Annotated in this window: 52 protein-coding genes, 1 tRNA gene and 1 pseudogene (2 of these 54 cut by a window edge); 32 read left to right on the top strand and 22 right to left on the bottom strand. The window is 50.5% G+C overall.

Annotation, left to right across the window (positions count from 1 at the left end; genetic code table 11):
* From mglC to folE, 6 genes are all read right to left on the bottom strand, one after another.
* Nucleotides 1-592, bottom strand: partial view of a galactose/methyl galactoside ABC transporter permease MglC gene (gene mglC / locus FC814_RS05160; RefSeq protein ID WP_001275121.1) — the 5' portion only. The gene continues 419 nt to the left of window position 1, outside the view; only the first 592 of its 1,011 coding nucleotides appear in the window; it begins with the start codon at nt 590-592; the stop codon falls past the left edge of the window.
* Between the two features lie 15 nt (nt 593-607).
* A complete protein-coding gene (gene mglA / locus FC814_RS05155) occupies nt 608-2,128 on the bottom strand; it encodes a galactose/methyl galactoside ABC transporter ATP-binding protein MglA (protein ID WP_000255048.1) in 1,521 nt (506 codons plus the stop codon).
* 60 nt (nt 2,129-2,188) lie between these two features.
* Complete coding sequence (gene mglB, locus FC814_RS05150) at nt 2,189-3,187, bottom strand: galactose/glucose ABC transporter substrate-binding protein MglB (protein ID WP_001036964.1); 999 nt, start codon at nt 3,185-3,187, stop codon at nt 2,189-2,191.
* 279 nt (nt 3,188-3,466) lie between these two features.
* Nucleotides 3,467-4,507, bottom strand: coding sequence for an HTH-type transcriptional regulator GalS (gene galS, locus FC814_RS05145; RefSeq protein ID WP_000628680.1), 1,041 nt, complete (start codon nt 4,505-4,507; stop codon nt 3,467-3,469).
* Nucleotides 4,508-4,648: 141 nt separating this feature from the next.
* Complete coding sequence (yeiB, locus tag FC814_RS05140) at nt 4,649-5,806, bottom strand: DUF418 domain-containing protein YeiB (protein ID WP_137325604.1); 1,158 nt, start codon at nt 5,804-5,806, stop codon at nt 4,649-4,651.
* A gap of 16 nt (nt 5,807-5,822) precedes the next feature.
* A complete protein-coding gene (gene folE / locus FC814_RS05135; RefSeq protein ID WP_001139613.1) occupies nt 5,823-6,491 on the bottom strand; it encodes a GTP cyclohydrolase I FolE in 669 nt (222 codons plus the stop codon).
* A gap of 257 nt (nt 6,492-6,748) precedes the next feature.
* Here folE and yeiG point away from each other — a divergent pair, with 257 nt between their 5' ends.
* The gene (gene yeiG, locus FC814_RS05130; RefSeq protein WP_137325603.1) at nt 6,749-7,585 is read left to right on the top strand and encodes an S-formylglutathione hydrolase; all 837 of its coding nucleotides are present in this window, start codon (nt 6,749-6,751) and stop codon (nt 7,583-7,585) included.
* 31 nt (nt 7,586-7,616) lie between these two features.
* Here the strand turns inward: yeiG and cirA are convergent, their stop codons facing one another.
* The 3 genes from cirA to yieE form a co-directional block, all read right to left on the bottom strand.
* Nucleotides 7,617-9,608, bottom strand: coding sequence for a catecholate siderophore receptor CirA (cirA, locus tag FC814_RS05125; protein ID WP_000489214.1), 1,992 nt, complete (start codon nt 9,606-9,608; stop codon nt 7,617-7,619).
* Between the two features lie 292 nt (nt 9,609-9,900).
* Entirely contained in the window at nt 9,901-11,370 is a 1,470-nt protein-coding gene (gene lysP / locus FC814_RS05120; RefSeq protein WP_000253268.1) for a lysine-specific permease, read from the bottom strand.
* Between the two features lie 204 nt (nt 11,371-11,574).
* Nucleotides 11,575-12,456: a DNA-binding transcriptional regulator YeiE gene (yieE, locus tag FC814_RS05115; protein ID WP_000548303.1), complete on the bottom strand. Its 882-nt coding sequence runs from the start codon at nt 12,454-12,456 to the stop codon at nt 11,575-11,577.
* 98 nt (nt 12,457-12,554) lie between these two features.
* Between yieE and FC814_RS05110 the strand changes: the two genes are divergently transcribed.
* The 3 genes from FC814_RS05110 (at nt 12,555) to FC814_RS05100 (ending at nt 15,626) form a co-directional block, all read left to right on the top strand.
* Nucleotides 12,555-13,604 carry a YeiH family protein gene (locus FC814_RS05110; protein ID WP_032225697.1) on the top strand — a complete coding sequence of 350 codons (1,050 nt, stop codon included), beginning with the start codon at nt 12,555-12,557 and terminating at the stop codon, nt 13,602-13,604.
* 73 nt (nt 13,605-13,677) lie between these two features.
* A complete protein-coding gene (gene nfo / locus FC814_RS05105; RefSeq protein ID WP_000873880.1) occupies nt 13,678-14,535 on the top strand; it encodes a deoxyribonuclease IV in 858 nt (285 codons plus the stop codon).
* Between the two features lie 2 nt (nt 14,536-14,537).
* Nucleotides 14,538-15,626, top strand: a complete 1,089-nt coding sequence (locus tag FC814_RS05100) for a sugar kinase (RefSeq protein WP_001065007.1) — start codon at nt 14,538-14,540, stop codon at nt 15,624-15,626.
* A gap of 54 nt (nt 15,627-15,680) precedes the next feature.
* On the opposite strand, the gene rihB is transcribed toward FC814_RS05100, so the two are convergent.
* The gene (rihB, locus tag FC814_RS05095) at nt 15,681-16,622 is read right to left on the bottom strand and encodes a ribosylpyrimidine nucleosidase (protein ID WP_137325602.1); all 942 of its coding nucleotides are present in this window, start codon (nt 16,620-16,622) and stop codon (nt 15,681-15,683) included.
* 127 nt (nt 16,623-16,749) lie between these two features.
* Between rihB and FC814_RS05090 the strand changes: the two genes are divergently transcribed.
* Nucleotides 16,750-17,448, top strand: coding sequence for a transcriptional regulator YeiL (locus FC814_RS05090; protein WP_105280135.1), 699 nt, complete (start codon nt 16,750-16,752; stop codon nt 17,446-17,448).
* Nucleotides 17,449-17,518: 70 nt separating this feature from the next.
* Here the strand turns inward: FC814_RS05090 and FC814_RS05085 are convergent, their stop codons facing one another.
* The 6 genes from FC814_RS05085 to fruB form a co-directional block, all read right to left on the bottom strand.
* A complete protein-coding gene (locus tag FC814_RS05085) occupies nt 17,519-18,769 on the bottom strand; it encodes a NupC/NupG family nucleoside CNT transporter (protein WP_000353890.1) in 1,251 nt (416 codons plus the stop codon).
* Nucleotides 18,770-18,862: 93 nt separating this feature from the next.
* Complete coding sequence (psuG, locus tag FC814_RS05080) at nt 18,863-19,801, bottom strand: pseudouridine-5'-phosphate glycosidase (protein WP_137325601.1); 939 nt, start codon at nt 19,799-19,801, stop codon at nt 18,863-18,865.
* Nucleotides 19,789-20,730, bottom strand: a complete 942-nt coding sequence (locus FC814_RS05075) for a pseudouridine kinase (RefSeq protein ID WP_001207111.1) — start codon at nt 20,728-20,730, stop codon at nt 19,789-19,791. The genes psuG and FC814_RS05075 overlap by 13 nt, the downstream gene beginning before the upstream one ends.
* 424 nt (nt 20,731-21,154) lie before the next feature.
* Nucleotides 21,155-22,846 (bottom strand): PTS fructose transporter subunit IIBC, encoded by a 1,692-nt coding sequence (gene fruA, locus FC814_RS05070; RefSeq protein WP_137325600.1) that lies wholly within the window; start codon nt 22,844-22,846, stop codon nt 21,155-21,157.
* A 16-nt stretch (nt 22,847-22,862) separates the two neighbouring features.
* Nucleotides 22,863-23,801, bottom strand: coding sequence for a 1-phosphofructokinase (fruK, locus tag FC814_RS05065; protein ID WP_000091270.1), 939 nt, complete (start codon nt 23,799-23,801; stop codon nt 22,863-22,865).
* A complete protein-coding gene (gene fruB / locus FC814_RS05060; protein ID WP_137325599.1) occupies nt 23,801-24,931 on the bottom strand; it encodes a fused PTS fructose transporter subunit IIA/HPr protein in 1,131 nt (376 codons plus the stop codon). The genes fruK and fruB overlap by 1 nt, the downstream gene beginning before the upstream one ends.
* 367 nt (nt 24,932-25,298) lie before the next feature.
* Between fruB and setB the strand changes: the two genes are divergently transcribed.
* Nucleotides 25,299-26,480 (top strand): sugar efflux transporter SetB, encoded by a 1,182-nt coding sequence (gene setB / locus FC814_RS05055; protein ID WP_137325598.1) that lies wholly within the window; start codon nt 25,299-25,301, stop codon nt 26,478-26,480.
* Here setB and FC814_RS05050 read toward each other — a convergent pair.
* A complete protein-coding gene (locus FC814_RS05050) occupies nt 26,477-26,731 on the bottom strand; it encodes a YkgJ family cysteine cluster protein (RefSeq protein WP_024165195.1) in 255 nt (84 codons plus the stop codon). The two genes, setB and FC814_RS05050, sit on opposite strands and share 4 nt — an antisense overlap.
* A gap of 154 nt (nt 26,732-26,885) precedes the next feature.
* On the opposite strand from FC814_RS05050, the gene yeiP reads away from it, so the two are divergent.
* The 10 genes from yeiP (at nt 26,886) to yejF (ending at nt 39,324) form a co-directional block, all read left to right on the top strand.
* Nucleotides 26,886-27,458: an elongation factor P-like protein YeiP gene (yeiP, locus tag FC814_RS05045; protein WP_001136827.1), complete on the top strand. Its 573-nt coding sequence runs from the start codon at nt 26,886-26,888 to the stop codon at nt 27,456-27,458.
* 223 nt (nt 27,459-27,681) lie between these two features.
* Nucleotides 27,682-29,148: a mannitol dehydrogenase family protein gene (locus FC814_RS05040; RefSeq protein ID WP_137325597.1), complete on the top strand. Its 1,467-nt coding sequence runs from the start codon at nt 27,682-27,684 to the stop codon at nt 29,146-29,148.
* A gap of 117 nt (nt 29,149-29,265) precedes the next feature.
* The gene (gene yeiR / locus FC814_RS05035; protein ID WP_137325596.1) at nt 29,266-30,252 is read left to right on the top strand and encodes a zinc-binding GTPase YeiR; all 987 of its coding nucleotides are present in this window, start codon (nt 29,266-29,268) and stop codon (nt 30,250-30,252) included.
* Between the two features lie 38 nt (nt 30,253-30,290).
* Nucleotides 30,291-31,004, top strand: coding sequence for a Kdo(2)-lipid A phosphotransferase (gene lpxT / locus FC814_RS05030; protein WP_010347233.1), 714 nt, complete (start codon nt 30,291-30,293; stop codon nt 31,002-31,004).
* 411 nt (nt 31,005-31,415) lie between these two features.
* Nucleotides 31,416-31,982, top strand: a complete 567-nt coding sequence (gene mepS / locus FC814_RS05025) for a bifunctional murein DD-endopeptidase/murein LD-carboxypeptidase (RefSeq protein ID WP_024216343.1) — start codon at nt 31,416-31,418, stop codon at nt 31,980-31,982.
* 178 nt (nt 31,983-32,160) lie between these two features.
* A complete protein-coding gene (locus FC814_RS05020; protein WP_000470615.1) occupies nt 32,161-33,717 on the top strand; it encodes a cyclic di-GMP phosphodiesterase in 1,557 nt (518 codons plus the stop codon).
* An 81-nt stretch (nt 33,718-33,798) separates the two neighbouring features.
* Nucleotides 33,799-35,613: an extracellular solute-binding protein gene (locus FC814_RS05015; protein ID WP_085460947.1), complete on the top strand. Its 1,815-nt coding sequence runs from the start codon at nt 33,799-33,801 to the stop codon at nt 35,611-35,613.
* A complete protein-coding gene (locus FC814_RS05010) occupies nt 35,614-36,708 on the top strand; it encodes a microcin C ABC transporter permease YejB (RefSeq protein ID WP_000501604.1) in 1,095 nt (364 codons plus the stop codon). It abuts the gene before it with no gap.
* Nucleotides 36,708-37,733: an ABC transporter permease gene (locus FC814_RS05005; RefSeq protein WP_000088916.1), complete on the top strand. Its 1,026-nt coding sequence runs from the start codon at nt 36,708-36,710 to the stop codon at nt 37,731-37,733. Before FC814_RS05010 ends, FC814_RS05005 begins: the two co-directional genes overlap by 1 nt.
* A gap of 1 nt (nt 37,734) precedes the next feature.
* Complete coding sequence (gene yejF, locus FC814_RS05000; RefSeq protein ID WP_000194901.1) at nt 37,735-39,324, top strand: microcin C ABC transporter ATP-binding protein YejF; 1,590 nt, start codon at nt 37,735-37,737, stop codon at nt 39,322-39,324.
* Between the two features lie 3 nt (nt 39,325-39,327).
* Here yejF and FC814_RS04995 read toward each other — a convergent pair whose 3' ends face one another.
* The 3 genes from FC814_RS04995 to rsuA form a co-directional block, all read right to left on the bottom strand.
* Nucleotides 39,328-39,672: a YejG family protein gene (locus FC814_RS04995; protein WP_000202796.1), complete on the bottom strand. Its 345-nt coding sequence runs from the start codon at nt 39,670-39,672 to the stop codon at nt 39,328-39,330.
* Nucleotides 39,673-40,004: 332 nt separating this feature from the next.
* On the bottom strand, nt 40,005-41,195 hold the full coding sequence (gene bcr / locus FC814_RS04990; RefSeq protein ID WP_000213383.1) for a multidrug efflux MFS transporter Bcr: 1,191 nt from the start codon (nt 41,193-41,195) through the stop codon (nt 40,005-40,007).
* 27 nt (nt 41,196-41,222) lie between these two features.
* Nucleotides 41,223-41,918: a 16S rRNA pseudouridine(516) synthase RsuA gene (gene rsuA / locus FC814_RS04985; protein ID WP_137325595.1), complete on the bottom strand. Its 696-nt coding sequence runs from the start codon at nt 41,916-41,918 to the stop codon at nt 41,223-41,225.
* Nucleotides 41,919-42,067: 149 nt separating this feature from the next.
* Between rsuA and FC814_RS04980 the strand changes: the two genes are divergently transcribed.
* Nucleotides 42,068-43,828 (top strand): DEAD/DEAH box helicase, encoded by a 1,761-nt coding sequence (locus tag FC814_RS04980; RefSeq protein WP_137325594.1) that lies wholly within the window; start codon nt 42,068-42,070, stop codon nt 43,826-43,828.
* A gap of 124 nt (nt 43,829-43,952) precedes the next feature.
* Complete coding sequence (gene rplY / locus FC814_RS04975; RefSeq protein ID WP_000494185.1) at nt 43,953-44,237, top strand: 50S ribosomal protein L25; 285 nt, start codon at nt 43,953-43,955, stop codon at nt 44,235-44,237.
* A 163-nt stretch (nt 44,238-44,400) separates the two neighbouring features.
* Here rplY and yejK read toward each other — a convergent pair whose 3' ends face one another.
* Nucleotides 44,401-45,408 carry a nucleoid-associated protein YejK gene (gene yejK, locus FC814_RS04970; protein ID WP_000050780.1) on the bottom strand — a complete coding sequence of 336 codons (1,008 nt, stop codon included), beginning with the start codon at nt 45,406-45,408 and terminating at the stop codon, nt 44,401-44,403.
* A 181-nt stretch (nt 45,409-45,589) separates the two neighbouring features.
* On the opposite strand from yejK, the gene FC814_RS04965 reads away from it, so the two are divergent.
* The 14 genes and pseudogenes from FC814_RS04965 (at nt 45,590) to narP (ending at nt 56,938) form a co-directional block, all read left to right on the top strand.
* On the top strand, nt 45,590-45,817 hold the full coding sequence (locus FC814_RS04965; RefSeq protein ID WP_001135667.1) for a YejL family protein: 228 nt from the start codon (nt 45,590-45,592) through the stop codon (nt 45,815-45,817).
* Nucleotides 45,818-45,836: 19 nt separating this feature from the next.
* Complete coding sequence (gene yejM / locus FC814_RS04960; protein ID WP_137325593.1) at nt 45,837-47,597, top strand: LPS biosynthesis-modulating metalloenzyme YejM; 1,761 nt, start codon at nt 45,837-45,839, stop codon at nt 47,595-47,597.
* Nucleotides 47,598-47,671: 74 nt separating this feature from the next.
* Nucleotides 47,672-47,748: transfer RNA gene (locus FC814_RS04955), tRNA-Pro, on the top strand.
* Nucleotides 47,749-47,954: 206 nt separating this feature from the next.
* Complete coding sequence (locus FC814_RS04950; protein WP_047668740.1) at nt 47,955-49,199, top strand: integrase domain-containing protein; 1,245 nt, start codon at nt 47,955-47,957, stop codon at nt 49,197-49,199.
* A 259-nt stretch (nt 49,200-49,458) separates the two neighbouring features.
* On the top strand, nt 49,459-49,650 hold the full coding sequence (locus FC814_RS04945; protein ID WP_047668755.1) for an AlpA family transcriptional regulator: 192 nt from the start codon (nt 49,459-49,461) through the stop codon (nt 49,648-49,650).
* Nucleotides 49,651-49,876: 226 nt separating this feature from the next.
* A pseudogene (locus FC814_RS23440) lies at nt 49,877-50,260 on the top strand (hypothetical protein); the annotation flags it as partial.
* A 35-nt stretch (nt 50,261-50,295) separates the two neighbouring features.
* A complete protein-coding gene (locus tag FC814_RS22955; protein ID WP_004013533.1) occupies nt 50,296-50,484 on the top strand; it encodes a host cell division inhibitor Icd-like protein in 189 nt (62 codons plus the stop codon).
* On the top strand, nt 50,477-50,650 hold the full coding sequence (locus FC814_RS22815) for a hypothetical protein (RefSeq protein ID WP_165386424.1): 174 nt from the start codon (nt 50,477-50,479) through the stop codon (nt 50,648-50,650). Before FC814_RS22955 ends, FC814_RS22815 begins: the two co-directional genes overlap by 8 nt.
* Nucleotides 50,651-50,669: 19 nt before the next feature.
* A complete protein-coding gene (locus FC814_RS04935) occupies nt 50,670-50,957 on the top strand; it encodes a DUF4222 domain-containing protein (RefSeq protein ID WP_047668751.1) in 288 nt (95 codons plus the stop codon).
* Nucleotides 50,954-53,089 carry a DUF927 domain-containing protein gene (locus tag FC814_RS04930; RefSeq protein WP_137325592.1) on the top strand — a complete coding sequence of 712 codons (2,136 nt, stop codon included), beginning with the start codon at nt 50,954-50,956 and terminating at the stop codon, nt 53,087-53,089. The genes FC814_RS04935 and FC814_RS04930 overlap by 4 nt, the downstream gene beginning before the upstream one ends.
* 444 nt (nt 53,090-53,533) lie before the next feature.
* The gene (locus FC814_RS04920; RefSeq protein WP_085480083.1) at nt 53,534-53,959 is read left to right on the top strand and encodes a single-stranded DNA-binding protein; all 426 of its coding nucleotides are present in this window, start codon (nt 53,534-53,536) and stop codon (nt 53,957-53,959) included.
* Nucleotides 53,960-53,994: 35 nt separating this feature from the next.
* On the top strand, nt 53,995-54,531 hold the full coding sequence (locus FC814_RS04915) for a ProQ/FINO family protein (RefSeq protein WP_137325591.1): 537 nt from the start codon (nt 53,995-53,997) through the stop codon (nt 54,529-54,531).
* A 2-nt stretch (nt 54,532-54,533) separates the two neighbouring features.
* Entirely contained in the window at nt 54,534-54,812 is a 279-nt protein-coding gene (locus tag FC814_RS04910; protein ID WP_024169836.1) for a PerC family transcriptional regulator, read from the top strand.
* Between the two features lie 1,478 nt (nt 54,813-56,290).
* On the top strand, nt 56,291-56,938 hold the full coding sequence (narP, locus tag FC814_RS04905; RefSeq protein ID WP_010348111.1) for a nitrate/nitrite response regulator protein NarP: 648 nt from the start codon (nt 56,291-56,293) through the stop codon (nt 56,936-56,938).
* A gap of 213 nt (nt 56,939-57,151) precedes the next feature.
* Here narP and ccmH read toward each other — a convergent pair whose 3' ends face one another.
* Nucleotides 57,152-57,671 carry the 3' portion of a cytochrome c-type biogenesis thiol:disulfide oxidoreductase CcmH gene (gene ccmH, locus FC814_RS04900; RefSeq protein ID WP_137325590.1) on the bottom strand. 533 nt of this gene lie beyond the right edge of the window, so 520 of the gene's 1,053 nt are visible here — the last part of the coding sequence; its start codon lies off the right edge, out of view; its stop codon occupies nt 57,152-57,154.

Here is a 57,671-nt window from a genome sequence, read left to right as displayed (position 1 = left end):
AGACGAACGCCACCGCAATCAGCGCGTAGAAGGTGATATAAGAGAGCCGGAAACTCCCCAATGCAATAAAGCCCTGGGCAAAGGTGGAGAAACCGCTGTCAAAACCAGAAATTGGCGACGCACCCACAAAGTCATAATAGAGCGAGTTGATGCCGTAGACGATAATCATCGTGCCGAGCGTGGTAATGAACGGCGTTACGTTGAGATAAGCGATAATCAGGCCGTTGATTAAACCGATAACTGCGCCAATGGCACAGACAATCAGAATAACCAGTGCAATCGGCATCGTCGCCATTTCCGGGAACACTTTGTTGGCGTTTTCCATCGACTGCAATAACGTCGCGGCTACCACCGCTGCCAGCCCTACCTGGCGCCCGGCAGAAAGATCAGTCCCCTGAGTGACAATTAACCCTGCCACGCCGAGCGCGATAATAATACGTACCGATGACTGGGTGAGAATATTACTTAAGTTCAACAGACTTAAAAAAGTAGGATCCTGGAAAATTATAATCGCCAGCAAAACTAAAAGAACGACGTAAATACCGCCCTCTTTCAGGTAAGTAAGAAAACTTTTCTTATTTAACGCACTCATAGGAAGCCCCTAATCTTAAAGGTGCAAAGACGCAAGACGCAGAATTTCGTTTTGCGTTGTTGTTTTTGTATCGACAATTCCAGAAACGAGACCATTGCTCATCACCAGAATACGGTCTGTTATCCCTAACAACTCTGGCATTTCGGAGGAGATAATAATAATCCCCTTGCCTTTCTTCGCCAGTTCGGCAATTAACTGATAAATTTCAAACTTCGCCCCAACATCAATACCGCGCGTCGGTTCATCGAGCATTAATATTTCTGGTTGCGTTAGCAGCCAGCGACCAATGATCACCTTTTGCTGATTACCGCCGGAGAGTGAACCAATTTGCGTCCGATGCCCCGGCGTTTTTACCCGCATCGAATCAATCACCCACTGGGTATCGCTTTTCATCCGCGAGTTATCCAGTAAACCAACTTTATTTTTGTAGTTGCGAATATTGGAAATTAACGAGTTAAAACCAATATCCAGATAGGCATAAATTCCCGTCGAGCGGCGCTCTTCAGTGACCAGTGCAAATCCGTGGTTAATAGCTTCGTTGGCGTTATGGTTATTGATCTTTTTGCCATGCAGCGTAATGGTGCCAGCCGATTTCTCGCGAATACCAAATAACGTCTCAACAATATCAGTACGTTTCGCCCCCACCAGACCGGCAATACCGAGGATCTCCCCTTTGTGCAGATCAAACGAGACATCGCGGATGGAAGGCTGGCGCAGCGACGTCAGGTTACGCACTTCCAGAATCACTTCGCCTGGTGTGTTTTGTTTGTCCGGGAAACGCTGGTTAAGAGAACGCCCAACCATCATGGCGATGATCTTGTCCATCGTCAGCCCTGCCAGCGGTTCGGTGGCGATCCACTGACCGTCACGCAATACGGTGACTTCATCACATAACTGGAAAATTTCTTCCATTTTATGCGAGATATAAACAATACCGCAGCCGCGCTCTTTTAATTTACGAATAATAGTGAACAGATGATTGACCTCTTTTTCGGTTAACGAAGAAGTCGGTTCATCCATAATCACAATTTTTGCGTTATAGGAAAACGCTTTGGCGATTTCGATCATTTGCATTTGCGAAACAGATAATGTCCCGACCCGCGCACGCGGATCGATATCAATATCCAGTTCATCAAAAATCGCTTTGGTTTCACGGTACATTTTGTCCTGATCGACAAACATGCCTTTGGTGGGATATCGCCCCAGCCACATGTTGTCCATCACCGAACGTTGTAATACCAGGTTTAACTCCTGGTGTACCATCGAAATCCCATTTTCCAGTGCTTCTTTGGCAGAATGAAAATCGATCTCTTTACCCTGGAATAAAATGGTGCCGGAGTCTTTTTGATAAATACCAAACAGGCATTTTAATAATGTTGATTTTCCTGCGCCATTTTCTCCCATTAATGCATGGATAGAATGTGGCCGGACTTTTAAATTAACGTTATCAAGTGCCTTAACACCGGGAAAAGACTTGTTGATACCGCTCATTTCCAACAAGTATTCCCCGGAAGACGGAGTCGTTGAGCTGACCATATAATTTTACCTTGTTGGCCATACAATAAGGGCGCAGTAAACGACTGCGCCCAATCAGTCTTATTTCTTGCTGAATTCAGCCAGGTTGTCTTTATCTACGCCGACATAAGGAACGCGGACAACTTTATTGTCGATTTTCCAGTTGGTGCCATCAGCCGCACCTTTGCCATCGGCCAGGTTTTTCGCCAGATCAAAGGTCGCTTTCGCCTGGTTGTTAGCATCGTTCAGCACCGTGCCCGCCAGTGCACCGGATTTCACCAGTGCCAGAGCTTCTGGCAGCGCATCGACGCCAAACACCGGAATGCTGGACTTGTTGTGCGCTTTCAGTGCTTCTACCGCGCCCATTGCCATCGCATCGTTGTTGGCAATAACCACTTCGATTTTGTTGGCGTTCGGGCCAGACAGCCACGCATCCATCTTATCTTTCGCCTGAGCGGTGTCCCACATAGCGGTATCTAATTGTAACTGCTCGGTTTTGATACCTTTATCGTTCAGTTCTTTTATCACGTAGGTAGTACGCGCTTCTGCATCCGGATGGCCCGGTTCACCTTTCAGCAGTACGAACTGAATCTGACCGTCTTTGTTAAGATCCCAACCCTGATTCGCCGCCCAGTGTTTAGCAATCAAATCGCCCTGAATAATGCCGGACTCTTTCGAGTCAGTGCCTACGTAGTAGGCTTTGTCATAGCTATCCAGCGCCTTACGGGAAGGTTCTTTGTTAAAGAAAACCACCGGCACGTTTTGCCCACGCGCTTTCTCAATCACCGTACCCGCAGCAGCTGGGTCAACCAGGTTGATTGCCAGCGCCTTCACCCCTTTCGCCAACAGCACGTCAATCTGATCGTTCTGCTTGGACTGGTCATTCTGTGAATCATTCATCAGCAGCTGGACGTCTGGCGCGGCTTTCGCATCTTGTTCGATAGCCTTACGCACCACGGACATAAAGTTATCGTCGTATTTATAAATCGTCACACCAATACGGGTATCTGCAGCGTGTGCAGCGGCACCGAATAACATGCTGGCCATCACAGCAGACAGGGTTAACACCTTCTTATTCATGGTATCTCCGGTTTTTCTTATGCAGGGTAGTGCTTGAGATAAATGCTTGGCGGGGCAGTATAGTTAATGAAGTGTTACTGAACGCCGAAGCTCACGTTTTAAAATTCGTTCTTCCATGCCCGGTAACGCTCCAGAAAACGACTTTAATTGTTGTTATGACGCTATAACCTCGATAAAAGTGATTATTCACTGTTACATATAGGTTACAACGTTAAAACGGTGCAATCATAGCTATCGCATTGTTAATATACTGTGAAATCACTCACAGATTGAAAGCGGTTACATCGCCTGATTTGTTGAGTTAGTGATCGCCGCCGCATTCTGGCGTGTTGCGACAGAATGCCGACGCACTAACGTCGGCATAAAACAGTGGCTGGCTCGCGGATCAATGTTGCCTGCTGCGCCCTGCAAGGCCAGTTCAGTAGCTAATTTTGCCATCGAAGCAATGGGATAACGCACGGTCGTTAATTGCGGGTCGGTGTAACGGGCGATGGGGATATCATCGAAACCGATAATTGAGAGATGTAACGGAATCGCAATGCCATTATCTTTTAATGCCGTCAGTGCGCCAGCGGCCATATTGTCGTTATAAGCAAACACAGCAGTAAGTTGCAGATTGCGTCCCAGCAGCTCGACCATTGCCGTCTCACCGCCGGGCATGTCCGGCGTGCCGGTGCCAATCCAGCTTTCCGGCGGAACAATATCCTGCTCTTTCAGCGCACTCATCCAGCCGGCTTTGCGCATTGCATCATCTTCAATGCCGTGGCTGGAAGAAAGATAACCGATGCGTTGATGACCGTTATTCAGCAACATACGCGTCGCCATTCGGGCACCGCTGAGATTATCCAGGCAAACGCAACGATGGGCGTAACCCGGTACAACGCGGTTGATCAGCACCATACCGGGAATGTTGTCCATAAACTGCGCCAGTTCGTCGTCGCTTAACGCTTTTGAATGAACAATCAATGCATTACAACGCTGGCGAATTAACACCTCGATGGCGTGACGCTCTTTTTCCGCTTCATGATAGCTGTTGCCAATCAACACATATTTCTGATGCTGTTGGGCGACGAGATCGACGGCTTTCACCAGTGCGCCAAAAAACGCATCAGAAACGTCCATCACCACCACGCCAACGGTATCGCTCACCTGAGTTGCCAGCGCCTGGGCATTGGCGTTTGGTCGGTAATCCAGTTCGCTTACGGCTTTCATTACCGCTTCACGCGTTTCTGCACTTACCAGCGTGCTGTTATTGAGCACTCGGGAAACCGTTGCCACAGAGACGCCAGCCTGACGCGCTACATCACGAATGGTGATCATATTCACTACCTGTTGTGAGATTGCAGTAGGTTACTGCTTGCTGGCGGCTATTTTGTCAGCACTGAATACAGGACTTCGTGAATCGAGTCACAGCAATGGAAACGGTTACAGCCGTTTTGTTAATGAATGTGATCAAGATCGTTATCTTGATGTTTTGGACAATGCAGGCCCCGCAGCACGGAGGGTGAGCTGACGCCAGAGCCATTCTATCGGCCCCTGACGGAAGTAACGTAGCCAGATAACAGAGAAGAGGATATTCGCCAGCCATACCGGAATAACAAACGCCAGCAATTCCAGACGGTCAAACTGTATAAACAAACCGAGATGATAAAACAGCGTGGTACAAATCAGCGTTTGTAACAGGTAGTTGGTCAGCGCCATCCGTCCGACGCAGGCGATCGCCAGCACCAGCTTATAACGGCTTAATTGTGGCCAGTAGCCGAACAGCAACGACGCATAACCCATCGCCTGAAATGGCGCACTCAGTTCACGCGGCATCTGAAGTAAGAAGGCGCACCAGCGATACGCCCAGTCCAGCCGCCATTGTAGTGCGATAGCAGGAAGGTTAATCATCAGCCCAATCGCCATCAGCACAAAACCGGTACGGCGATAGTGGCGCAAGCTGTACTGCCCTTTCAGCCAACCGCTACGCATCAATGCCGCGCCAATTAACATCATCCCCGCCAGTTGCCAGCCATACTGCGCACCCAGTGCCAGTAAACTGTTCCCTACTCCATCGGCACGGTTACTGATGGCTTCCACGCCGCCGTGAAGTTTCCAGTATTTTTCATACAAAATGGCGGACGCATCCGGCGTCCAGGCGCGACTGGTCTGACTGTCGGAAATCAACCCCAGCAGCAGCAAAACGCCAAGCCCTACCAGATATAGCATGACGCCGGTATTAAACAGGCTTTTTACCGATGGCGCATCGCGCACCAGCCGCCAGCTGATTAAGCCCACCAGCCCGTAAGCCAGCAGAATATCGCCGTCCCAGAATAACAAGCCGTGAATAAAGCCCAACAAGACTAACAGGGTGAGCCGTGACTGGATCCAGCGTCTGCCACGCGGCAGCAGCATTTGCAGCCCCGCACCAAACAGCAACGCAAAAAGCGTGAGGAATTTCACCTGCCCGATGAGATCGAGAAATGCCCATGTCCAGGCGTCAGACGGTGTAATAGCACCGTACCAGGCGGGGTTGAGATAAGCCGCCTTTGGAAGTCCAAAGGCGCTGATGTTAAGAAGCAGGATCCCCAGAATGGCGACGCCGCGAACAAAATCGAGCGTGACGTTGCGCTCCATGGTTCCTGCCTTTTAATCAGTTGTGATGACGCACGGCGCGCAGAAACTCGTGGCGTGTATTCTGACTGGATTTGAACAACCCCCCGAGGGAGGTCGTTGTCGTGGCGCTGGTCGCATCGCGGATACCACGCGCTTTCACGCAGTAATGCACCGCATCGATAGAGACCGCCACGTTATTGGTGCCCAGCAGCGTTTGTAGCGCAATGAGAATTTGCTGGGTCAGACGTTCCTGCACCTGCGGACGCTGGGCAAAGAACTGCACAATACGGTTAATTTTTGACAGACCGATCACCGAATCCTTCGGGATGTAGGCCACCGTCGCTTTGCCATCAATAGTGACAAAATGGTGTTCACAGGTGCTGGTCAGAGTGATATCGCGCACGGTGACCATTTCATCGACCTTCATTTTATTTTCAATGAGGGTGATTTTCGGGAAGTTGGCGTAATCCAGGCCGGAGAAAATTTCATCGACATACATTTTGGCGATGCGATGCGGCGTTTCCATCAAACTGTCATCAGCCAGGTCGAGATTCAGTAGCTGCATGATTTCGGTCATATGGCCGGCAATAAGGCTTTTGCGCGTTTCGTTATCCATTTCATGCACGGGCGGGCGTAGCGGTGTTTCCAGTCCTCGCGCAACCAACGCTTCATGAACCAGGGCCGCTTCTTTACTGAGTGATGGCATTTATATTTTCTCCTGCAGGTGTGACGCCTCCGCCCTGCGTGGGGGCAAAGTTATTAAGCTGATTAGCAGCCTGATTATTGTGCGTGAGGTGACGCACATAATCCAGTATTCACAGCGATAATTATTGTAATTGCCGCTGCCTTTCAGCCGTAGATGTTAAAACATCGTTATGCATATGCGGAAGTGAAAGTTACTCACAACACACTGAATAAACGGTATGATGAAAAAATTGCAAACAACATAACAAGGAGCCACGCATGGAAATGCTCGAAGAGCACCGCTGTTTTGAAGGCTGGCAACAACGCTGGCGGCACGACTCCAGTACCTTAAACTGTCCGATGACGTTCAGCATCTTTCTCCCACCTCCCCGCGATAACGCCCCGCCGCCGGTGCTGTACTGGCTTTCGGGATTAACCTGTAATGACGAAAATTTCACCACTAAAGCGGGTGCCCAGCGCGTAGCGGCGGAACTGGGGATTGTACTGGTAATGCCGGACACCAGCCCGCGCGGCGAACAGGTTGCCAATGATGACGGCTACGATTTAGGCCAGGGCGCAGGGTTTTATCTTAACGCTACGCAACCGCCGTGGTCGGTGCATTATCGGATGTATGATTATCTGCGTGATGAATTACCTGCGCTGATTCAGTCGCAATTTAACGTCAGCGATCGCTGCGCCATTAGCGGTCATTCAATGGGCGGTCACGGTGCGCTGATTATGGCGCTGAAAAACCCAGGTAAATACACCAGCGTTTCTGCCTTTGCGCCGATTGTGAATCCGTGCAGCGTCCCGTGGGGAATCAAAGCGTTTAGCGCCTATCTGGGCGAGGATAAAAATGACTGGGAGGAATGGGACAGTTGCGCGCTGATGTACGCCAGTAATGCGCAGGATGCGATCCCGACGCTTATTGATCAGGGTGATAGCGATCAGTTTCTTGCCGACCAACTCCAGCCTGCGGTGCTGGCAGAGGCCGCACGCCAGAAAGCGTGGCCAATGACGTTACGTATTCAGCCGGGTTATGACCACAGTTACTACTTCATTGCCTCTTTTATAGAGGATCATCTGCGCTTCCATGCGCAGCATTTACTGAAGTAAAACTTAGCCCGGTTCGCCGGGCATCTTCTCATCAGAAGCGATAATCCACCGCCATAAAGTAACGACGACCGTCTTCGTTATAGCTGTAGTCATCACGGCTGAGATCTTTATCAGTCAGGTTCAGCACGCCCGCACGTAGTTTGACGTCTTTGGTCAACTGCCAGGCTGCGCCGGTATTCCAGATCGTATAGCCGCCCGGCGTTTTGGCCGTCGCGCTGTCGGCTCGTTTCTGCCCGGTATAGTGGCCAGAAACATAGAATGACCAGTCTTCGAGCGCCAGCGGTTTCCAGTCCAGCGTACCGTTAGCGGTATGGAACGGCAGGTCGGAAAGTGGTTTGTTTTCGCCATTGCTGACATCACGACCATCGTTATAGGTGTAGTTGAGTGACAGTTTCCATTCGTCATTGAAAGGAATTTTCAACTCCGTTTCCACGCCCTGAATCCGCGCTTTATTAACGTTGTAGTAGCTGAATACCGGTATGCGTCGCCCGTTCGCTCCCGTTTCAAAACCGACAAAGTTCTGGTAACCCGGTGCAGCGTTAACGTCAGACGTGCGGCTGATGCTAATACGATCTTTCACATCGTTGCGGAAAACGGTAACGCTGGATTCAACCCCTTCCAGCCAACCATCTTCGCCCATATAGTAAAGCCCCAGCTCCCAACTTTCGCTGGTTTCTGGTTTCAGATCCGGGCTACCCACAATCTTACATGCGCCACGGCAGGAATTGCTCGTCCAGTCAGGGCTAAGTTGCAGCAGAGAAGGCGCTTTAAAAGCTGTCGCCCAGCCACCTTTCACGGTAACGGTGTCGGTAGCGTTATAGACCAGATAGGCACGCGGGCTCCAGTGATCGCCGTAGGTTTCGTGATCGTCCATACGCACGCCGGTCGTCAGCGCCAGCGGCTCAAAGATCCGCCATTCATCTTCCACAAACAGCGCGTACTGGCTGGCAGACGTTTTGGAACTGGTGCCACCGGTCAGGTTTACTGCATCACTAAGTTTGTCGTGACGCCATTCACCGCCAACGGTGACAAACTGATTAATCGCCGTCAGCGGCAGCGTGTATTTGCCATCAACGGTATTGCTTTCAGAGGTAATTGGGCTGCTGTTGCCAGGGTTTTTGTTTTCGACTTTCTCGCCGTAGTATTTCAGTTCGCTGGTGCCGTAATCCCAGCGACCATTATGGCTGACAGAGTAGTTCTGGCGTTCCAGGCGGTTTTTGTCCAGCGAGTCGGAATCACGATCCTGACGGTCGAAACCGTAACCGGCGGTAAAATCGTGATTTTGATTCGGCGTCCAGGCAAATTCGACATTACCGTCGCGGCTGGAGAATCCTTCAATACGCGGAGTCTCTCCGGTATCGGTGGTGGTTGAGTTTTGCGGGTCATCCTTTTCACGTTTAGCCAGGCTGCCGTAGGCTTTCATTCCCAGCACACCATCAATTAATGGCCCACTGGTGAAGAACTGACCATTGTATGTGTCACCACGATCGCGATGTTCCTGAATGGTGGTATCGATCGTAACAGTGCCCGACCATTTCTGACCGATTTTTTTAGTGATGATATTGACCACGCCGCCGAGCGCATCAGAACCGTACAACGAGGACATCGGGCCACGTACCACTTCAATACGTTCGATGGAATCAACCGGGATCCAGTTCAGATCGAAGTCATTGTGACGAAAGACAGCATTGCGGGAGTTAACGCGTTTACCATCGACGAGAATCAGCGTGTAGCTGCTGTCCAGGCCACGAATACTGACGCCCTTGCGGTTATCCCCTTCGTTAGTCAGTTGTACGCCCGGCACTTCTTTGAGGACATCCTTCAGATTCTGTACTGGTTTACGCTGCAGGTCTTCCTGGGTAATGACGCTGATACTTGCAGGTGCATCTTTAAGGTTTTGTTCAACAGAAGATGCTGTGACAACCATCGTCTCGCCATCATCATCAACCGCCAACACAGGCCATGCACAAGAAATTGCGGACAAACACAGCCCGACCCGTACGAAAGGGTTCAACCTAAACATTCCATATCTCCATGAGGTAACTACGAAAATAAAATGGGTTATCGCTCACATCTTCTTCACGTCCCCTTGCGTACGGCAGCATCGCGGTGGACTTTTTTGTATGCAGGTGATCATCCCAGAAAGCTTGAACAGTCTCTGATTTGTCAGCCTTTTTTGATTTCGGCGTAACGATAATGCAAACGATAACAATTATCAATCCAAATGTTAAATTTTATATCCTCGTGTTTTATCAGGGAAATAGAATTGAAAAAGCCCTCTCGGTTGAGAGGGCTTAACAAGGAAGGGAGAAAACTTATTTCTTATCGTTCTGCGGGAACTTCATTTCGCTGTAACGCACGAAGTGGGTTCCTTTAATCAACTTGTAACCAAACCAGATGGCCAGGAACAGTGGGATACCAATATACGTTGCCGCTACGCCGCCCCAGTCAATGGTATCTTTCAGGAACGCCTCATAGTTCTGGCCCAGGGTGATGATCAGACACAGAATGAAAGCGAAGATCGGTCCCAACGGGAAGAAGCCCGAACGGTACGGCAGGTCGTTAATATCGTGTCCCTGCAATACATAGCCGCGACGGAAACGATAGTGGCTGATAGCAATCCCCAGCCAGGCGATAAAGCCTGTCATCCCGGAGGTGTTCAGCAGCCACAAATACACTGTCTGGTTACCAAACATGGAGGTCAGGAAACACAGACCGGCAATCACCGTCGTGGCATACAGCGCGTTACGCGGTACACCGCCACGCGACAGTTTGGCGAAAATACGCGGCGCTTTTCCGTCACACGCCAGGGTGTAAAGCATACGGGTAGATGCGTACATACCGGAGTTACCCGCCGACAGTACGGCTGTCAGAATGACCGCATTCATTACCGCTGCCGCAGAAAGCAGCCCCGCGTGCTGGAACACCAGCGTGAACGGGCTGACGCTGATGTCTTTCACATCGTTACGCAGCAGGCTTGGATCGGTGTACGGAATGATCAGGCTGATGATCAGAATCGCAAACACATAGAACAGCAGGATTCGCCAGAATACCTGACGCACCGCACGCGGAATATTTTTCCCAGGATCTTCAGATTCGCCCGCTGCAATACCAATCAGTTCGGTTCCCTGGAAGGAGAAGCCAACAATCATTGCCACGCCGATCATCGCCGCAAAACCACCGGCAAACGGTGCTTCACCTATCGTCCAGTTGCTCCAGCCCACAGGCTGTGCGCCTTTGAAGATACCGATAATCATCATCACGCCGACGACGATAAAGATAATCACTGTCGTGACTTTGATCAGTGAGAACCAGTACTCCGCTTCACCAAAGCCTCTGACCGAAATGTAGTTCAGCAGGAAAATGACGCCAAGGAACAGCGCACTCCAGATCCAACCAGGAACATCCGGGAACCACCAGCTCATGACCAGCTGCGCAGCCACCAGGTCAACGGCGATAGTCACCGCCCAGTTGTACCAGTAGTTCCAGCCCAGCGCGAAGCCAAAGCCCTCTTCCACATAGTTCTGACCGTAAGTCGCAAACGAACCAGAAACCGGCATATACGCCGCCAGTTCGCCAAGACTGGTCATCAGGAAGTAGACCATCAGGCCAATCAAAATATACGAGAGCAGCGCCCCGCCCGGACCTGCCTGAGAAATCGTTGCGCCAGAGGCAACAAAAAGACCCGTACCGATGGAGCCGCCAATGGCAATCATCGTCAGGTGACGCGCCTTTAATTCACGGCGTAAGCCCGGCGCTTCTGTTGTTTTAGTTTCGGAAACCATACAAAAATGCTATCCATCTTAAAAATGAGGCGCGATTGTAGCAGACGATTTGCAATCCTTCCGGTAGAAATGCGCTTTTATAAGAGACCTTCATGATCGCCCAGGAATTATAAGTAAAGCAGTCTATCTCTTTTCTGGCGAATGCATGACGCTGGCGCTGCGTCACGAAATTGACACAGCACCAGCATGTTCCTGTACCGCAATTTAACGCGGCACATTAGCGGGATCGCAATAGTCCAGAAAGCGCCGTAGCGCGTTGGAAAGGTGTTTTTGCCGATGATGGATACGCCACAACGTACGCATCAGGCGCGGTAGAGGGACAGCAACTTCACTTAATGTGCCAGCCTGTAATTGATCTTCAATTACCCGTCGCGACAGGCAACTAATTCCCAACCCATGACGCACCGCATGTTTGATAGCCTCGGAGTTACCTAATTCCATCGCCATCTCAAATTTCGGTAAATGTGACAGCAACAGATAATCGACAATTTCCCGCGTGCCGGAACCGCGTTCGCGCAGGATCCACGGCGCAGCGGCCAGTTGTTCTAAGGTGACCGGACCACGAGCCAACGGCGAAGTCGGCGCGGCGAACACCACCAGCTCGTCTTCCAGCCACGGTTCAGAAATGATTTCAGTGCTATGGCATGGCCCTTCAATAAAGCCAATATCAACGCGGAAATCCAGCACTGCCTGCATCACGTCCTGGCTGTTACCAACGCTAAGTTCAATCGGCAACTGCGGGTAATCATGGCGATAACGGGCGATAACGGCGGGCAGGATGTAATTACCAATGGTGCTACTGGCATAGACACGAATCGCGCCGTTGTCTTCGCGAAACAGTTGTTCGATTTCGACGGCCTGTTCCAGCAACGCCAGCGCACGCGGATAGAGCAGCCGCCCGTGTTCATTAACAACCAGTCTTTTCCCCACGCGATCAAACAGTTGCACGCCTAGCTGCCCTTCCAGATCGGTCAACGCCGCGCTCACTGCTGATTGCGACAACGCCAGCATCACCGACGCCTGGGTGGTTGATCCACTTTTCAATACTTCTGCAAAAACTTCCAACTGCCGGAGGGTGATGTGCATAGTCGCTTACCACTTATAAAGATTAATTATAAATATATAATCAATTTTATTTTTAAACCAGTTAGTCGTAACCTTATGCCCGGATAAAGGAGAGGGTTATGACGAATATCACCTTACAGAAACAACATCGTACACTGTGGCATTTCATTCCGGGGTTAGCCCTGAGTGCAGTTATCACCGGGGTCGCCCTGTGGGGTGGTTCCATTCCCGCTGTTGCGGGTGCCGGGTTTAGTGCCCTCACTCTCGCAATCTTGTTGGGGATGGTTTTAGGCAACACAGTATATCCGCATATCTGGAAAAGCTGTGACGGCGGTGTGCTGTTTGCCAAGCAACATTTACTACGTCTGGGTATTATTCTTTACGGTTTCCGTTTGACGTTTTCACAAATTGCCGATGTCGGTATTAGTGGGATCATCATTGACGTGTTGACACTGTCCAGCACCTTCCTGCTGGCCTGCTTCCTGGGGCAGAAAGTGTTTGGCCTGGACAAGCACACCAGCTGGTTGATCGGTGCCGGTAGCAGTATTTGTGGTGCTGCGGCGGTACTGGCGACTGAGCCGGTAGTGAAAGCAGAAGCCAGTAAAGTGACTGTGGCTGTCGCAACCGTGGTTATTTTCGGAACCATCGCGATTTTCCTCTACCCGGCAATGTATCCGCTGATGACCCAATGGTTTAGCCCGGAAACGTTCGGTATCTACATTGGTTCTACCATGCACGAAGTGGCGCAGGTAGTGGCAGCTGGTCATGCCATCAGCCCGGAAGCTGAGAACGCAGCAGTTATCTCCAAAATGCTGCGCGTGATGATGCTGGCTCCGTTCCTCATCCTGCTGGCGGCACGTGTTAAACAGCTGTCTCCTGCGAATGGCGGCGAGAAAAGCAAAATCACCATTCCGTGGTTTGCCATCCTGTTCATCGTGGTTGCCATCTTTAACTCGTTCCACCTGTTACCGCAGAGCGTGGTGAACATGCTGGTAACGCTGGATACCTTCCTGCTGGCAATGGCGATGGCGGCGCTGGGTCTGACCACTCACGTCAGCGCGCTGAAAAAAGCCGGGGCGAAACCTCTGCTGATGGCACTGGTACTGTTTGCCTGGCTGATTGTTGGTGGTGCTGCGATTAACTATGTAATTCAAAGCGTCATCGCATAAACCACTACATCTTGCTCCTGTTAACCCGCTATCATTACCGTTTTCCTCCAGCGGGTTTAACAGGAGTCCACATATGAAATACATTGGAGCGCACGTTAGTGCTGCTGGCGGTCTGGCAAATGCCGCAATTCGCGCCGCCGAAATCGACGCTACCGCGTTTGCCTTGTTCACCAAAAATCAACGTCAGTGGCGTGCCGCACCGCTCACGACGCAAACCATCGATGAATTCAAAGCCGCCTGTGAAAAATATCACTACACGTCGGCGCAAATTCTTCCCCACGACAGTTATCTGATTAACCTCGGTCATCCGGTCGCTGAAGCTCTGGAAAAATCACGCGATGCGTTTATAGATGAAATGCAGCGTTGCGAACAACTGGGACTTTCTTTGCTCAACTTCCACCCAGGCAGCCATCTGATGCAGATTTCAGAAGAGGATTGTCTGGCGCGCATTGCCGAATCCATCAATATTGCGCTGGATAAAACACAAGGCGTGACAGCGGTGATTGAAAACACCGCCGGTCAGGGCAGCAACTTAGGGTTTAAATTCGAACATCTCGCGGCGATTATCGATGGCGTGGAAGATAAATCCCGCGTCGGCGTCTGCATTGATACCTGCCATGCTTTCGCTGCAGGGTATGATTTGCGTACTCCAGCCGAATGCGAGAAAACGTTCGCTGATTTTGCCCGTATTGTTGGCTTTAAGTATCTGCGTGGGATGCACCTTAACGATGCGAAAAGCACCTTTGGCAGCCGCGTTGACCGCCATCATAGCCTCGGTGAAGGCAATATCGGTCATGATGCGTTCCGCTGGATCATGCAGGACGACCGTTTCGACGGCATTCCGCTGATCCTTGAAACCATCAACCCGGATATCTGGGCAGAAGAGATCGCCTGGCTAAAAGCGCAACAAACTGAAAAAGCGGTAGCCTGAAGATGAATAACCGGGAAAAGGAGATCCTTGCAATTTTACGGCGTAACCCGCTGATTCAGCAGAATGAAATTGCGGACATGCTGCAAATCAGCCGTTCGCGCGTTGCGGCGCATATTATGGATTTAATGCGCAAAGGGCGGATTAAAGGCAAAGGTTACATTCTCACCGAGCAGGAATACTGCGTCGTGGTGGGGACAATCAATATGGATATTCGCGGGATGGCGGATATCCGTTACCCACAAGCGGCTTCTCATCCCGGTACGATTCATTGTTCGGCAGGCGGCGTTGGGCGCAATATCGCCCACAATCTGGCGCTGTTAGGCCGCGACGTCCATTTACTCTCTGTGATTGGCAATGATTTTTATGGCGAGATGCTCTTAGAAGAGACGCGCCGTGCTGGAGTGAATGTCTCTGGCTGCGTTCGTTTACATGGTCAAAGCACATCAACGTATCTGGCAATTGCCAATCAAGACGAACAAACCGTATTGGCGATTAATGATACCCATCTGCTGGAACAGTTAACGCCGCAATTATTGAACGGGTCACGTGATTTACTTCGTCATGCGGGCGTGGTACTGGCAGATTGCAACCTGACTGCCGAGGCGCTGGAGTGGGTCTTTACCCTCGCCGATGAAATTCCGGTATTTGTCGATACCGTTTCAGAATTCAAAGCGGGCAAAATCAAACACTGGCTGGCGCATATTCACACCCTGAAACCCACTTTACCGGAGCTGGAAATTTTGTGGGAAAAGGCGATCACCAGCGATGCTGACCGTCATGCCGCAGTGAATGCGTTGCATCAGCAAGGTGTTCAGCAACTGTTTGTTTATTTGCCCGATGAATCCGTTTATTGCAGCGAAAAGGATGGCGAACAATTTTTGCTGACCGCGCCAGCGCATACGACTGTCGATAGTTTTGGTGCTGACGATGGTTTTATGGCGGGCCTGGTATATAGCTTTCTTGAAGGATACAGTTTCCGCGACAGCGCCCGTTTTGCGATGGCCTGCGCGGCAATTTCGCGCGCCAGCGGCAGCATAAATAACCCTACCCTGTCTGCTGATAACGCGCTTTCATTAGTGCCGATGGTGTAACAATGTTGCCGGATGCGACGCTTGATGCGTCTTATCCGGTCTTATTATCAACACTTAGTGGGTTTTGATGTAGCCGCGAACGCACTCTTCGACTAATCCCCAGAACCAGTCGGTATCAATGGTGATGCCGACTTTGGTATTGGCGGGCTTGCCAAGAACGCCCAGCTCGTCGCAGATGGTACGCCCGTAGCAAGGGCCGCTATTAACGTCCACTTCGACATACATTTCCTGGGTTTTAATGCTATCAGAGTTGATCAGATAACCTATGCAGGTGGCGTCATGCACCGGGCCGCCAGCCAGGCCGTAGTTTTCGAACTGGGTTTTGAGGGTGAAATTCATGATGTCACGGAACAGTTCGCCGGCAGGGCCACCGGCCCTTTCCATCCGCGCAATCACATCCGGGGTACACACGGTCTGGTTAGTGAGATCCAGGCCCATCATCACCAACGGAACGCCGGAGGTGAATACCACGCGTGCCGCTTCTGGATCAGCAAAAATGTTGAACTCGGCAGACGGCGTGAAGTTACCTGTACCATAAGCGCCGCCCATCAGCACAATTTCACGGATTTTTGGTAGGATTGCGGGCTGCATACGCATCGCCACCGCGATGTTTGACAGCGGCCCCACCGGCACCAGAGTGATATCGCCTTCGCTTGCCATCAGGGTATCAATGATGTATTTCACCGCATGGGTGCTTTCAGCCTGGCGGGTCAGCGGTTCGAACACCGGGCCATCCAGACCGGTTTCGCCATGAATATTATCGGCAACGATTTGTTTGCGCATAATTGGCTGCGGCATCCCCGCATACACCGGAACATTAATCTCCAGTTTCTGACAAACATTCAGACCATTAATTAATGTTTTATCAAGCGTCTGATTACCCGCCACAATGGTGATACCTAATAAATCAATCGCCGGATGTTTCGCGGCCATCATTATGGCAATAGCATCATCATGACCCGGATCACTATCCAGAATAATTTTCCTCTTTTCCATTGTTTATTTCCTCTGTTTCAGTTGCGTTATTTTTTCTACAACAAAGAAATTTCCACCGGCCGATGATTGAATCTTAACAACAGCGTACGTATGCTAAATATGAGAAATCTCATAGCGGATAAACATCGTGAAAGAAATCCACAATAATGAACTTAAGCAGCAACTGATTAGTGAGTCCGCATTTAATGAGTGCTTTTCAACGGATGTTTCAGCCGATACACGACTGTTTCATTTTTTAGCGCGTGACTACATTGTGCAGGAAGGGCAACAGCCGTCCTGGCTATTTTACCTGACGCGAGGCCGCGCCAGGCTTTACGCCACGCTAGCTAATGGTCGCGTGTCGCTGATCGATTTCTTTGCCGCCCCCTGTTTTATTGGCGAGATTGAGTTAATCGATAAAGACCATGAACCGCGTGCGGTGCAGGCTATTGAAGAGTGTTGGTGCCTTGCGCTCCCTATGAAACATTACCGTCCGCTGTTATTAAACGATACCCTATTTTTACGAAAACTCTGCGTCACCTTAAGTCATAAAAATTATCGCAATATTGTTTCTTTAACTCAGAATCAATCATTTCCATTAGTGAATCGCCTGGCAGCATTTATATTACTCTCGCAGGAAGGTGATCTTTATCACGAAAAGCATACGCAAGCGGCAGAGTATTTAGGCGTTTCTTATCGACATCTTTTATATGTTCTCGCACAATTCATTCACGACGGTTTATTAATTAAAAATAAGAAAGGATATCTCATTAAAAATAGAAAGAAGTTGTTGGGACTGGCGCTGGAGATGGACCCGGAGAATAAATTCTCCGGGATGATGCAGTAAAAATGATTTGCAATAGCGCGATTACCGGATGCGACGATTGATGCGTCTTATCCGGCCTACAAATCGAGCATTACGCCAGCCCAATAAAGAACCCGGCAATGGTCGCACTCATCAGGTTGGAAAGCGTCGCAGCTGCCAGCGCCCGTAAACCAAGCTGGGCGATTTCCGGCGCCCGTTTTGGCGAAATAGCCGAGAACGCCCCAACGACAACACCGATAGAACCAAAGTTAGCAAAACCACAAAGCGCAAAGGAGATAATGGCAACAGTTTTCACGTCCAGCGTGCCGCCCGTTTGCAAATATGGCGAGAAACTCAGGTAAGCGACAAATTCGTTAATCGCCAGTTTCTGCCCAATCAGGCTACCCGCAAGGTTGGCATCACTCCAGTCCACGCCCATGATCCACGCCAGCGGTGCCAGTACATAGCCAAAAATACTTTCCAGAGAGGCATTGGCAAAACCAAACCAACCGCCAATTCCACCGATAATGCCGTTAATCAGCGCAATAATCGCCACAAACGCCATCACCACCGTCGCCACACCTGCGGCTATTTTCAGTCCGGTCATCGCACCATTCGCCGCTGCTTCGATAAAGCTTTTTGGCGGCGTTTCGCTGAACGACAGATTTTCAAATGTCACCTGTGAAGGCTCGGTTGCCGGGCTAAGAATACGTGCAAACAAAATACCGCCAGGGATCGCCATCAGCGATGCCGCTAACAGATAGTCAATTGGCACGCCCATTCCGGCGTAACCAATCATCATCGAGCCGGCAATAGACGCCATGCCGCTACAAATTGCGGTAAACAACTCGTTGCGATTCATACGATCAATAAACGGTTTTACGATCGCCGGGATCTCGTTTTGCCCAAGGAAAATGGTGGTGACCGCGACAAAAGATTCTATTTTGCTGATGTTGAGGGCTTTCTGGAAAATACTGCCAAGAATGCGAATCAGGAGTCCCATCACGCCAATGTAGTACAGCAGACTGATGAGCGCAGTAACGAAAATAATCGCCGGAAGTACGCGAAAGGCGAAGATAAAGCCCGCGCCATCAAACAGGACATCCATTTTCGGCCCCACCAGAGAGCCAAAAATAAAGGCGCTACCCGCATCGCTGTAGGACATGACTTTATGTACGCCCAATGCCGCCTGCTCTACAGCCCATTTTCCCGGTGGGAAGTAGAGCATAATGCCGCCAATGGCGATTTGCAGCAGCAGCGCGGCTCCAACCGTGCGCAAACTGATGCTCTTTTTATTCACTGACAACACAAACGCTATTGCCAGTAACACCACCATCCCCACAACACTTCTCATTATATCCATAATGATTTTCCCTTCATGCCCGTAAACCCGGCGCCAGCGCCAGGTTTCGGTTTGTATGATGAGTACGGGCGACGGCTTTCTGCCCGTCAGAAATTAACCCGCGAGACGCTGGTATTCTTTGGCAATTTCGCTCGCCAGAATGGCGTTGTTAAACACCAACTGGATGTTGGATTTCAGGCTGTCGCCACCGGTCAGTTCTGCAACGCGTGCCAGCAGGAACGGCGTGCTTTCTTTACCGATTACACCTTGCTCTTCAGCTTCGGCAACTGCCTGATCAATTGCAGCGTTAATACTTTCTTCCGGCATCGCAAACTGTTCCGGAATTGGGTTTGCCACCACCAGGCCACCGTTCAGACCGCTTTTCCATTTCACCGCCATCGCACGGGCAATTTCGCTGGCGCTGTCGAGACGGATGCTGACTTCAAACGGGCTGGTGCGGCAGAAAAACGCTGGTAATGCTTTGGTCTGATAGCCAATTAACGGCACACCAAAAGTTTCTAAATATTCGGTGGTTAAGCCTAAATCGAGAATAGATTTTGCTCCGGCACAAACTACGGTGACATTAGTGTGCGCCAGTTCCTGTAAATCGGCGGAAATATCGAAGGTATTTTCCGCCCCGCGATGAACACCGCCAATACCGCCAGTGGCAAATACTTTAATTCCGGCAAGCGCCGCAATAATCATGGTGGAAGCCACGGTGGTTGCGCCATTTTTTCCGGCGGCAACAACAAAAGGTAAATCGCGACGGCTAACTTTCGTTACGTTATGTCCTTCACGACCCAGCAATTCAATTTCTTCTTTGCTTAAGCCCACTTTCATCACGCCGCCAATAATAGCGATAGTGGCTGGTACAGCGCCCTGCTTACGAATTGTTTCTTCAACTTCAATTGCGGTCTGGGCATTTTGCGGGAACGGCATCCCGTGAGAGATAATGGTCGATTCCAGCGCCACAACCGGTTTTTTGTTTTTTAAAGCGTCCTGCATTTCCGAGGAAATTTGTAATAATTCAGGGGAAATTTTTAATTCAGACATTCTGCGTTCTCCACTAACGATATAACGTTGGCAATCGATAAATCAGGGTTATTGGTGTATTCACAGGAGAGCGCCATTGACGAACATCCCTGTGCAAAACGAACAGATTCGGCAAACGGCATCCCGTCTACCCAACACGAAGCAAGTCCCGCCATCATGGCATCGCCCGCTCCGGTAACGTTAATGACATTGGTTTTAATCGGTGCAGACCAGCCGCTTTCGCCGCTGATATCACTATAATAAACACCATCACCACCCATGCTCAGAACCAGTCGGTTCAGGCCATGTTGATGGAACCAGGCGGCAACCTTTGCTACATCTTCACGCCCGGAAAGCGCAATCCCGCTCAGGGTTTCCGCTTCAAGACGGTTTGGCTTCAGGGTATGAATTTGACTTAATCGCTCGCGTACTTTGACGCATTTCCAGGCCGAAACCGGATCGACAAATACCGGTACGCCAGCGGCATTATCCAGAATCCAGACCAATGTCTCTTCACTGATATTACAGTCTGCGACAATGACCTTTGCCCCCTGAATAAATTCACGGTGCTGTGCGAGATATTCCGCTGAAATACAGTTACTAATATTCATGTCATTTATAGCAACCAGCATTTCACCGGTATTATCGAGTAATGATAAATAGCTCGATGTATTTTCCCCAGGCACAATAAGGCATTTATCGACATAAACACCGGAGTGATTGGTTTGTGTCAGGAGCGATTGACCATAAAAATCACTGCCTACGGCGCTCAGTAGCCAGGCTTTGTTTCCCAGCAACGCCAGATTTTGTGCGATATTGCGCCCTACTCCACCGGGAGTAAATTTTATTTTCCCTGGATTGGAATCCGCATAATTTAATGATTCATGTGAATATCCGGCGACATCAATATTCGCCGAACCTATAATTACGACATAATCCTTTTCGCGCATAGCACGTCCTCTGGTAAAAAATTACCAACCCTTTCAATCCACAAGAATAGAGATAACTGCAAAGACGGTTTAAACATGTGTTCATATTTAAACATGTGCTCATAGTATGCATGTTTTACTTAAAGTAAATTACCGCCAGAGGGGCAAAATGAGCAGATTTGAACAGGCTCACAAAACGCTATTATTGGCGGTTTTAGAAAAAGCGAAGAAATTGTGAAGTGATGCACAGAATGGAAACAATAAAAAAGGGCAGAAATTAATCTGCCCTTGAGGAAATGACGTTACTGTTTGATGAGAGTGTCAGCTTTCTATTGGAAAATAAAACCATTCAAAATCATAGAATTGCCGTCAACAATTTATCACTCACCTTGCACTCATCAAATGATACAGGGCAGAAAATTTCTGCCCTGTGGTTCACGTTTTATTATGCTGCTTTCGCCACAACGTCCGCTTCCGGACGTTTCAGGAAGGCATAGGCCAGACCCGCCACCAGCGTACCAGCGATAATTGCCACCAGGTAACCCAGTACCGGCGTAATGGCGCCAGGGATCAGCAGAACAAACAGACCACCGTGCGGTGCCATCAGTTTCGCACCAATCGCCATTGAGATTGCGCCAGTCAGCGCCCCACCAACGATACAGCACGGCAGCACTCGCATCGGATCACGGGCAGCAAACGGAATTGCACCTTCTGAAATAAAGCACAGACCAAGAACCAGAGCTGCTTTGCCGCCTTCTTGCTGCGCTTTGTCGAATTTGCGACGCACCACCATTGTTGCCAGCCCCATTGCCAGCGGAGGCACCATACCTGCCGCCATAATCGCCGCCATCGGGCCATAGGTTTGAGTACTCAGCAGACCCACACCGAATGCATACGCTGCTTTGTTTACCGGACCGCCCATGTCAGTACACATCATGCCACCGAGGATCGCGCCCAGCAGAACCGCATTCGCAGTACCCATGGTTTGCAGCCAGTGAGTCAGGCTTTCGAGGATGCCAGCAACCGGTTTACCGATCAGGTAGATCATCGCCAGACCGACCACCAGACTGGAAATCAGCGGAATGATCAGAATCGGTTTCAGCGCCTCCATACTCTGTGGCAGTTTCAGTTGCGTACTGATTAACTTCGCGATGTAACCCGCTAGGAAGCCCGCAATGATCCCGCCAATGAAGCCAGAACCTGTGCTGACCGCCAGCATACCGCCAATCAGACCCGGCGTGAGACCCGGACGATCGGCAATGGAGAAGGCAATGTAACCCGCCAGTACCGGCACCATCAGCGCAAAGGCTGAACCACCGCCAATCTGCATCAGCGCCGCCGCCAGCGTCCCCTGCTCTTTAAACGCTTCGATACCAAAAGCAAAGGAAAGCGCGATACACAGACCACCCGCAACCACCATTGGCAGCATGTAGGAAACGCCCGTCAGCAGGTGACGATACGCGCCTGCACTCTCTTTCTTACCTTCAGTGGTCGCCGTTTGAGCTTTACCCGCCGGTTCGTAAGGCGTCGCTTCAGCAACCGCTTTATCCAGCTCCTGAGCCGTTTTCTTCAGCGCCAGACCGGTAGAGGTGCGATACATTGGTTTACCGGCAAACTTCGCCAGATCCACTTCGATATCTGCTGCCACAATCACCAGATCCGCTGCTGCCACTTCTTCAGGCGTGATCGCGTTACCCGCACCAACGGAGCCACGGGTTTCAACTTTCACCCACCAGCCACGTTTTTTCGCTTCGGTTTCAATGGCTTCAGCCGCCATAAAGGTGTGCGCTACGCCAGTTGGGCAAGCTGTCACCGCAACCACGCGTTTCGGGCCACTGACGACAACCGGTGCTGTCGCAGCGACCGGCGCAGTGTAAGGCTTCGCATGGCCTTTGGCTTCACTCAGGAATAGCTCAGGATGCGCGACTGCGCGGGAAATATCGCCCAGCCAGACATTTTTACCGTTCAGCGCGCTGTCGTTCGGGATGGAATCACCCAGAACAATCGCCATTTCAGCGTCGTTCGGATTGTCGATGATTTCCAGTTTTGCTTTTCGCGCCGCCGCGCCCAGCAGGGTCTTCGCCATATAGGCGCGTGCCTGACCGAGATTAGCGTCAATAATCAGCAGCGTTTTCATTATGCCTCTCCTGCTGTCAGTTAAAAGGTTGTAAGTCGACGCGCGCCATCATTGCGGCCAACTGCGGACGATCGGTAATACCCACATTGCTTTGACTGACCGCCAGGGCTGCAACAGCCGTTGCCAGACGCAGTGTGTGTTCACTGGATTCACGCATCAGCAAGCCATAAATGAGGCCACCAACCATGGAATCCCCTGCGCCAACAGTGCTTACGACATCGACTGACGGTGGTTTGGCGATCCATTCGCCGGAGGCATTAACCCAAAGCGCGCCTTCGGCACCCAGTGAAATGACGACATGCGCGATACCTTGTTCACGTAGCGCATGTGCAGCTTCAATGACATCTTTCATTTCAGGCAGTTTACGGCCAGCCCAGATTTCCAGCTCGCGGCGGTTAGGTTTCACCAGCCACGGTGCCGCTTTCAAACCTGCCACTAATGCTTCGCGGCTACTATCAAAGATAATGCAAGGACACTGACTACGCAGGCGAGTCATCCAGTCGGTGAATGCTTCCGGGCTGACGCCTGACGGTAAACTGCCGCTGACACAGACCATATCGAACTGACCGAGCCAGCTCAGAGAATCAGTCACAAAGCGTTCCCAGTCTGCTGGAGTGACTTCAAAACCCGAGAAATTGAGGTCAGTAACTTCGCCGTCTTTTTCCGTCAACTTAACGTTAATGCGGGTACGCCCCTGTACAACCTGGAAACGGTTGGCAATGCCCAGCTCGCTGAACAGTTGCTGAAATCCGTCCTGATTGTCTTTACCCAGAAAGCCGCCAACGGTGACATCAATACCCAGATCTTTCAGAACTTTGGCAACGTTGATACCTTTACCCGCCGCATGAAGACCGGTGGTTTTCACCAGGTTCACTTCGCCGCGTTCAATTTCCGGGCAGAAACCAACAAGGTCATACGCCGGATTGAGGGTGATCGTAGCAACACGTCTGCTCATTACGCGCCCTCCCCAAGACCTGCGGCGATGGCGTCGCCAATTGCCTTCAGTGCCTGTTCAGCATCCGCCCCCTGGGCGGTAAAGCGCAGGCGATGACCTTTCTTAACGCCAAGTGCCACAACTTTCATCAGACTACGTCCGTTTGCCGGTTTGCCGGTGCCATCAAGGTTTGTCACGGTAATATCACTGTTAAATTGTTTAATGGTATTGACCAGCATGGTGCCTGGACGAGCATGCAGGCCGTGTTCGTTGCGCACCACAAACTCCGCGCTTAACACGTCGTCAGTCGGCGCATCATCGCTGGTCAGCAGTGCCAGCAATGTTGCCGCATCCGCTTTCAGCAAACGGTCAGCTTTATTGTCGAGTAACAGATCGGCGAGACGCTTAAGAACCGCGACGGGATGATCGTCATTCATTGCCACACTCACCAGCATGGCTGCCGTTTCGCCCTCCACATCAAAAGCATTTGCCGCGCGGCTTACCGCAATCGCGCTACGCAGGTTGCCTTCGGCGCTATCGCTCAGCCAGATGCCCTGTCCGAGATTCAGAGGTTGTTCATTGATGGCTTTAGTGACGAAGGTGGCGTCAACGGCACCCGCTTCTTTCAGACGTGCAGCGTTCAGCGCCTGCAGAGTCAGCAGATCGCTGGCGACAATATCCAGCGTCAGCATTTCGTTATCGAGTTTCAGCTGCTCACTCTGCTTTTCGCCCATCAGCAATGCGCGAAGTTCTTCTGCTGTCGTTGCTGACTTCAGTTGTTCAGCAACGGAATCATCGCTTAGCACGTGGGTCAGCTGGCGCAGCAGGCCCAGGTGTTCGTCCGAGCTGGCGGCAATACCGATCGCCACGTACGCTACCTGACCGTCACCCCAGGTGACGCCTTCCGGGAACTGAAATACCTGAACGCCGGTTTTCAGCACCTGATCGCGGGTGTCGGTGGTGCCGTGAGGAATAGCAATACCATTGCCGAGGAACGTTGAGGTTTGCTGCTCGCGCGCCAGCATGCCATTGACGTAGCCTTCAGCTACATTACCGGCCCGCACCAGCGCCGCAGCGACCTGGCGAATCGCCTCTTCTTTGTCTCCGGCCTTTTCGCCCGGATGGATGTCCTGTACGGATAACTGGAACATAGTTCTCCTCTCTTGCTGAATTGAAACGATTCAGCTTCTATGAGAAAAAAAGCGCCAACCTGGCTTACGGTTAAAGACAAGATCGCGCTGAAACGTTTCAATAAAGCATAATACTTCTGTTTCAGCACGCAAGGGAAGCTGTAAACTTATGACCAAAATTTTGATGCGCTGCACAATTTTTTGTCATTTTTCCTAATTGCTGACGGGAAAACTCGTTGCCAGCAATTTAATTTCAGCAGCGTCAGCAGACAATCAACAAGAGTGAAATGGCATTTTGATTATTCGTGGCGAGTTTGATTTCACTGACTGTTTATTTTCTGACAAGCAGCGTAAACTCCGCGTCTCCATCTTTCAGTGATCGACCAGCATGCATAACTCCCCCGCAGTCTCCAGCGCGAAATCGTTTGACCTGACATCGACGGCGTTTTTAATCGTTGCCTTTCTCACCGGTATTGCGGGCGCTCTGCAAACCCCGACGCTCAGTATATTCCTTACCGATGAAGTGCACGCCCGTCCGGCGATGGTGGGATTCTTCTTTACCGGCAGTGCTGTCATCGGGATTCTGGTGAGTCAGTTTCTCGCCGGACGCTCTGATAAGTGTGGCGATCGTAAATCACTGATTGTCTTTTGCTGCCTGTTAGGCGTGCTGGCCTGCATCCTTTTTGCCTGGAACCGCAACTACTTTGTTTTGCTGTTCGTTGGTGTCTTTCTTAGTAGCTTTGGCTCTACCGCCAACCCGCAAATGTTTGCTCTCGCCCGTGAGCACGCTGACAAAACCGGGCGTGAAGCGGTGATGTTCAGCTCTTTTTTACGCGCTCAGGTTTCGTTGGCATGGGTCATTGGTCCGCCGCTGGCTTATGCCCTGGCGATGGGGTTCAGCTTTACGGTGATGTATCTCAGCGCAGCAGTGGCGTTTATTGTCTGCGGCCTGATGGTGTGGCTATTTTTACCGTCGATGCAAAAAGAGGTTCCGCTGGCGACCGGCACGGTTGAAGCGCCGCGCCGTAATCGTCGCGATACGCTACTGCTGTTTGTCATTTGTACGTTGATGTGGGGGTCAAATAGCCTGTACATTATCAACATGCCACTGTTTATTATCAACGAATTGCATCTTCCCGAGAAACTGGCGGGCGTGATGATGGGAACCGCCGCAGGCCTGGAAATCCCGACCATGTTGATCGCGGGTTATTTTGCCAAACGTCTGGGTAAGCGTTTCTTAATGCGCGTTGCCGCCGTGGGTGGCGTCTGTTTTTACGCAGGTATGCTGATGGCGCATTCACCTGTCATTCTGTTGGGCTTGCAGCTGCTGAATGCTATTTTTATTGGCATTCTGGGTGGCATCGGGATGCTCTATTTTCAGGATCTGATGCCCGGTCAGGCGGGTTCAGCAACCACGCTCTATACCAATACCTCGCGTGTGGGCTGGATCATCGCGGGGTCAGTGGCGGGCATAGTCGCCGAAATCTGGAATTATCACGCCGTGTTCTGGTTTGCGATGGTGATGATTATCGCCACTCTGTTCTGCTTACTGCGGATTAAAGATGTTTAAGGCGCGGTCAGTATTTCCAGATCGATAAGCCAGGTCATCGCCTGCTGACGCGTGTTACCGCACATTTCAGCACTGGCTTGTAAACCTGCGCAAACTTTCGGACGTAGCGGCGATGTAAAAATTTTACAACGTTGCTGTTCATCAAGCTGAATGCAGGGCGTATTGGCGGGCTTGCCATCTGGCATACCAGGTATAGGGCTGGAAATTGAAGGGGCAGTGCAACACGCCCCGCAACCCGGACGGCATTCCATACGTTGTTCTCTTAAGGTTAACCACCGGATTGATGAGCGCGCACAGTACCACCTTTTTTGCACCAGCAAAAGTGCGAATACCACTTGCCTGAAAGGCTCGTCGCGAGTAGTTTGACGCGATATTTTTGACATTTTCGATAACAGGAATTTTTCGATGCCAAGAGCGAACGAAATTAAAAAAGGTATGGTACTGAATTACAACGGCAAATTGCTGCTGGTTAAGGATATTGATATTCAGTCTCCCACCGCCCGTGGTGCCGCTACGCTGTACAAAATGCGTTTTTCTGATGTCCGTACCGGGCTGAAAGTGGAAGAACGCTTCAAAGGCGATGATATCGTTGACACCGTAACGCTGACCCGTCGTTACGTTGACTTCTCCTACGTCGATGGCAACGAATATGTCTTTATGGATAAAGAAGACTATACCCCGTATACCTTCACAAAAGATCAGATCGAAGAAGAGCTGCTGTTTATGCCGGAAGGCGGTATGCCGGATATGCAGGTTCTGACCTGGGACGGTCAACTTCTGGCGCTTGAACTGCCGCAAACCGTTGATCTGGAAATTGTTGAAACCGCACCGGGCATCAAAGGCGCGTCTGCCAGCGCCCGTAACAAACCGGCGACATTGAGCACCGGTCTGGTCATTCAAGTACCAGAATACTTAAGCCCAGGCGAAAAAATTCGTATCCATATCGAAGAACGCCGCTATATGGGTCGTGCTGACTAACTTCAGCCAGATATCAGAAAAGGGATGGCTCAGACTGTCCCTTTTTTAATTTATTATACCAATCTTCTATTTTGCGCTTCCTGAATATCGTTCTCCCGCAATATTCACCACTAAATTGATCGCCCTCACACTTCATCGCATTAACAATCCAGACCAATTTCAATTGCTGTCATATAACTTTACACTGTCGTTGTTAATTAATCGTTACTAAGACGTGACTCCTATGAATACAATCGCCTCCGTTACGCTCCCGCAGCATGTACACTCGCCCCGCTACGATCGGCAACAATTGAAATCTCGTATCGTTCATTTTGGATTTGGAGCCTTCCACCGTGCGCATCAGGCGCTATTAACCGACCGTGTGCTGAATGCCCAGGGCGGCGACTGGGGGATCTGTGAAATCAGCCTGTTCAGTGGCGATCAGTTGATGAGCCAGCTTCGCGCGCAGGATCATTTATACACCGTATTAGAAAAAGGCGCAGACGGCAACCAGGCTATTATTATTGGAGCCGTTCGCGAGTGCCTGAATGCAAAACTGGATTCCTTAGCGGCGATTATTGAGAAGTTTTGCGAGCCGCAGGTGGCGATTGTTTCCCTGACGATTACCGAAAAAGGCTATTGCATCGACCCGGCTACCGGCACACTCGACATCAGCAATCCACGTATCATTCACGATCTTCAAAGTCCCGAAGATCCTCACTCCGCGCCAGGCATTCTCGTCGAAGCACTAAAGCGCCGCCGTGAACGCGGCCTTGCCCCGTTTACCGTGCTCTCCTGCGACAACATTCCCGATAATGGCCATGTGGTGAAAAACGCGGTGCTGGGGATGGCGGAAAAACGTTCGCCAGAACTTGCGGAATGGATAAAAGATCACGTCAGCTTTCCGGGAACCATGGTAGACCGCATTGTCCCGGCAGCAACAGACGAATCACTGGCGGAAATTAGCCAGCATCTGGGCGTGAATGATCCCTGTGCGATTAGCTGCGAGCCGTTTATCCAATGGGTGGTGGAAGATAACTTCGTCGCGGGGCGCCCTGCCTGGGAAGTCGCTGGCGTGCAGATGGTCAATGATGTTCTGCCGTGGGAGGAGATGAAACTGCGTATGCTTAATGGTAGTCACTCTTTTCTCGCTTATCTGGGTTATCTCGCAGGATTCGCCCATGTCAGTGATTGTATGCAGGATCGCGCATTTCTCCATGCCGCCAGAACATTAATGCTGGATGAGCAAGCGCCGACGCTGCGGATCAAAGATGTCGATTTAACACAATATGCGGATAAGTTAATTGCACGTTTTGCTAACCCGGCGCTGAAACATAAGACCTGGCAAATCGCGATGGATGGCAGCCAGAAATTACCGCAGCGTATGCTGGCAGGCATTCGCATACATCTGGCGCGCGGAACGAACTGGTCATTGTTGGCATTAGGCGTTGCTGGCTGGATGCGCTATGTGAGCGGTGTTGATGATGCCGGAAATGCTATTGATGTTCGCGATCCGCTTAGCGATAAAATTCGCGACCTGGTCGCGGGCAGCAGCAATGAACAACGCGTAACCGCCCTGCTTTCCCTGCGTGAAGTTTTCGGTGATGACCTGCCAAATAACCCGCATTTTGTGCAGGCTATCGAACAAGCCTGGCAACAAATCGCGCAGTTTGGGGCGCATCAGGCGCTATTAAACACTCTCAAAATTTAACGATTTCTGCGGTTAAAGCGGATGAAGCCCGTCTTCGTCCGCTCTCCCCTTCTCTTTTCTGCCTTTTTTAGCCAGGATTAACGCACAGTTAACTTATCAGAGTATTGCGGAGCCGCTGTGACCAGGACCAACCTCATCACCGGTTTTCTCGGCAGCGGGAAAACCACGTCGATTCTTCATCTATTAGCCCATAAAGATCCCAACGAAAAATGGGCGGTGCTGGTTAATGAATTTGGAGAAGTCGGAATTGATGGCGCTTTGCTCGCCGATAGCGGCGCATTGCTGAAAGAGATCCCCGGCGGCTGCATGTGCTGCGTTAATGGTTTACCCATGCAGGTAGGTCTGAATACCTTACTGCGTCAGGGAAAACCAGACCGCTTGTTGATAGAGCCAACCGGGCTGGGCCATCCGAAACAGATCCTCGATCTGTTAACCGCACCAGTTTATGAACCGTGGATCGACTTGCGCGCCACGTTGTGTATTCTCGATCCACGCCTGCTGTTGGATGAAAAAAGTGTCAATAATGAAAACTTCCGTGACCAGTTGGCTGCCGCAGACATCATTGTCGCCAATAAATCCGACCGCGCGACGCCCGAAAGCGAGCAAGCGTTGCAACGCTGGTGGCAACAAAATGGTGGCGATCGGCAATTAATTCACAGCGAACATGGGCAAATTGAAGGTCATCTTCTGGATTTACCCTGTCGCAATTTAACTGAGTTGCCTGCCAGCGCCGCCCATTCACATCAGCATGGCGTGAAAAAAGGGTTAGCGGCGTTAAGCCTGCCAGAACATCAACGCTGGCGTCGCAGTCTGAACAGCGGACAAGGACATCAGGCCTGTGGCTGGATATTCGACGCTGATACGGTGTTCGACACCATCGGCATTCTGGAATGGGCACGACTTGCACCAGTAGAGCGAGTGAAAGGCGTTATGCGCATTCCGGAAGGCCTTGTGCGAATCAACCGTCAGGGCGATGACCTGCACATTGAAACGCAAAACGTTGCACCACCGGATAGCCGTATTGAGCTGATTTCCAGTAGCGAAACTGACTGGAACGCCTTACAAAGCGCGCTGTTGAAGCTTCGTTTAGCGACCACCGCGTAAGGTTGCCTGCGTTTTTCAGTAAGATAATTAGAGAAAATATGATTAAAAATTTGCCGCAAATAGTGTTGTTGAACATTGTCGGCCTCGTGCTGTTTCTTTCCTGGTACATACCCGTTAATCATGGATTCTGGTTATCGATTGATACGAATATTTTTTATTTCTTTAATCAGAAACTGGTCGAAAGTAAGGCCTTTTTGTGGCTGGTTGCATTGACCAACAATCGCGCTTTCGACGGTTGTTCACTGCTGACGATGGGAATGTTGATGCTGAGTTTCTGGCTGAAAGAAAATGCCCCTGGCAGACGACGTATCGTAATTATTGGTCTGGTCATGCTGTTAACCGCAGTGGTATTAAACCAGCTGGGTCAGGCATTAATTCCGGTAAAACGGGCCAGCCCGACATTAACCTTTACAGATATTAACCGCGTCAGCGAACTGCTACCTGTACCCACGAAAGATGCATCACGAGATAGCTTTCCCGGCGATCACGGCATGATGTTACTTATTTTTTCCGCCTTTATGTGGCGCTATTTCGGAAAAGTCGCAGGTCTTATCGGCATTATTATTTTTGTGGTTTTTGCATTTCCCAGAGTAATGATTGGCGCGCACTGGTTTACCGATATCATTGTCGGCTCCATGACCGTGATATTGATCGGTTTACCCTGGGTGCTGTTGACGCCATTAAGTGATCGATTAATCACCTTTTTTGACAAATCACTACCGGGAAAAAGCAAACATTTCCAAAACAAATAACTCACAGTAATTAACATCATCAGGTTTATTTTTATAGTAAGGATAATCCTGATGATGCGCACGATTGCTTTCATTCATCAAATACAATGCTCATTCTTTAAGCAAATGAATAGGTTGCATGTTTTTCGCACAATCGTTCTTTAATTGACCAATCCCACTTATTAACTTTCTGTATCACTTTTTCTTATAAAAAATCATGTAAAACCGCTCGCCAAGACCGCGCCAATCGGGTAATCTCGGACTCGTTTTGCCTCGGCGTTAAATTATCCTCACAGCATATAATTTTGTGCGTTAGTCCACAGATTTGGCCTTAAGGAATTGTTTCAACATGCCCAGGTAATTAGTCTCGTGTCGCTTGGCATTTTTTATAACGATATTTATCGTTAAGGACTTCAAGGGAAAACAAACAACATGGTCAAATCTCAACCGATTTTGAGATATATCTTGCGCGGCATTCCCGCGATTGCAGTAGCGGTTCTGCTTTCTGCATGTAGTACAAACAACACCGCAAAGAATATGCATCCTGAGACACGTGCAGTGGGTAGTGAAACATCATCACTGCAAGCTTCTCAGGATGAATTTGAAAACCTGGTTCGTAATGTCGACGTGAAATCGCGAATTATGGATCAGTATGCTGACTGGAAAGGCGTTCGTTATCGTCTGGGCGGCAGCACCAAAAAAGGTATCGATTGTTCTGGTTTCGTACAACGTACATTCCGTGAACAATTTGGCTTAGAGCTTCCGCGTTCAACGTATGAACAGCAGGAAATGGGGAAATCAGTTTCCCGTAGTAATTTGCGTACAGGCGACTTAGTCCTGTTCCGCGCGGGTTCAACCGGACGCCATGTCGGTATTTATATCGGTAATAATCAGTTTGTTCACGCATCCACCAGCAGTGGTGTAATTATTTCCAGCATGAATGAGCCGTACTGGAAGAAGCGTTACAACGAAGCACGTCGGGTTCTCAGCCGTAGCTAATAAATCGTTTGGATGCAATCCCTTGGCTATCCTGACGAGTTAACGAAAAGCACTGCTTAGGCAGTGCTTTTTGGTTTTTCTCATCCGAGAAAATGATGTTTCCACATCTTGAACCAGGCTATAGTCCCGTCATTCTTTCCTTTTAGTGTTGTCGTATTTTCAGGATATTATCGGAACCATGTTCATACGAGCTCCCTCTTCTGGACGTAAGATCCTGCTCACCTGCATTATTGCGGGCGTGATGATTGCGATACTGGTCAGCTGCCTTCAGTTTTTAGTGGCCTGGCATAAACACGAAGTCAAATACGACACCTTGATTAGCGACGTACAAAAATATCTCAATACCTATTTTGCCGACCTGAAATCCACCACTGACAGGCTCCAGCCGCTTACCTTAGATACCTGCCAGCAAGCTAACCCGGAGCTGACTGCACGCGCAGCATTTAGCATGAACGTGCGAACGTTTGTGCTGGTAAAGGATAAAAAGAGCTTCTGTTCTTCTGCAACTGGTGAGATGGACATCCCACTCAGTGAACTGATTCCGGCACTAAACATCGGCAAAGATATTGATATGGCAATATTGCCAGGCACACCGATGGTGCCCAATAAACCAACGATCGTCATCTGGTATCGTAACCCTTTATTAAAAAATAGCGGCGTTTTTGCAGCATTGAATCTGAACCTGACGCCGTATATTTTCTATAGCTATCACCAGCAAGATTTCAACGGTATCGCGCTCATTATTGGTGATACTGCGCTATCGACTTTTACGTCGCATTTGATGAACGTCCGTGAGTTAACCGGCACGCCGGTACGTGAAACCAAAATTGCAGGCCTTCCGCTGACCGTTCGGCTTTATGCTGATGACTGGACATGGAACGATGTGTGGTACGCGTTTCTACTGGGTGGTATGAGTGGAACTGTCGTTGGCCTGCTCTGCTATTACCTGATGAGCGTGCGTATGCGCCCAGGCAGAGAAATTATGATGGCCATCAAACGTGAGCAATTTTACGTGGTGTATCAACCGGTGGTTGATACGCAAACACTGCGGGTAACTGGCCTGGAAGTACTGCTACGCTGGCGTCACCCGGTAGTGGGTGAAATTCCGCCGGACGCCTTCATTCACTATGCCGAATCGCAAAAGATGATTGTACCTCTCACCCAGCATCTGTTTGAGCTGATTGCTCGTGATGCCGCAGAATTAGAAAACATACTGCCGGTGGGCGTGAAATTTGGCATTAACATCGCGCCGGATCATCTGCACAGCGAGAGCTTTAAAGCAGATATCCAAAAACTGCTCACTTCCCTGCCCGCACACCATTTCCAGATTGTGCTGGAAATTACCGAGCGCGATATGCTGAAAGAGCAAGAAGCCACGCAACTCTTCGCCTGGCTGCATTCAGTCGGCGTAGAAATTGCTATTGATGACTTCGGCACCGGGCACAGCGCGCTTATTTATCTGGAACGTTTCACGCTCGATTACCTGAAAATTGACCGTGGCTTTATCAACGCCATAGGTACGGAAACGGTCACCTCACCCGTACTTGACGCGGTGCTGACGCTGGCGAAACGTCTCAATATGCTGACAGTTGCTGAAGGGGTTGAAACACCGGAACAGGCGCGCTGGCTGCGCGAACGTGGCGTTAATTTCCTGCAAGGTTACTGGATTAGTCGCCCCCTGCCGCTGGATGATTTTATCCGCTGGCTGGAGAAACCTCATACGCCACAGTGGTAAGGTGTGCGTGCGTCCCTTATTATTCATAGTGAAAGTATGCCGGATTGCGGCTAATGATGAGTAAAAGGAAATCCGTTGCAGATGATTGTGCGCATACTGCTGCTGTTTATCGCTCTGTTCACCTTTGGTGCGCAGGCGCAGGCTATCAAGGAAAGCTATGCCTTTGCAGTGCTGGGAGAACCCCGGTACGCGTTTAATTTCAACCATTTTGATTATGTGAACCCCGCCGTGCCAAAAGGTGGGCAGATAACGTTGTCAGCCCTCGGCACCTTCGATAATTTCAACCGTTATGCATTGCGCGGCAACCCCGGCGCACGCACCGAGCAGTTGTACGACACGCTATTTACCACCTCCGATGACGAGCCAGGCAGTTATTACCCGCTGATTGCCGAAAGCGCGCGCTATGCTGACGATTATTCCTGGGTGGAAGTCGCCATTAATCCACGCGCCCGTTTTCATGACGGTTCGCCTATTACTGCCCGCGATGTTGAATTCACTTTTCAAAAATTTATGACCGAAGGCGTGCCGCAATTTCGTCTGGTTTATAAAGGCACTACCGTTAAAGCCATTGCGCCGTTAACCGTGCGCATTGAATTAGCCAAACCAGGTAAAGAAGATATGCTGAGTCTGTTTTCGCTGCCGGTGTTTCCAGAAAAGTACTGGAAAGATCACAAACTTAGCGACCCGCTCGCCACGCCTCCGCTTGCCAGTGGTCCGTACCGAATTACGTCCTGGAAAATGGGGCAGAATATTGTCTATTCCCGCGTGAAAGATTACTGGGCGGCAAACTTACCGGTAAACCGTGGGCGCTGGAATTTCGACACCATTCGCTACGATTATTACCTCGACGATAATGTCGCTTTTGAAGCATTTAAAGCCGGTGCTTTTGATTTGCGTATGGAAAACGACGCCAAAAACTGGGCCACGCGCTATACCGGTAAAAATTTCGACAAAAAATACATTATCAAAGACGAACAAAAGAACGAGTCGGCACAGGATACGCGCTGGCTGGCGTTTAACATTCAGCGTCCGGTATTCAGCGATCGCCGGGTCCGGGAAGCGATCACTCTCGCCTTTGACTTTGAATGGATGAACAAGGCGTTGTTTTACAATGCCTGGAGTCGCACGAACAGTTATTTTCAGAATACCGAATACGCGGCCAGAAATTACCCGGACGCAGCTGAACTGGTGCTTCTGGCGCCGATGAAAAAAGAGTTACCACCAGAAGTCTTCACGCAAATCTACCAGCCGCCGGTATCCAAAGGCGATGGCTACGATCGTGACAACCTGTTAAAAGCCGACAAACTTCTCAACGAAGCGGGCTGGGTGCTGAAGGGGCAGCAACGCGTAAATGCCACAACGGGTCAACCGCTCAGCTTTGAGTTATTGCTGCCTTCAAGCAGCAATAGTCAGTGGGTATTGCCGTTCCAGCACAGCCTGCAACGGCTGGGTATCAGTATGGACATTCGCAAGGTGGATAACTCGCAAATTACCAACCGAATGCGCAGTCGCGACTATGACATGATGCCGCGCGTGTGGCGAGCAATGCCGTGGCCCAGTTCCGATTTACAGATTTCCTGGTCATCGGAATATATCAACTCCACTTATAATGCACCCGGCGTGCAAAGTCCGGTTATCGACTCGCTGATCAACCAGATTATTGCCGCGCAGGGAAATAAAGAAAAATTGCTGCCGTTAGGGCGCGCACTGGATCGCGTATTAACGTGGAATTATTACATGCTGCCAATGTGGTACATGGCGGAAGACCGTCTCGCCTGGTGGGATAAATTCTCCCAACCCGCTGTGCGCCCTATTTACAGCCTCGGTATCGATACCTGGTGGTATGACGTCAATAAAGCGGCCAAACTGCCGTCAGCCAGACAACAGGGAGAGTAGATGGGCGCTTATCTGATTCGCCGTCTGTTGCTGGTGATCCCAACGTTATGGGCGATTATCACCATCAACTTTTTCATCGTGCAAATTGCGCCTGGCGGTCCGGTCGACCAGGCCATCGCCGCCATTGAGTTTGGTAATGCCGGAGTATTACCCGGCGCAGGCGGTGAAGGTGTTCGTGCCAGCCATGCGCAAACGGGCGTCGGCAATATCAGCGACAGTAATTACCGTGGCGGACGCGGATTAGATCCAGAAGTGATCGCCGAGATCACTCATCGCTACGGTTTCGATAAGCCGATCCACGAACGTTACTTCAAAATGCTCTGGGACTACATCCGCTTTGATTTTGGCGACAGCTTGTTTCGCAGCGCCTCGGTGCTGACGCTGATTAAAGACAGTCTGCCGGTTTCCATCACCCTCGGATTATGGAGCACGCTGATTATCTATCTGGTGTCGATTCCGTTAGGCATTCGCAAAGCTGTTTATAATGGAAGCCGCTTTGACGTCTGGAGTAGCGCATTTATCATTATCGGCTACGCCATTCCGGCCTTTTTGTTTGCCATCCTGCTGATTGTCTTCTTCGCAGGCGGCAGCTATTTCGACCTGTTCCCTCTACGCGGCCTGGTTTCCGCTAACTTTGATTCGCTGCCGTGGTATCAGAAAATCACTGATTATCTGTGGCATATCACGTTACCCGTGCTGGCGACAGTGATTGGCGGCTTTGCGGCACTTACGATGCTGACCAAAAACTCATTCCTTGATGAAGTGCGCAAGCAATACGTGGTTACCGCGCGTGCGAAAGGGGTCAGTGAGAAAAATATTCTCTGGAAACATGTGTTTCGTAACGCCATGCTGCTGGTGATTGCCGGTTTTCCGGCGACGTTTATCAGCATGTTTTTCACCGGTTCGCTGTTGATTGAGGTGATGTTTTCGCTCAATGGCCTCGGCTTACTGGGCTACGAAGCGACCGTCTCGCGCGATTATCCGGTGATGTTTGGCACCTTATATATTTTCACCCTAATTGGCCTGCTGCTGAATATCGTCAGTGATATCAGCTATACGCTGGTCGATCCGCGTATTGATTTTGAGGGACGTTAATGTCGCGACTCAGCCCCGTCAATCAGGCCCGTTGGGCGCGTTTTCGCCATAACCGTCGCGGCTACTGGTCGTTATGGATTTTCCTCGTCTTGTTTGGTTTGAGTTTGTGTTCTGAACTTATCGCCAACGATAAACCGTTGCTGGTGCGTTATGACGGCAGCTGGTATTTCCCGTTGCTGAAAAACTACAGCGAAAGCGATTTTGGCGGTCCGCTGGCAAGCCAGGCAGATTATCAGGACCCGTGGCTGAAGCAACGGCTGGAAAATAACGGCTGGGTACTGTGGGCACCGATTCGCTTTGGTGCTACCAGTATCAACTTTGCTACCGATAAGCCCTTCCCTTCTCCCCCCTCCCGGCAAAACTGGCTGGGAACGGATGCCAACGGCGGCGATGTGCTGGCACGTATTCTCTATGGCACGCGGATCTCAGTTCTGTTTGGCCTGATGCTGACCCTCTGCTCCAGCGTGATGGGCGTGCTGGCGGGGGCGCTACAAGGCTATTACGGCGGTAAAGTCGATCTTTGGGGACAACGTTTTATTGAAGTATGGTCGGGGATGCCGACGCTGTTTTTGATTATTTTACTTTCCAGCGTCGTACAGCCTAACTTCTGGTGGCTGTTGGCAATTACCGTCTTGTTTGGCTGGATGAGTCTGGTCGGTGTGGTGCGGGCGGAGTTTTTACGTACCCGTAATTTCGACTACATCCGCGCGGCGCAGGCGCTTGGCGTCAGCGATCGCAGTATCATCCTGCGTCATATGTTGCCAAATGCCATGGTCGCTACCCTCACCTTTTTACCGTTTATTTTATGCAGTTCAATAACTACCCTGACCTCACTCGATTTCCTCGGCTTCGGTCTGCCGCTCGGTTCACCGTCACTCGGCGAACTGCTGTTACAAGGGAAAAATAACCTTCAGGCCCCGTGGCTTGGGATCACCGCCTTCTTGTCGGTGGCGATATTGTTGTCTTTGCTGATTTTTATTGGTGAAGCCGTCCGCGACGCATTTGATCCTAATAAGGCGGTGTAGTATGACGCAAACTCTGTTAGCGATTGAAAACTTGTCGGTGGGTTTTCGCCATCAGCAAACTGTCCGTACCGTAGTGAATGATGTTTCACTACAGATTGAGGCTGGCGAAACGCTGGCGCTGGTGGGCGAGTCAGGTTCTGGCAAGAGCGTTACTGCGCTGTCGATTTTACGTCTGCTCCCTTCCCCGCCGGTAGAATATCTTGCTGGAGATATTCGTTTTCATGGCGAATCGCTACTTCATGCCAGCGAGCAAACGTTGCGCGGCGTACGCGGTAATAAGGTAGCCATGATCTTCCAGGAGCCAATGGTGTCGTTAAATCCATTGCATACTCTAGAAAAACAGCTTTATGAAGTGCTTTCACTCCATCGCGGGATGCGACGAGAAGCGGCACGTGGCGAGATATTAAATTGCCTTGATCGCGTCGGTATCCGTCAGGCAGCAAAACGACTGGCAGATTACCCTCATCAGCTCTCAGGCGGCGAACGCCAGCGGGTGATGATTGCAATGGCGCTATTAACGCGCCCGGAATTATTAATTGCCGATGAACCGACCACCGCGCTGGACGTCTCTGTCCAGGCGCAGATTTTACAGCTGTTGCGCGAACTGCAAGGCGAGCTGAATATGGGTATGCTGTTTATTACTCATAACCTCAGCATTGTCAGAAAACTGGCCCACCGCGTGGCGGTAATGCAAAACGGTCGCTGTGTCGAGCAAAATAACGCCGCTACGCTATTTGCCTCACCCACACATCCTTACACAAAAAAGCTACTCAACAGTGAACCGTCAGGCGACCCGGTGCCATTGCCAGAACCTGCCTCAACGTTGCTAGATGTTGAACAGCTTCAGGTTGCCTTCCCCATTCGTAAAGGGATCTTGAAGCGCATTGTGGATCATAATGTGGTGGTGAAAAACATCAGTTTTACGCTACGGGCGGGTGAAACACTGGGTTTAGTAGGCGAGTCAGGTTCCGGGAAAAGCACGACGGGACTGGCGCTGCTGAGACTGATTAACTCTCAGGGTAGCATTATCTTTGACGGTCAGCCACTGCAAAATTTAAATCGCCGCCAGCTGTTACCTATTCGTCATCGAATTCAGGTGGTATTTCAGGATCCAAACTCCTCGCTCAACCCACGACTCAACGTTTTGCAGATTATTGAGGAAGGCTTACGGGTTCACCAGCCGACGCTTTCTGCCGCACAACGCGAACAACAAGTGATAGCCGTGATGCATGAAGTGGGGTTAGATCCTGAAACACGCCACCGCTATCCTGCAGAGTTTTCCGGGGGGCAACGACAACGCATAGCGATTGCCAGGGCGTTGATTCTTAAGCCTTCACTGATCATTCTTGATGAACCAACATCGTCGCTCGACAAAACGGTACAGGCGCAAATATTGACGCTATTGAAATCATTGCAACAAAAGCATCAACTGGCCTATTTGTTTATCAGCCACGATTTACACGTCGTCCGCGCGCTATGTCATCAGGTTATCGTACTGCGACAGGGGGAAGTGGTGGAACAAGGACCGTGCGCGCGCGTATTTGCCGCACCACAGCAGGAGTATACGCGTCAGCTACTGGCGTTAAGCTGACGCTTAAAAAGGATTGTAATTTGAGAAGGGCTCGGCAATTGCCACACCAAAATTTTTCAATCGGCATGTCGCCGCAAACTCATCATGGCGATTTACAAACAGGCACGGCTCACCTTCACACTCCAGTACCGAGCATGGAACTTCAATGTCGCTTAACGCCTGGCTTAGTTTGTACATCACCGACCATGCATTATCACCATCCGGGCTAAGCAATTTAAGCGCCACCAGGCTGTTGTCACCGCACGGTCCATTTTGCGGAATCGGTTCAACCTTCGAACCTGCGAAACCAGCAGACCAGCGATAGTTCTGCGGCAGTCGATGGACGATTGAGAGTTGTAATGAAGTCACTTATTTTCCCCGGAAGCACATTTACTTCACAATTTGTTTACATCAATTTTAACACATCAACAACAACCCGTCTTTAAACAGATCGTAAAGATTGATGCCTCGCCTGCGTGGCCTCTATGGCTCTGATTTAAATAATATCTGCGGGCGTGGTCACGTTTGCGGGGCTATATGTACCCGTTTCTGCGATCTAACTCAACCTTTTTAACTACAATGATGTGACTTTTTACATAAATTGATTTTACATAAAATAAACATATATCGGGGGAATGATGGATTTGTGGTTGACATGCATCAACAAAGGAAGCCTTTTAGCTTCCCCGTTGTGCAATAGATCACCGTTTTTTCGGCCGACTGGCGTACAGACAGAAGAGAATGGAGCAGGTCGCACAGAACGCAATCGACCAGATCATCGGCCATGCAGAGTTAAAGGTCGCAAGGGAGAGCAATGCACCGACAATGGCGCCAATACCAAAGCGGAAGGTTCCTGCCAGCGATGATGCCGTTCCCGCCATATGGGGAAACTCATCCAGAATGACCGCCATCGCATTGGATGACACCATCGACACGCAGCCCACAAACGCCGCCACACCAACTACCAGCGACCAGAACCCCAACCCCAGCAGCGCACTGATGACCATCCACGCTGCCATAATAAATTGTATCCACAGCCCCGACCGGAACATATTCAGCGCGCCAATGCGGCGAACAAAGCGACTGTTAAAGATGGTCATCACGAACAAGAAAACAATATTCAGCGCAAAGTAATAACCAAAGTTTTCCGGCGCGACGTGGTTAATTTCAATGTAGACAAACGGTCCGGCGCTTAAGAATGAGAACATCCCGGCAAAGCTGAAACCGCTGGCCAGCATATAACTCAGGACGCGCTTATGGCGGAACAGTGCGGCAAAGTTGCCAATGGTGGTACGGATGTGAAACGGCTGACGACGCTCCGGCGGTAACGTTTCTTTGATCAGGAAGAAGATCATCGCCGAAGCCAGAATCGCCGCCACGGCGAGGATCCAGAAAATGTAATGCCAGCTCAGCCACACCAGCACCCAACCGCCAACTATCGGTGCCATCAGCGGTGCAATGGTCGTTACCAGCATGACAAACGACATCATCCGCGAGAACTCTTCTTTCGGGTAGATGTCGCGCATCAGGGCGTTGATGACCACGCTGGCCGCCGCCGCTGCCAGCCCGTGAAAGAAACGCATCACAATCAGCTGATCGATAGTTTGCGCCAGTGCACACGCCACCGCCGCCGCAGCAAATACCAGCGTACCGCCAAGAACCACCGGCTTACGCCCGAAGCTATCTGCCATCGGCCCGTAGATTAACTGCCCCAACGCAAAACCCAGAATATAGGTACTCAGGGTCATCTGCGTACTGCCCGCTGGCACACCAAACTGCGCAGAAATCACTGGCAGCGCGGGCAGATACATATCAATCGACAGCGGCATCAACATGGCCAGCAGGCCAAGGATAAAAACAATAGCAAACGACGAATGCTGTCGGGTGGTCACAACGGGCTCCTGAAAGTTATTAAAGTGTTAGACGACGCTGGCAACTTCTTCTTCAGTTAATGGACGATATTCACCGGGTGCTAAATCAGCATCCAGCGTAATGCCGCCAATACGTTCACGATGCAGCTCAACCACGTGGTTACCCACGGCGGCGAACATGCGTTTCACCTGATGATAACGCCCTTCGCTGATGGTCAGACGTACCTGCGTCGGCGTAATCACTTCCAGCACAGCAGGCTTAGTGAGATCTTTTTCGTTATGTAACTGCACGCCTTTAGCAAACTGCTCTGCCGTATCGGCTGCCACCGGGGACTCCAGCGTCACCAGGTAGGTTTTCTCGCAATGATGACGTGGAGAAGTAATGCGGTGCGACCACTGACCATCGTCAGTCATCAGCACCAGGCCGGTAGTGTCGATATCCAGCCGCCCTGCTGCGTGTAGTTTCCACGCCACAGGTTCATCCAGAAAATAGAGCACCGTTGGGTGATCCGGATCGTCAGTAGAACAAACATAGCCCTGAGGCTTATTGAGCATGAAGTAACGTGGTCCGTGTTGCTGTGCCAGCGGGTTTCCATCGTAAGCCACACTGTGTTCAGGGAGCAGTTTAAACGCTGCATTACGGACGATTTCGCCATCGACGGTGACACGATTGCCGCGGATTTCACGCCCGGCAATAGCACGGCTAACGCCGAGTTGCTGTGCGATAAATTTATCAAGTCGCATGTGTGTGATTTTGCCTGTAAAAAACGGAGGTCGGGTAATGACCCGAAAATCTGAACTGTTGTTCGCCCAGTATAGCGGTCTAATAACTTCCCTCAAGAGAAAAAGATCCGTGGCATACTATTAGCAGAATAATCTACCTACGCGAGACCATGATTTTTACACTCCGTCCATACCAGCAAGAAGCCGTGGATGCCACGCTCAACCATTTTCGTCGTCATAAAACTCCTGCCGTTATCGTGCTGCCTACTGGTGCAGGTAAAAGCCTGGTGATAGCGGAACTGGCACGGCTGGCGCGTGGTCGCGTGCTGGTGCTGGCGCACGTCAAAGAGCTGGTGGCGCAAAACCATGCAAAATATCAGGCGCTGGGGCTGGAAGCCGATATTTTTGCCGCCGGGCTGAAGCGTAAAGAGAGCCACGGTAAAGTGGTGTTTGGCAGCGTGCAGTCCGTCGCTCGCAATCTCGATGCCTTTCAGGGTGAATTTTCGCTGTTGATTGTCGATGAATGCCACCGCATTGGCGACGATGAAGAGAGCCAGTATCAGCAAATCCTTACTCACCTGACAAAAGTGAATCCCCACTTACGCCTGTTGGGGCTGACCGCCACGCCTTTTCGGCTGGGCAAAGGCTGGATCTACCAGTTCCATTATCACGGCATGGTACGTGGCGACGAGAAAGCCCTTTTCCGTGACTGCATTTATGAGCTGCCGCTGCGTTATATGATTAAACACGGCTATCTGACGCCACCAGAACGGCTTGATATGCCGGTAGTGCAATACGATTTCAGCCGCTTGCAGGCACAGAGCAATGGGCTGTTCAGTGAAGCCGATCTCAACCGCGAGCTGAAAAAACAACAACGTATTACGCCGCACATCATCAGCCAGATTATGGAGTTCGCCGCAACGCGCAAAGGGGTGATGATTTTCGCCGCGACGGTTGAACACGCAAAAGAGATTGTGGGATTGCTGCCCGCCGAAGATGCAGCACTCATTACCGGTGACACACCCGGCGCTGAACGTGATGTATTAATTGAAGATTTTAAAGCCCAGCGTTTTCGCTATCTGGTCAACGTTGCGGTACTGACCACCGGATTTGACGCCCCGCATGTCGATCTTATCGCCATCCTGCGCCCTACTGAATCAGTGAGTCTTTACCAACAACTTGTCGGACGCGGTCTGCGTCTGGCGCCCGGCAAGACTGATTGCTTAATTCTTGATTATGCGGGTAATCCTCACGATCTCTACGCGCCAGAAGTTGGCACCCCAAAAGGCAAAAGTGACAACGTTCCGGTACAGGTTTTCTGCCCTGCCTGCGGTTTTGCCAACACCTTCTGGGGCAAAACGACCGCCGACGGTACATTGATTGAACACTTTGGTCGTCGCTGTCAGGGGTGGTTTGAAGATGACGACGGTCATCGCGAACAGTGTGACTTCCGTTTCCGTTTTAAAAATTGCCCACAATGTAACGCGGAAAACGATATTGCCGCCCGACGCTGCCGCGAATGTGACACGGTACTGGTTGATCCAGACGACATGTTAAAAGCGGCGCTACGACTGAAAGACGCGCTGGTATTACGCTGTAGCGGCATGTCTTTGCAGCATGGTCACGACGAAAAAGGCGAATGGCTGAAAATCACCTATTACGATGAAGACGGCGCGGATGTGAGTGAGCGTTTCCGTCTGCAAACGCCCGCCCAGCGTACCGCCTTCGAACAACTTTTTATCCGCCCGCATACGCGCACACCGGGCATCCCTCTGCGCTGGATAACCGCCGCCGATATCCTCGCCCAGCAAGCCTTATTGCGCCATCCGGATTTTGTTGTTGCCCGCATGAAAGGTCAGTACTGGCAAGTGCGTGAAAAAGTGTTCGATTACGAAGGTCGTTTTCGTCGGGCGCATGAATTACGCGGTTAATGGTAGTTTTGATTGATGTATAAGGCGATTGAGTATAGAATCTCGCCCGCTTTTGCATACGCAAAGCAGATCACTTACCTGTTGCTGGGTCGCCTGTAGCAGGATTAATTTAAGAGAGAAAGAAATGTTTACTATTAACGCAGAAGTACGTAAAGAGCAGGGTAAGGGTGCGAGCCGCCGCCTGCGTGCCGCTAACAAGTTCCCGGCAATCATCTACGGTGGCAAAGAAGCGCCGCTGGCTATCGAGCTGGATCACGACAAAGTCATGAACATGCAAGTTAAAGCTGAATTCTACAGCGAAGTTCTGACCATCGTTGTTGACGGTAAAGAAATCAAAGTTAAAGCTCAGGATGTACAGCGTCACCCGTACAAACCGAAGCTGCAGCACATCGACTTCGTTCGCGCTTAATTGCTGAATAAGTTGTAAAAAACCCCGCTCCGGCGGGGTTTTTTGTATCCGCAGATTATGCCTGATGCGACGCAGTGCGTCTTATCAGGCATACAGGTATTACCGTTATTTGCAGGCCAGAGAAGGCGTCACGCCGCATCTGGCATTCATAACACAAAACCGATTAATTGCCGCCGGACGTCCGGCGCTGCAATTGATCGCGCAGGTTCGGCGGCGTGCCTTTAATGGTCAGGGTATCGGTCGCCGGGTCCCAGAAAATCCGTTCGCCTAACAGCATTGCATCAAAGTTGATGGTTAAGCCACCACCGCTACCGGCAAACTTAGTCAACTGACGCAGCGTGCTACGATCTGCCGGGAAGCTCTCTTCCAGTTCATAGCCTTTTTCAGCCGCAAATTCCGTGAAGCTCACTTCGCTGACGCCCGCCAGTTCTTTCGACAGCGACTCCAGCTCGATCTCTTCGCCCGCCTGCAATTGCTCATTACAGTAGCTATAAACCTGCTGGCGAACGTTCTGCCGTTCTGCTTTATCCAGTTGCGCTTCGGCGGTAAAGTCATCGACCGCCTGTAACAGTCCACGGTTTTGCGCTTTCGCATTCAATCCTTCGCTGGCACCGAGGAAGTCCATAAAGAAATCAGCCACTTTGCGCCCTACTCGCCCTTTCAGGAAAGTGAGATAACGGGTCGATTCTGGATTGGTTTCCCACTCGGTCAAATCGATACGCGCAACGATATCAGCATGATTAATATCGAGATAATGGGTTGGGTTGATGTCGAGGTTTTCGTTAACGCGCATACTGCTTAAATTGTTCAGTACGCAAATCAGCAAATACTCAACCGCCAGATAGCGATAGTGACAAAACAGCACGAAGCCGCCGTCAGCAAAAGGATATTTCGCCAGTTCGTCACGCAGGCGACCAGTTGCTGCCCGACTAAATGCCAGAAAGTCTTCTTCGCCCTGACGCTGTAAGCGCAGCGTCTGCGCCAGTTCACTTTCCTCGCTAAACAAACCGTAGGCTTTATTCTTGGCGCTATAGACACGATGCAGCTCCGCCACCATCTCAACGACGGTTTCCGTCGGTTCCAGCAATGAATCGCGCAGCACCAGCTCAAGGTTCTGCTCATCACGCTTGATAAGCTGGTGCAGAGCAATCTGGTTGATATCCAGACTCATGATAAACTCTCCTTTTAGACCGGGCGGTATTCAACCACCGCTGGTTAAGCGACGCAATAAAAGATGGCGGTCATTTTACAGAAGGTGGCGTAACGCGAATGATTTAAAGTATAAAAAAGCAGAAAAAAAACCGTTGCTACGGTAATATGTTGCCCTTTCATCAACTAACTGATTTCGATTTATGCCACAAATTTCCCGCTACAGCGATGAACAGGTTGAACAATTGCTCGCAGAGCTGCTCAACGTACTGGAAAAACATAAGGCTCCGACCGACCTTTCCCTGATGGTGTTAGGCAATATGGTCACCAACCTTATCAACACCAGCATTGCCCCGGCTCAGCGCCAGGCGATTGCCAACTCTTTTGCCCGCGCCTTACAGTCCTCTATCAACGAAGACAAAGCGCACTAAGGGAAACAGATAACAGGTTATGGTAACTCATCGTCAGCGCTACCGTGAAAAAGTCTCCCAGATGGTCAGTTGGGGGCACTGGTTTGCACTGTTCAATATTCTGCTTTCGCTCGTCATTGGCAGCCGTTACCTGTTTATCGCCGACTGGCCGACAACGCTTGCGGGTCGTATTTATTCCTACGTAAGCATTATCGGTCATTTCAGCTTCCTGGTGTTCGCCACCTATTTGCTGATCCTCTTCCCGCTGACCTTTATTGTCGGCTCCCAGAGGCTGATGAGGTTTTTGTCCGTCATTCTGGCAACAGCGGGAATGACGCTATTACTGATCGATAGCGAAGTCTTTACCCGTTTCCATCTCCATCTTAATCCCATCGTCTGGCAGTTGGTTATCAACCCGGACGAAAATGAGATGGCGCGCGACTGGCAGCTGATGTTCATCAGTGTGCCGGTAATATTATTGCTTGAACTGGTATTTGCGACGTGGAGCTGGCAAAAGCTGCGCAGCCTGACACGTCGTCGGCGCTTCGCCCGTCCGCTGGCCGCATTCTTATTCATCGCCTTTATCGCCTCGCATGTGGTGTATATCTGGGCCGATGCCAACTTCTATCGCCCGATCACCATGCAGCGCGCTAACCTGCCGCTTTCGTACCCGATGACGGCGCGACGTTTTCTTGAGAAGCATGGTCTGCTTGATGCGCAGGAGTATCAACGCCGTCTTATTGAGCAAGGTAATCCAGATGCTGTTTCCGTACAGTATCCGTTAAGCGAACTGCGCTACCGCGATATGGGCACCGGGCAAAACGTCTTGCTGATTACTGTCGATGGCCTGAACTACTCACGCTTTGAGCAGCAGATGCCTGCGCTGGCAGGCTTTGCGGAACAAAATATTTCGTTCACGCGCCATATGAGTTCCGGCAACACGACCGACAACGGCATCTTTGGCCTGTTCTATGGCATATCGCCAAGTTATATGGACGGCATTCTGTCGACCCGTACACCTGCGGCATTAATTACCGCGCTTAACCAGCAAGGCTATCAACTGGGGCTATTCTCATCCGATGGCTTTACCAGCCCGTTGTATCGTCAGGCATTGTTGTCAGACTTCTCAATGCCGAGCGTTCGCACGCAATCCGATGAGCAGACTGCCACACAGTGGATCAACTGGCTGAGCCGCTACGCGCAAGAAGATAATCGCTGGTTCTCATGGGTATCTTTCAATGGCACCAACATTGACGACAGCAACCAGCAAGCATTTGCACGGAAATATAGCCGCGCGGCAGGTAATGTCGATGACCAGATTAACCGCGTGCTTGATGCGCTGAAAGCGTCCGGCAAGCTGGACAATACGGTGGTGATTATTACTGCCGGTCGGGGCATTCCGCTGGTCGAAGAGGAAGAAACCTTTGACTGGTCCCACGGTCATCTTCAGGTGCCGTTAGTGATTCACTGGCCAGGCACACCGGCACAGCGAATTAATACCCTGACCGACCATACCGATCTGATGACCACGCTGATGCAACGTCTGCTACACGTCAGCACACCAGCGAGCGAATATTCGCAAGGTCAGGATTTGTTCAACCCTGAGCGCCGTCATTACTGGGTGACTGCGGCGGATAACGATACGCTGGCAATTACCACCCCGAAAATGACGCTGGTACTGAACAATAACGGTAAATACCGCACTTACAACTTACGTGGCGAAAGAGTGAAAGACGAAAAACCACAGTTAAGTTTGTTATTGCAAGTGCTGACAGACGAGAAGCGTTTCATCGCTAACTGATTAATTATAAATCAGTTAGCAAAATATCTTACTTGCAATCGGTGTGGAAAACGGTAGTATAAGCAGCCACGAGTCGGCACGTAGCGCAGCCTGGTAGCGCACCGTCATGGGGTGTCGGGGGTCGGAGGTTCAAATCCTCTCGTGCCGACCAAATCGCTCATTATTAATTATCGTTTTTATGAAATAAGCCCGCTAATTCATTGAATAGCGGGTTTTTTTATTGTTTTTAGTCATCGTTATTCGACGGTAACAGTGGTTTTCAGCCGTTTTTTTTAGTTATATGTTTAGTTATACGGGCTGGCGCATAGCTAAATCCGTATAACTAGAACCTGTTTTTTCCCGTGGATTCATAAACGTATGGCAAGAAAGGCGACCCCACTCACCACCACACAGATCAAAGCAGCTAAACCAGCGGAAAAAGAATACACCTTACAGGATGGCGGCGGGCTTTTTCTCGTTATTAAGCCGTCTGGTTCGAAACTATGGCGATTCAACTACTATCGACCATCGAACAAAAAACGAACAATCATTAGTTTGGGATCGCTTGATGAAGTCTCCCTGGCTGATGCCAGAAAACGCCGTAGCGAGTACAGGACGTTAATTGCGGCAGGAACCGACCCGCAGGAATACGAACGGCAAAAACTCGAAGCAGAGGCTCGACGACAGGGCAACACGTTCGAAAATGTGGCCGCATCGTGGTACGAAATGAAAAAAAACCAGAATCTCGCCCACAATACGATCAAGGACATCTGGCGCTCGCTAGAGAAATATGTATTCCCGTATATCGGAAACACACCGATAGATACTCTCACCGCTCGCCGCTTTGTTGAGATACTCACGCCCATCAAGGCGCGTGGCAACCTGGAAACACTGAAACGCGTTTTACAGCGCATCAATGAAGTGATGGATTTTGCTGCCAACAGTGGACTGATTGACATCAACACCGCCGCGAACGTCCGCAAGGCATTCCCTTCCCCCACCAAAAAGCACATGCCAACTATTCGGCCAGAGCAGTTGCCGCAACTTATGAACGATTTAACGATTGCCAGCATAGAACGACAAACCAAGTTGTTGATTGAGTGGCAGTTGTTAACCGCAACCCGTCCAGCCGAAGCCTCCGCCGCACGGTGGGAAGAAATCAATCTTGAGGCGGCAACATGGACGATACCAGCCGGACGCATGAAGATGCGCCGTGACCATGTGATCCCTCTTTGCACTCAGGCGATGGCAGTGCTTGAAGCCATGAAGCCGATTAGCGCACGAAGGGAGCATGTTTTCCCAAGTCTTAAAAATCCAGTGCAACCAATGAGCAGCCAGACAGCAAACGCAGCATTACGGCGAATGGGTTACGCTGGTGTGCTGGTATCTCACGGACTACGCGCAATATTCAGCACGGCGGCGAATGAGGAAGGATTTGAGCCTGACGTGATCGAAGCCGCACTAGCCCACGTAGACACAAACGAAGTTAGACGGGCATACAACCGAAGCAACTACCTGGAAAAACGTAAAGTGTTAATGTGCTGGTGGGGGAATTTTGTGGAAGCAGCCGCAACCGGAACAACCATCGCCAGCGGGCACAGGGGATTACGCGGAATAAAATAAAATATTTAAAAATTATTGGTTCCTAATTGACACCAACCAAGAGCCAATTTGGAGCCAATTTAAACCGCTTAGTTTTATGTTAGAAAAATACATTTAACTTTCTAACGCCCATTATTTAAAGTTAGAAGAAAAATAATTAGTTTTTGCCAAATGGCTCTTGACTTACTTTTTTATAGATTTGTATTCTTTTTATATGCTTCATGTGGTTACCGTCACTTTCATTCAAGAAGTGATATTTGCTGTCTTTAGGAGAAATAAGATGAGAGCTATTCTTTTACGACCAGAGGTAAAGGCCTTGCTACGCATCAAGTCTGACTCGACCCTAACGGAGATGATTAACAAGGGCGGGTTCCCCAAAGGATTCCGTATCGGGCTGCGTCGCATTGGCTGGTATGAAGATGAGGTGCTCGCTTGGTTGAAAGAACGTGAGAGAGAAACTCGCGAAGCGTAAGCGTGATTAACGCTCGCCTGATTACTATCAAGCAACAAGACAATTAAGAGAGAACATTATGAATACTGGCAAAAATGCCCAAACAGGGGCAGGTTTTCGTTCAACCATAAAAAATATGGCTGATGTTATTATTCAGTTCAAACCTTACGAAAGAATCAATTGAACTAATCGCACTTCCGTTTTAAACGGAAACGTACAATCGCATAGCTTAAACGACAAAAGAAATATGCTTGTTACAAATAAAATAAAGGCGACCGCAGAGGGCCGCCAGAGGACATGTATTAAACTTGAACGCATCGCCAACAATGCCACATTTGCGGCTGGTGGGCAAAGTAATTTGTATGGTGGACATACCATCAACACATCCGACCACATGAGCCGGAAAACGGGATATACTCACCGAATCCCTTATAAAACGGGGATCGGGATTACCACCCCGCTGAAGCAAAAGGCGATACAGACGCGCCACGCGTCTTTTTTTGTATCGACGCACACGCACACCTTATCAATGGTGGGCTGTATGGGGCTGACTTCGGTCAGGCTGGTTTCCTTTTGCGCCAGTTGTGGTAACCCTGTACAGTCCACCGCCAGCGAGCTTACCACCTCCTGCGGTGGGTATATCCCAACGCAAAAGGAGGCTGCCAAATGGCTACTATCCCTGCCCTCGCACATACTCAGAACGCCTTTATCTGGCGCTTTATCATCGTTAATCCGAGTGATTCCCGCGTCGTTCACGTCGTGGCGTCAACCGAGCAGGAAGCGCGTAACCGTTGCCCGTCCGGCTGTGTTGCTGTATTCGCTGCCCGTATTCGTCAGGGGGTAAGTCATGCTTAAGCGATTCCAGATAACCGCACGCGCTGTAAATCATCAAGGCAACGTTATTGATATTCGGCAAAACGTGAACGCCACCTGCGTTAGTGCAGCTATAGCAATATTGAAAGAAGAGTTAATCGGCTGTGGGTTCACGCAGGTGATGATCCGTGCCGTAGTTGAACTTTAACAGAAACGTAATTCGACAAATGAAAACAAAAAATTCTGGCTTTACTGCCAGCGGATTCGCTCGGCCTGAAATCCGCCCCGGCGATATTTTCCGGGATAAATACGGCAGCACGGTAATGATTAAGGGCGTGAGTGAACGACGCATTACCTACCGTCGTGAAGGCTATAACTACGACTGTGTAATGCCTGTTTATCAGTTCCAGCGTGATTTTACGCTGGTGGATCATCGTGAAACCGTAAATCAGAACCGTGCAGCAAGATATATCCGCAAAATCCGCGAAATGATGGTTACTGGGGGCAAGAAATGAAACGCGCACCGAATTTAAAGCACCAGCCAGCCGACAAAATGACGGAGGTTATCATTTTTGCGGGTAGTGATGCCTGGGCACATGCGAATCAGTGGCAGGAGATGGACGGGCGACTTGCTAGCGATAACGTGCCTCCTGTCTGGCTTGGAGATCAGCAACTGGCAGAACTGGAAAATCTGAACATCATTGACGACGGGCGCTATTGTGTCCGGCTGTACAAAGCAGGGCACATCAAGCCATCAAACATCAATGCCATTGCGCAAAAGCTGGCGGCGGCAGGCATACGGGATGCGAATTACTACCCCGACGGGATGCACAGCCAAAAGCGGGAGAACTGGCGCGAATATCTGGAACGTGAGCGCCAAAACATCGATGACGGGCTGGCTATCCGGCTTCCGACAAAAGAAAACGCCACCGGAAGTCATGGCGATGATGAATTAAAGCCCCGCGTAGAAAGCCGCGCCGATGGTGTTTTCTGGGTAACGCCCAAAGTTGACAAACAGTCAGGCGAAATTATCCGGCCTGAGACGTGGTTATGTTCCCCGCTTGAACTACTGGGAACAGGAACAATCGGTAAAGAGCATTACCGCGTGATGCGCTGGAAAAAACCGGCAAACCATGAAGTCATCACAATGGCGATCCCGTGTGGTGGCATTGGCGACCGTGACGGCTGGCGGTTGCTTAAAGATCACGGCCTGAACGTGACAACAAACGGCAAATACAGGGCCATCCTGGCGGACTGGATGCAGTTAAACGGAAGCCATGAGGAATGGCAGCTAAGCCCTACAACGGGCTGGCATTTTGGTGCGTACATCATGCCGGACGGTTCGGTCATTGGTGAGTCTGAAAAACCGATCCTGTTTACCGGAAAAACGGCTGCCGTTAATGGTTATTCCGTGGCGGGAACAGCGGTGGGCTGGCGTGATACCGTGGCGCGACTGGCTGGTGGTAATCCGTCCATGATGCTGGGTGTGGCGGTATCGTTATCAGCACCATTAATCGGGCTGGTGGGCGCTGACGGCTTCGGGGTACATCTTTTCGAACAATCATCAGCAGGGAAAACCACCACACAGAACATCGCATCAAGTTTATGGGGAGAGCCGGACGCGCAACGGCTGACCTGGTACGGAACGGCGTTAGGTATCGCCAACGAGGCAGAAGCGCACAATGACGGGCTTTTGCCACTGGATGAGATAGGACAGGCCGGAAACGCACGGGAGGTATCCACATCGGCTTACACGCTGTTTAACGGTTCGGGGAAATTACAGGGGGCGAAGGACGGCGGCAACAGGGAGATAAAACGCTGGCGAACGGTGGCAATCAGCACCGGAGAAATGGACGTTGAAACATTCCTCAAAAGTGAGGGGATAAAAGTCAAGGCGGGGCAGCTTGTCCGGTTGCTTAACGTGCCGATGGAGAAGTCTACGCAGTATCACGAATACAGCACAGGAAAGGCGCACGCAGACGCGTTAAAAGCCGCCTGGACAGAAAACCACGGGGCGGCGGGTCGTGAATGGGTTAAATGGCTGGCAGCCCACCAGCAGGAGGCTAAGGACACGGTAAGGGCGTGCCGTGAACGGTGGCGCAACCTGATACCGGAGAGCTACGGCGAACAGGTTCATCGCGTAGGGGAACGATTCGCCATACTGGAGGCCGCGCTTGTGCTGTCCGGCCATGTTACGGGCTGGGATGTTCAGGCGTGCCGTGATGCAGTTCAGCATAACTTTAATGCCTGGGCGAAGGAGTTCGGCACGGGTAACAAGGAACACAGGCAGATTATTGAACAGGCGGAGGCGTTTCTTGCTGCCTACGGCATGAGCAGGTTTGCGCCTGTCAATTATGACCCTGCAAGCCTGCCGATTTCAGAACTGTACGGCTACAGGGAAAGCGAGGGGCGTTACGGTGAGCCCGTTTTGTTTTATGTCCTGCCTGATCCGTTTCAGTCACATGTAGCGAATGGATTTAACAAGGATGCAGTAGCAAGAGCCCTTCACGAAGCAGGAATGTTGAAAAAACCAGCCAGCGGGAGGGGATGGCAAATCAGGACACCACGGCTAAAACACCTGAAAGGGGCGCGGCTAAGGGTGTATGGCCTTTTGCTGACACAGGAAGACGAGACAGAAAGTGATTAGCCTCGCGTATAGGGGGTAAAAATATGTTGTCCCTGTTGTCCCATCTGGCAATAAGAAAGATTAACATATTGAATTATATTGGTTTTACCTGTGAAAAGTGGGACGACACTGGGACAACATTGGGGCATTTTGGGACAACATCACGGCATTTTGGGACGACACGTATTTTTACCTGACTGGAGGGCGGGACAACACAAAAACCCCTCATGTCGTCCCAAAATCGCCTTATGTTGTCCCATTTTTTGGGGCAATTTTTCAACAAAATCATATGGTTAGTTACTGTTGGGACAACAGGGACAACTGGGACGACGTGTTTTGTATATATATACGAAAAATTGAGAGCAGAGGTGTGAAGGTGAACCACAAAAAATCACAATATCGTGCCATTGACCTGACAGAACAACAGGTGGCAACCACCAACGTTAAAACCGGAGAGAAGACAGCATGACGGCACAAATATCAGCTTACGGGCGGCTGGTGGCTGACCCGCAGTTAAAGACCACCAGCAAGGGAACACCAATGACGCTGGTTAGTATGGCTGTTCCCCTTCCGTGCAGTCAGGCAGATGACGGAACAGCGACGATGTGGTTATCCGTCCTGGCGTTTGGCAGACAGGCCGATGCACTGGCAAAACACCAGAAAGGCGAACTGGTGAGCGTGGCGGGTAACATGCAGATAAGCCAGTGGACAGACCAGAACGGGGAAATGCGGCAGGGCTGGCAGGTCATCGCAGACAGCGTAATCAGTGCGCGAACCGTGCGACCTGGAGGCAGGAAAGGACAGCAAGGGCAGGCTACTGACGCACTGAACAGGGCAAAGCAGCAGACGAGCCAGCAGGATGACCCGTATGAGGACGAAATACCATTTTAACTGCCAGTGGATTCAGCAACAGAGGTTAACAAATAATGACCACACTGACTATTAGCAGAAAACCGAAAGGCATTTACGGCACACTGCAGAAAAACGCGCAGACTAAACAACAGCAGGATAAAGCCACATCGGCGCATAAAGTGATACCCGGCAATCAGAACGCACCGCAGAGCCGCAAACAGAAGCCCACAGGGGCGACACAGTGGCGGCATATGACCAAACGCCAGGACAAAAACCGCAGGCGCGTTAACCGTCTTATTGAACTATGGCCTGAATTATTCAGCCTAGAATCACCGAAGCCGCTTAAGGTAGGGATATTTGAAGACCTGATACAGGATATTGCCGTCAGGGCGCTGGCTTTTGGGTCAGGGGCATTACGTGTGGCGCTAGCATCTTATGCTCATTCTCCGCGTTATTACCGTGCCTTAATCGCTGGTGGAGCACGTTACGACCTGAAAGGTCAACCATGTGGGGAAGTGACACCACTGGAACAGCAGGACGCGGAAGCACGACTGATGGCACTGAAAGAGAAGCGCAAACGTAAGTCGAACAAGGAGCAAGCTGGCGTATGAGTATGATTCACGACAGCAAAGCGGAAGATCTGGAGGCTAAAGGCCTGTACCGGAGAGCGGCGGCCCGATGGGCTGAGGTCATGCAACAGGTGAACACCGATAAGGAGCGCGAACAGGCAGTAAAGCGTCGCGCGAAATGTATCCACAAGGCAGCACGTTCGCCCGTCATGCTGGATAATTTCGGGAGCTTGAGAGAGGCAGCACACCGCACACAGGCGGATATGGGGATAGAAATCGCAAAATCTGTCTGGCGGAACTACCAGACAGACAAGGTTTTATAGTGGCAGTTCTGCATTATTTTTTGTTATTGAGTTGTAGAGCGTTTCAGGAGTTTTTTGAATCACATGAACGTTTCGCTGGTGGATATTCTCGACAAGTTGCAGCCAGGCCGACGCGTGCCAGCTCGCCGCAGTGCCTGGCATCTTCCGTACATCGTCTTTCTCGAACGGCGCGGAAACGATTTGATTGCGTTGAATCCCGTCACAGAGGATAGCGTTACGCTATCTCCTGAGAGCCTACTAGCCACAGACTGGGAGTACTGCTAAAAACAAACGCATCGAGGGTGCTGGCGTGTTGCCAGCCCCACCCCTCCGAAATGATCCCCCAAAAAGTGCAAAATGCTCCCCCATCAACGAACAGAAAACAAACAAATAAAGAACAATAAACGAGCATTATTTGCAATTCTTGACAAAAACGCCCCCTATTTATAACCCTACCAAATTTAAAATTACATCTACAAAACAATAAGTTACAAAATCACCAACGGATCATTTCGGAAAAAACGGTTAGTGCCTTTTTCGAAAGGGGATCATTTTGTTGCTTAAACTCATATGCGGATTACATATCAATACACTAGTGATAGCCGTTCTTGAATGCCACAGAACGCGCTGTAATCGATTCTGGCGCAATTAGCTGTGCTAGGTAATGATTTCCTATCTGGGGATGTTGCGCACGTCTGGATTGCGTTACCACCGAAGATTGTGCGCGTATGGTGGCTGTTACGGTGGCCTCCCGACAACGCAAAATTGCGGCGGCACTGTCGCTTTACCGCGCTAACACGGCTTGATTCACTCGCTCGACTTGTCCCACCTCCCCCCCCAACTTGTCCCAAAACAGCCTGGACTTGTCCCACCTTACCTAATTTATTTCTAACAAAATCAATTTGTTAGGTGCCAGTGGGACAGGCGGGACAGGTGGGACGGGTGGTTTTGTATATATATACGAAAAATTGCATTCAGGAGGGGGGGCGAAATTCCTGCAATCCATTACTTATGGAACTGTCCGCCCCGTCAAATTTTTACGCCCGCGCAATTAAAAAAATGCGTCACGCTGGTGGGCATGATGCCGATATGCTTGTCGGGTTCAGCTTTTAAGGCGGCTGTAGATGTCAGGTTATCCGTGCTTATCCACCAGCCAGCTTCATAGCGAATAGCCGGAAAATGATAACGGTTAAAGCTGTACATTTTTGCAGCAAATCATTTTAGTTATACGTTTGGATATACGATTTCAAAACTCAATTAATCTACATCTTTAAAATCACACAGTTACAGGCTCAATTAAACTACTCTCGTGGACCAAAAATCCTAAGAAAACCAACCTTTAAGGTTGGTTTTCTTATATCCACAGCATTGTCTTGCTACCCTCACTTGCAGTTTTACTACATGCCCATACATAAAATGGGGTAACATTCACGCGCCTGGTAGCGTTACCAACGCTACGCTCAAACATAATGATTCTAATAAAACCTCAGGAGACTACTATGCCTGAAGCAACGCCTTTTCAGGTGATGATTGTGGATGATCATCCACTTATGCGACGCGGTGTTCGTCAGTTACTGGAGCTTGATCCTGGTTTTGAAGTGGTCGCCGAAGCAGGCGACGGCGCTAGTGCTATCGATCTGGCTAATCGACTGGATATCGACGTTATCTTGCTGGATCTCAATATGAAAGGTATGAGTGGCCTGGATACCCTCAATGCCTTGCGCAGGGATGGCGTTACCGCGCAAATTATTATCCTAACCGTATCAGATGCCTCCAGCGATGTCTTTGCACTGATAGACGCAGGCGCAGACGGCTATCTGCTAAAAGACAGCGACCCGGAAGTATTGCTGGAAGCAATTCGCGCCGGAGCAAAAGGCAGCAAAGTCTTTAGCGAACGCGTCAATCAGTACTTGCGCGAACGTGAAATGTTCGGTGCGGAAGAAGATCCCTTCAGCGTGCTGACGGAGCGTGAGCTGGATGTTCTGCACGAGCTGGCGCAAGGGCTGTCGAATAAGCAAATTGCCTCGGTGTTGAATATTTCTGAGCAGACGGTAAAAGTGCACATTCGCAATCTGCTGCGTAAACTCAATGTCCGCTCACGCGTGGCGGCCACCATTCTGTTCCTGCAACAACGCGGGACACAATAAAAAAATAGCCCGATGGATTTATCATCGGGCTGAGATTGATGACAAACGCAAAACTGCCTGATGCGCTATGCTTATCAGGCCTACTCAGATCGAGCAATGTATTGAATTTGCACGATTTTGTAGGCCGAATAAGGCGATCACGCCGCATCCGGCATAAACATAGCGCACGTTGTCATCCGCCTGGCTCCAATGGCGTCACCATCGGGCTTCTTCTTACTTACTCTCCTGCGGCGACAAATGCTGCATCGCCTGCGCGATACTGCGCTCAATCACCGCACGGCGAGTATCGTTGGCAGGCAAGAGTTTCAACATCATCTCCCACGCGGCAACGGCTTCGCCAAATCGCTGCTGCTCAAAGGCGTTAAACGCATACATGCTCAGCACGCGAATATTGCTGTGGTCACTTCTCACCAGTTGACGCAACAACTCGCCGCCGAGGCGGTTGTCGTTGGGATCAGATGAACGTGTCAACGCTTCAGCATAACCCAGTGCGGCATCGCTGTTCTTCGGATCGAGGCGATACGCAGTAGCATATGCATCGGTCGCGATACTGGCGTTACCCAGCGCCATCCCAACGCGACCCAACATAATCCAGCCTTCAATATCTCCTGGATTTTTTTGCAGTTGAGTACGCATTCCCAGCGCAAGACGTGACATCTCTTCTTCGTTGAGCGGATTGGCTTTCGGATCGAGCGCCCTGTCCAGCAACGCCGGAGCCTGTGCCGTGGCCTGC

The organism is Escherichia sp. MR (genome assembly GCF_005280595.1).
In the GTDB taxonomy this organism is placed as follows: Bacteria; Pseudomonadota; Gammaproteobacteria; order Enterobacterales; family Enterobacteriaceae; genus Escherichia; species Escherichia ruysiae.
This window is presented reverse-complemented; position numbering and strand designations above follow the sequence as displayed.

Excerpts from the sequence above, each read along its gene's own strand:
- FC814_RS05075 (WP_001207111.1), bottom strand. The coding sequence starts at position 20,730 with ATGCGCGAAAAGGATTATGTCGTAATTATAGGTTCGGCGAATATTGAT.
- FC814_RS04965 (WP_001135667.1), top strand. The coding sequence starts at position 45,590 with ATGCCACAAATTTCCCGCTACAGCGATGAACAGGTTGAACAATTGCTC.
- yejM (WP_137325593.1), top strand. The coding sequence starts at position 45,837 with ATGGTAACTCATCGTCAGCGCTACCGTGAAAAAGTCTCCCAGATGGTC.
- FC814_RS04910 (WP_024169836.1), top strand. The coding sequence starts at position 54,534 with ATGATTCACGACAGCAAAGCGGAAGATCTGGAGGCTAAAGGCCTGTAC.
- FC814_RS04945 (WP_047668755.1), top strand. The coding sequence starts at position 49,459 with ATGAGAGCTATTCTTTTACGACCAGAGGTAAAGGCCTTGCTACGCATC.
- fruA (WP_137325600.1), bottom strand. The coding sequence starts at position 22,846 with ATGAAAACGCTGCTGATTATTGACGCTAATCTCGGTCAGGCACGCGCC.
- FC814_RS05020 (WP_000470615.1), top strand. The coding sequence starts at position 32,161 with ATGTTCATACGAGCTCCCTCTTCTGGACGTAAGATCCTGCTCACCTGC.
- FC814_RS22815 (WP_165386424.1), top strand. The coding sequence starts at position 50,477 with ATGCTTAAGCGATTCCAGATAACCGCACGCGCTGTAAATCATCAAGGC.
- FC814_RS04930 (WP_137325592.1), top strand. The coding sequence starts at position 50,954 with ATGAAACGCGCACCGAATTTAAAGCACCAGCCAGCCGACAAAATGACG.
- FC814_RS05050 (WP_024165195.1), bottom strand. The coding sequence starts at position 26,731 with ATGGAATGCCGTCCGGGTTGCGGGGCGTGTTGCACTGCCCCTTCAATT.
- rihB (WP_137325602.1), bottom strand. The coding sequence starts at position 16,622 with ATGGAAAAGAGGAAAATTATTCTGGATAGTGATCCGGGTCATGATGAT.
- FC814_RS05100 (WP_001065007.1), top strand. The coding sequence starts at position 14,538 with ATGAATAACCGGGAAAAGGAGATCCTTGCAATTTTACGGCGTAACCCG.
- narP (WP_010348111.1), top strand. The coding sequence starts at position 56,291 with ATGCCTGAAGCAACGCCTTTTCAGGTGATGATTGTGGATGATCATCCA.
- yeiP (WP_001136827.1), top strand. The coding sequence starts at position 26,886 with ATGCCAAGAGCGAACGAAATTAAAAAAGGTATGGTACTGAATTACAAC.
- FC814_RS05010 (WP_000501604.1), top strand. The coding sequence starts at position 35,614 with ATGGGCGCTTATCTGATTCGCCGTCTGTTGCTGGTGATCCCAACGTTA.
- folE (WP_001139613.1), bottom strand. The coding sequence starts at position 6,491 with ATGCCATCACTCAGTAAAGAAGCGGCCCTGGTTCATGAAGCGTTGGTT.
- FC814_RS05085 (WP_000353890.1), bottom strand. The coding sequence starts at position 18,769 with ATGGATATAATGAGAAGTGTTGTGGGGATGGTGGTGTTACTGGCAATA.
- yeiG (WP_137325603.1), top strand. The coding sequence starts at position 6,749 with ATGGAAATGCTCGAAGAGCACCGCTGTTTTGAAGGCTGGCAACAACGC.
- mepS (WP_024216343.1), top strand. The coding sequence starts at position 31,416 with ATGGTCAAATCTCAACCGATTTTGAGATATATCTTGCGCGGCATTCCC.
- lysP (WP_000253268.1), bottom strand. The coding sequence starts at position 11,370 with ATGGTTTCCGAAACTAAAACAACAGAAGCGCCGGGCTTACGCCGTGAA.
- FC814_RS05005 (WP_000088916.1), top strand. The coding sequence starts at position 36,708 with ATGTCGCGACTCAGCCCCGTCAATCAGGCCCGTTGGGCGCGTTTTCGC.
- yieE (WP_000548303.1), bottom strand. The coding sequence starts at position 12,456 with ATGCACATCACCCTCCGGCAGTTGGAAGTTTTTGCAGAAGTATTGAAA.
- fruB (WP_137325599.1), bottom strand. The coding sequence starts at position 24,931 with ATGTTCCAGTTATCCGTACAGGACATCCATCCGGGCGAAAAGGCCGGA.
- setB (WP_137325598.1), top strand. The coding sequence starts at position 25,299 with ATGCATAACTCCCCCGCAGTCTCCAGCGCGAAATCGTTTGACCTGACA.
- psuG (WP_137325601.1), bottom strand. The coding sequence starts at position 19,801 with ATGTCTGAATTAAAAATTTCCCCTGAATTATTACAAATTTCCTCGGAA.
- nfo (WP_000873880.1), top strand. The coding sequence starts at position 13,678 with ATGAAATACATTGGAGCGCACGTTAGTGCTGCTGGCGGTCTGGCAAAT.
- yejK (WP_000050780.1), bottom strand. The coding sequence starts at position 45,408 with ATGAGTCTGGATATCAACCAGATTGCTCTGCACCAGCTTATCAAGCGT.
- FC814_RS04920 (WP_085480083.1), top strand. The coding sequence starts at position 53,534 with ATGACGGCACAAATATCAGCTTACGGGCGGCTGGTGGCTGACCCGCAG.
- cirA (WP_000489214.1), bottom strand. The coding sequence starts at position 9,608 with ATGTTTAGGTTGAACCCTTTCGTACGGGTCGGGCTGTGTTTGTCCGCA.
- rsuA (WP_137325595.1), bottom strand. The coding sequence starts at position 41,918 with ATGCGACTTGATAAATTTATCGCACAGCAACTCGGCGTTAGCCGTGCT.
- fruK (WP_000091270.1), bottom strand. The coding sequence starts at position 23,801 with ATGAGCAGACGTGTTGCTACGATCACCCTCAATCCGGCGTATGACCTT.
- FC814_RS04950 (WP_047668740.1), top strand. The coding sequence starts at position 47,955 with ATGGCAAGAAAGGCGACCCCACTCACCACCACACAGATCAAAGCAGCT.
- yejF (WP_000194901.1), top strand. The coding sequence starts at position 37,735 with ATGACGCAAACTCTGTTAGCGATTGAAAACTTGTCGGTGGGTTTTCGC.
- FC814_RS05015 (WP_085460947.1), top strand. The coding sequence starts at position 33,799 with ATGATTGTGCGCATACTGCTGCTGTTTATCGCTCTGTTCACCTTTGGT.
- galS (WP_000628680.1), bottom strand. The coding sequence starts at position 4,507 with ATGATCACCATTCGTGATGTAGCGCGTCAGGCTGGCGTCTCTGTGGCA.
- mglA (WP_000255048.1), bottom strand. The coding sequence starts at position 2,128 with ATGGTCAGCTCAACGACTCCGTCTTCCGGGGAATACTTGTTGGAAATG.
- FC814_RS05040 (WP_137325597.1), top strand. The coding sequence starts at position 27,682 with ATGAATACAATCGCCTCCGTTACGCTCCCGCAGCATGTACACTCGCCC.
- yeiB (WP_137325604.1), bottom strand. The coding sequence starts at position 5,806 with ATGGAGCGCAACGTCACGCTCGATTTTGTTCGCGGCGTCGCCATTCTG.
- FC814_RS04980 (WP_137325594.1), top strand. The coding sequence starts at position 42,068 with ATGATTTTTACACTCCGTCCATACCAGCAAGAAGCCGTGGATGCCACG.
- FC814_RS04935 (WP_047668751.1), top strand. The coding sequence starts at position 50,670 with ATGAAAACAAAAAATTCTGGCTTTACTGCCAGCGGATTCGCTCGGCCT.
- rplY (WP_000494185.1), top strand. The coding sequence starts at position 43,953 with ATGTTTACTATTAACGCAGAAGTACGTAAAGAGCAGGGTAAGGGTGCG.
- FC814_RS05110 (WP_032225697.1), top strand. The coding sequence starts at position 12,555 with ATGACGAATATCACCTTACAGAAACAACATCGTACACTGTGGCATTTC.
- lpxT (WP_010347233.1), top strand. The coding sequence starts at position 30,291 with ATGATTAAAAATTTGCCGCAAATAGTGTTGTTGAACATTGTCGGCCTC.
- FC814_RS22955 (WP_004013533.1), top strand. The coding sequence starts at position 50,296 with ATGGCTACTATCCCTGCCCTCGCACATACTCAGAACGCCTTTATCTGG.
- mglB (WP_001036964.1), bottom strand. The coding sequence starts at position 3,187 with ATGAATAAGAAGGTGTTAACCCTGTCTGCTGTGATGGCCAGCATGTTA.
- FC814_RS04915 (WP_137325591.1), top strand. The coding sequence starts at position 53,995 with ATGACCACACTGACTATTAGCAGAAAACCGAAAGGCATTTACGGCACA.